Here is a 56,554-nt window from a genome sequence, read left to right on the forward strand (position 1 = left end):
GCAAACAGGCGCGACCGGGGGCGTGTTGGGATCAGACAGGAGCGAAGCGACCGAAACGGGCCCTCGAAGGCTGTCACCCGCCCCATCTGCCACAAAAGGCATCTACGCCTCAGCCGACCCGAAGCGGCCTGCCGCCTGAACTACAACGAAACACTCCTGCCAGGACAAAACGCTCTTTCAGGCCGTGTTTTGGAAGTCGGCTCTGCACCTCGCCTCGCATCGTGATGATCGCGGTGTGGGACGAGGGGATCTTTCTGACAGGCAGTGGGCGGTGCTGGAGCCGCTGTTGCCGGTCGCGGTACTGGGGCGGCCGTCGTTGGGCACGGCGGAAGCTGATCGACGGGATCCGGTGGCGGGTGCGAACCGGTGCTCCGTGGCGGGATCTGCCATTGGAGTACGGGCCGTGGCAGACGGTCTACGGGCTCTTCCGCCGCTGGCAACGCGACGGCACCTGGCCCGAACTGCTGACCCAGCTGCAGGTCCGGGCCGACGCGGCAGGGCTGATTACGTGGGAGGTCAACATCGACTCCACGACCTGCCGGGGCCATCAGCACGCCGCAGGCGCCCGCCGTGACGGCCAGTCCCAGAAGGAACCGCTAGGTGGAACCCGCACGGAGCCAGAGGATCATGGCTTGGGCCGGTCCCGGGGAGGCTTCACCACCAAGATTCATCTGGCCTGTGAGCAAGGCCAACGGCCAGTCTCTGCTGGTCACCGCCGGTCAACGCGGTGACAGTCCTCAGTTCGCCGCTGTCCTGGAAGGCATCCGGGTGCCCCGCACCGGACCGGGTCGTCCCCGTGTTCGGCCGCTACGGGTACGGGGCGACAAGGCATATTCGTCCCGCGCCAACCGGGCCTACCTGCGACAGCGGGGCATCCGCTGCGCGATCCCAGAGCCTGCCAACCAGGTCGCCAATCGCAAGAGGCGAGGGAAGGTCGGCGGTCGGCCTCCCGCGTTCGACCGCAAGGACTACAAGGCCCGGCACGCGGTCGAGTGCGGGACCAACCGGCTCAAGCGCAACCGGGCAGTGGCCACCGGTTCGACATGCTCGCCGTCCGCTTCGAGGCCACTGTCCTGGTCGCCGCGATTGGCGAATGGATATGACGGACCTGAGCGGTCGGTCACTGGATGAGAACGATGCAGCCTGCGTCACTGCGGGCTGGGACGGGGCACTGCTGCCCTCACGGTCGCGCAGTGGCTTCCCAGGCTGCGGTGACACACCCTTCTTCCCAGTGCCACCACTCCTTCGTCTCGCCGTGCTCCAACAGCTCGCGGATTCTCAGCAGGTCTGCCTGCGGCGGGACCTTCAAGGCCACCATCCCGAACCGCTCGATGCCTTCGCCCGTCGTGCCGAGGCGGTGGAAGGTGTCCAGCACGCTCTGCCGGGCGACGGCTGAGCCGGAGTCCTTCAGCACGATGAGCCGGATAGTGCAATTCTGCGAGGGCTCCACCGTCTCTCCGGCCCAGAGGAGACCGTCCTCATCCGGTTGAACCCTGATGACGTCACCACTGGCGACTCCGCGGACGAACCAGGGAGTGTTGTCCAGCCGAACCGTGCCGTCACCCAGGTCGACAGCCCACAGGCTCTCGACACTCGCCGGCGGCCATCCGTCCTCGTCTATCTCCATGCGGCAATGGACCTTAACGTGGTCGTCACTGATGTTCGTCACCGAACCATCATCCACTTCGCGTCCAACCGACCGGACTGCGGAGCACGCAGGTGCGTGCTCCGGGTCCGGTTGGAGGCTCGCGGAGATCGCCGACCGTCGCCAGATGATCGGCTTCCAAAACACGGCCCACGGAATCCTCCCGGCCGGCGACTCCTGGCGCTGGGTCATCGGCTCCTCCCGACGACTGGGACCGCCCGCACGCACAGGCTTCGCGTGGACATCGGAGGGCACTTCTACGAGACGGGCGTCGGCTCCGGCGATCTGGAAGGCACGCTCCGAGGCTCGAGCCCGGGCTGTTTCGTCCGCACGGTGACGGACACGCTGGAGACGGGCCTCCCCTTCGAGCAGCTCAGCCGGCCGGCCACCTTGGAGCACTCCGTCGGCAGCACCGCGTTCCGGGGCCCGCCTGTCGGTGTCGGCCTGCGGGCCCGGCCCGTTGCGCCGGACGAGCATCTTCGCGCCGGAGAGCGGTGCGCCCGGCGACTGCCTCGCTGTCAGCCGAGCCAGTGGCCCTCGCGCATGAGGTCGCGCCCCTGCAACTCGTCGGCCTCGCGCCAGGCCTGGACGCGCTGCGGCCTGATCAGGAAGTACTGGTAGGGCTCGTCGAGCTCCCGCGGATCGAATCCGGTCCTGGCGGCGAACGCGTCGGCCGTACCGGGCACGAGATCATCGAGGGCCACGGGTTCGGCAACGCCGTCGACGACGACGTCACGCGTGGGCCCGAAGCCGAGACGCACCCGGCCGTCCTCGGCCAGGTTGCGGCCGGTGACGGAAGCGCGTGGTGTCGAGACGAGGAACGTCGTCCCGTCCCACAGGTACGAGAGCGGAACGAGGTGTACGCCGGGAGAGCCCGAGGTGGCCACCCACAGATCGACGGCGCTCTCCAGCTTCGCGCGGGTGTCCCGCACCCTCTCGTCGAGCCCTCGCGGTGGTGCACCGGTCATTTTTCCTCCTGCTCGCGGGGACCGCCTTCGCCTCGCGAAGGCGGTTAGGCGTTCTCGGTATGCCAGGGCCGCTCCGTCACGACGACGGCAGCGTCGCCGCCGCCTCCCTCGTGCGGCGCAGGTACTCACCGGGCGGTACACCGGTGACCTCGCCGAAACGGGTGCTGAACACGGTCTGCGACGAGCAGCCGACGGCGGACCAGACCTCGTCGACGCCCAGCTCGCCATGGCGCAGCAGCACGATCGCGTACTCGATGCGGCGCGCCGTCAGATAGGCGTACGGCGACCGGCCGTACGCGAGCCGGAAGAGCCGGCTGAGATGACCTGCCGGTATGTTCGCGCCGCGGGCCAGCGCTTCGACGTCCAGAGGCCGCGCGTACTCCCGGTCGATCCGGTCGCGCACGCGGCGCAGTCGCGCGAAGTCCTCCAGCCGTTGTGCGGCTATGAGAGCGTGCCTCCACCCTGGATGACACATATGAGGGTCTCCTTACCACCGGGGGAGCGAGGACAGTGTGCGGGACGGTGCTCCGGGCGGGCCCGCACCCCGGCCGCTCGCCCAAGTCCGTTCGCGTAGAGAGGCGGTCGTGTGCCGCGAGCGGTTCATGCCCGTGACGTTAGCCAGGGCCCCGCCGTCCGTGCTTCTCGATTCCTGACCTGTCAGTCACGCGCCGTACGGCCGCGTGACGGCCCTTCCCTCGCTCGTGAGAGATCCGTCACACCTGGGCCCGGACGCGGCACAACCATCGGCCCCCGTCGAGGGTCACATCAAGTAGGAGCAAAGCGCTCTCAGGGACACAAGGGGGATATATGAGAAACACCCGTTCCATCGCAACCGCCGGGGCTCTGGCCGCGCTGGCGCTGGGGGCCACGACCGCGTTCGCCACGACCGCGTCCGCCGCACCCAACGTCACTCCCCAGGGCGTGTGCGGCAGTGCCTACAAGACCGTGAACTCGGTGCCGGTCGGCTCCCTGGGCACCGTCTACCTGACGTACAACTCCTCGAACGGCAGGAACTGCGTCGCGACCATCCGCACCAACCCGGGCACGGCCAAGTCCATGTCCACGTACATCTACGTTCCCGCGACCGACGAGTGGGCCGACGACTCGGGGAACTACACGTCCTACGCCGGGCCGGCCTACGTCTACGGCAAGGGCTACTGCGTGAGCTGGGGCGGAAGCATCTCGAACATCTACGTGTCGGTGGAGAACTCCAATTGCGCCGCACTGAAGGAGGTCCGCCGCACCACCGTCCGCTGATCCGGCGGCACCGGTCCGGGGTTCCCGCACCGCCTGTCGCAGCCCGTCCCCGCGGCCCACGCCGCCGGCGGTCACCGCGAGGGGGCGCACGAGCGGCAGGCGGCGCGGGAACGTAGGGTGGACCGGCCCGCCACGGCCGTACGGTTCAGAGTCCGGTGACCTTGGCGCTCGCCGAGAGTTCGTAGACCAGGGTGACCGAACGGTGGCCTGCGGGCGGCAGCGTCACGTCCCAGCGGGCAATGCCCTCGGCGTCCACGCTCGCGGGCGGTGGGGAGCAGCGCTCCTTCCGGAGACGGATCTCCACCGCCGAGACCTCGGAGACAGGAAGCCGTTCCCGCAGGGCGACCACCTGGTCGCCCTGCTCCCCGGGTGCGGAGAACCGGGACAGGCTCAGCCGGACCGTGCGGGTGATGACGGTGCGCTGGCTGATGCCGGTGGTCTCCCGGGCCTCCTCGGCGTGGCGGACCACCCGGTGGTCGTCGCTGCTGCCGAAGGCGAGTTCGACGGGCGCGCCGGGAGCGGTGAAGTCCATCGTGCCGCGTCCGCAGAAGCCGCTGCCGAGGACCAGGTCCACCGGGCCGGCGAGCAGCGCGTGTCCGGCCGCGTTGTCGAACCGCACGATCCGGTTCACCAGGGGGGAGAGTTCCGGCGAGCAGGTGTACGCACTGTGCGCGGGCGTGGTGAAGGCGGACAACGGCACCCGGTGCGCACGGCCGTCGCCGGGCACCGAGACCGGTGAGGGGGCCCGCAGCACCCGGGTCTCACCGCCGTCGTCCACCCCTGGCAGGCCGAGCGCGGGAGCCGGCCCCAGGGTGCCGAGCTCCTCCTCGCGCAGCTCCACGTCGACGGTGCGGCGCTCCGCGGCGGAGCGGTCCGTGAGGGCGAGCCGGTCCTCGTCCAGCTGCGGAGGATCCGTGGCCAGTGCCGAGCGGGCGGTCGAGAGGGTCAGCCGTACGTCCTGCCAGTCCTCGCCGGTGCGTTGCCACACCATCGCGTCTGTCTCCAGGTGCAGGGAATCCCCGTCCAGCACGGCCCGGTAGGCGGGCCGCCACAGCGCGCACGGGGTCAGGTGGCTCACGAGCAGCCTCGCGGGGCCGGCCGTCGAGGACTCCACGGTCATCTCGACATGGGCGACGAGTTCCGCCGGCTCCTGCTCGGAGAGGAGGACGGCCTCCTCGGCCTGCGCGCGCTCCTCCTCGAGTACCGCCAGCCGTCCCCTCACGGCGCGCAGTTCCTCACCGCACGTGGCCCGTTCGTCGTCGACCCGGTCCAGTTCCCTGGTCCAGCGCGGCCTGTCGGTCTCGCCCGAGCCCGCACCCTCGCCGATGTCCCGCAGCAGATCGGCCGCCAGACGGCCGAGCAACTCCTGCCGGACCTCCAGCCGTTCGCGCCGCTGCACCAGGGTGAGGAGCTCGTCTTCGACGGCGTGTATCCGTCGGCGCAGTGCGGAGTCGTCAGGGTGTGGCCGCGGCCCGCGTGGTGACCAGCTGCGGGTGATGCGCACATCGAGCACGGCCGCGCGGTGACCGGCGGTCAGCTCGGCGTGCAGGGTCCGGTCCACCGCAAGCGCGCTGACCGGGCCGAGGCGCAGGCGCTGGACCCCCGCCTGGAGGTCGAGTACGACGGCGCGTTCGACGTGCGCGCGGTCCTCGAGACAGGTCACGGCGGTGACGGGCAGAGGGATCGGTTCGGGGGCTGTGGTCATGGCGTGTGTCAGCTCCTGCGGTTGCCGCCGACGAGGGCCTTGCCGGCCGGGATGCGGATCTCGTAGCCGCCGTCGAGCACGGCGGTGCCCCCGGCCGGAAGGTCCACCCGCCAGACCCGTGTCCCCGGCGCGAGGCGACCGGGCCCGGAGGCGTCCTCCCGCAGTGACGCCCAGTCCGCCCGTTCCTCGATCCGGACGTCGGGCTCCGAGGTGACGGGCACGCGCTCACGCACCTCGAGAGTGACGGGGACGGCGAGACGGTTGGCCAGCTCCACGTGCACACGGTGGTCGAGCACGGTGGTGTTGCCGCGCAGTCCCGAGGTGGACTCGTTCACCTGCGTACGACGGGTGACCTGGACGCCCTCGGCCGGGCCGAGCCCCACGCGACGGACCCCGCCCGGGGCGAGCGTGGGCAGCGCGGCGGTCAGCAGGAAGTCGTCGTCGACGATGACCTCCACCGGGCCGGCCAGCAGGGACTGGTCGGTCGCGTTGGAAAGGACCAGTGTGGCGTACACGGTCTGTTCCACGGCGGGTACGCAGAGATGCTCGGTGTGCGTGCCGACAGGTATCTCGCCCACCGTGACGGTGTGCCAGGTGCCGTCCGACGGCACGTCCACGCGGGCAGCGGTGTCGAAGCGGTGGTCGAAGGAACCGGCCGACACCCGGGGGCGCACGGCGTGAGCGGGCAACGGCAGCGCGGCCACCGCCTCCGCGCGGCGGCGGTGCTCGGCCGCCACCGGATCGAAGGACGAGCCGGGGAACAGCAGGCCGCGGCGGCCCGCCCGCTCGTCGGGGCCGGCGAGGACGAGGGCGGCGTAGTCGAGCTCGCCCCCGCTCGGTCGCGGAGGTCCGGCTTCCGGAGCCACGGGCGGCGGCACGGGCGGCGCGGCGGCACCGGGAGCCATGGGCGCTGCCGGCGCGGGGGCCGGGCCACCCCGGGGGGTCCCGCCGCCCGTCCGGGCCCGTGTCGGCCGGGCGGCGGGGGCGGGCCCGCCTGCGAAGGCCTGCGGTGCGGGGCCACCCGGCGCCGGAGGTGCGGAGGCTCCCTCGCCGTACGCCGGGGGAGCGGGCGGAGGTGGTGGCAGGGCCGCGGCGCCCACGGCCACGGCACGGGGGACGGGGCGGGGCCCGGCCGTGTCGTATCCGGTGAACAGGTCGGCGAGACCCCTGGGGGCCTCCCGCCAGCCGGTGGGCACGGGAGCGGCCTGGCGGCGTCCGATCCTGATCGAGCGGAGACTCGGCAGATCCGTATCGCGCCGCAGGTCGGCCGTCGCGAGGGCGAGGGACACGCCGGTCCAGTCCTCGCCTGTGCGCTGGGCGACGGAGGCACGCAGCAGGAGGCGGCCGCTGTCCTCGTCCTGGCGGTAGGTCAGCCGGTACGCCGGCACCCAGACGGCTCCGGGCACCCCGTATTCCAGTTCGAGTTCCACCTCCGCGGTCGCGTCACCCATGGCGGACGTGTCCAGGGTCAGAAGCGCCGAGACCGTGGTGTCCACGGGGGCTGAGGGGACGGCGGAGGACGCACGGGCGAGCCTGTCGGTGGCGACGTCGAGCTCGTGCGTCAGCCGGGTCACCGCCTGCTCCACCTCGGCGAGCGAGGCATGCAGTCCGGCGAGCCGCCCGTCGACGAAGTCCGCGAACTCCAGCCACGCGCCGACCGGGGCGACACGATGCGGATCGTCGCGCTTGCGGGACGGCGGGGTGGGACGCAAGGAGGAGATCTCCTTGATCCGGTCCCGCACATGGTCCTGACGCGCCCGAGCCTGTGCGTGCTCCTCCCGCAGCCGTTCGACCTCGCGCCGCAACGCGTCGGGCGCGGACTCGCCGAGCGGCTCGGCCTCCGCCTCCAGCCGGGCCTCGCTGACACGGGCCCCTGAGGTACCCAGGACGCGGGCCCGCAGCGAACCCGGGTCCAGCGAACGGGGCAGCCCGGTCACCCGCACGCGGCCGTCGGGCGGGACATTTCCCCGCGTCAGACGGCGGCAGAGCGCGCCCTGCTCGTACACCACCACGGAATCGAGCGTCGTGCCCCACCGCTGTGCCGTTTCGGCCGTCATGCTCCGCCCCCTGTCCACGCCGAGCGAAGCCTACGCCAGGGCCTCCGCGTGGGGTCACGACCGGTGGCGACCGGGTACGCGGGGCCGATGGCGGCTCCCAAGCCCCGGGCGCCCCGGAGAGTTGTGGCGTCCGGCCCGCCGTGCCGCTACTGCACGGCGGTGTACCAGCGCCGGTGCACCGCCGGCCCGACACAGAGCACGGCGACGCCCGCGACCACGCCTACCAGCAGGGAGTCGGGGCCGCCGCCGTTGAGGACCGCGCCGGCGCAGGCCGCGGCCACGGCGAGTGGCCGCAACAGGGTCAGGGGGCCGAGGCCGATCACCATGGCGAGAGTGCCGGCGCGGAAGGGGAGCACGAAGTAGGCGGCGAGCGAGAGCAGTACGGCGAGGGCGTAGCCGCCGAGCGGGAGCAGGTAGCCGACGGCTCCGGCGGTGAGCCCGGCGTAGGTCCTGGCCGGGTCGGGCGCCGTCAGGAGGAGGCACGAGGCGGTCAGTACGGGGACGAGGAGCAGTACGGCCCCCACGGCCAGCCCACGCAGGGCGGCGCGGACGGTGGCCCGCCGTTTCCGTATGCGGGCGTCGCGGCCCGCGTACGCGCGGAAGCCGCTGAACGCGGCGTCGACCAGTCCAAGGAGCGCGAGCAGCGCGGCGGGCGTCATCGGGCGCCCACCGCGAAGTGTTCCGGACCGACCAGGCGGCGTGCGCCCCGCCCGAGGGACCGGCGCAGGGGCTCCTCCAGGTCCGGGCGTACTCCGATGACAGGACGCAAGGTGGTGCAGAAGGGGTTCGACATACCACGGGGTTCGTACACCAGGGCGCGGATGCCGGGCACCGAAGCCGCACGCAGCAGCGTTTCGTCGTCGTGCGCCCGCAGGGCGGAGACCACACCGTCGTGGCGGCCGAGCGGATGGCGCATCCGGGCGCGGTGGAAGATCCAGGCGCCGATGGGGGCGAGTCGGTTGGCGGCGATGTCGAAGTGGCAGAAGGCGAGCGCCGTAGAGGCTGCCTGGGCCTGGAAGAACGCCTCCAGAGCCGGCCCGCGGAAGTGGTGCAGCACCCCGGTCGAGACGTAGACGGTCGCGGCTTCCGGCAGGTCGAAGGCGTTCCCGTGCACGAAACGGCAGTCCAGTCCGTCCGCCAGGGCAAGCCGTTCCGCCTCACCGACCAGCGTGCCGTCGAGGTCGACCCCGACCAGCTCGACGTCCTCTCCGAGGGCTCCGGTGGCCGCCAGCCGGCGGACCAGATAACCCAGGCCGCAGCCGACGTCGACGAGCCGGAACGGCCCGGACCGCCCGGTGGTGGCCCGGATCGCGGCGAGAAGAGGCCCGAGCACGTGAACCAGGCGTTCGTCGATCCGCAGTTCCTCGCTCAGGCGCTGGAGTTCGGTGTGGACGAGGACGACCAGACGGTCCACGGCATACGGGTCGAGAACACCGTCCTCGTCCGTGGGCATCCGGGCCACGATCCGGGCCGCACGCTCGTCGTCCGCCTCACGCAGCTGCCGCATCACCTCGGAGCGCTGGACAGGGAGGCGGCGGCCGGTGTGGGGGTCCACCGCCGTGATGAGGTCGGATATCTCGAGCTGACGCACGGCCGAGACCCTACGGGCACCCCACCCGCGTCGTGACGACCGGCTCGGGTCCGACGGACGCGGGGAGCCCGCGGTACCGGACCTCCTCGGTCCGCGCGGGGCGTCCGTCGCTCCGTCGGCGGGCAGGAGGACGGTCGTCGCTCGCGCGCTCGGCGCACCACCTCCGCAGATCGCCCGTACGACCGCCGCCACGGACACGGTGCCGGCACGTCCCGGAGGATCTGGCCGGGGACGCGAGGCTTCGAAGTCAGCAGGCGGGACGCGGGCGCGCCGATCACCTGATGGCTTCCTGGCGGTCAACTCCTCCGCTGAGTACGCGAACTCATGTACGGGGCGGCGCCGGATGGCAGACTCCGCGCCATGACGAGTGGCGGAGGGGCCCGGACAGCCCTGCATCTCTTTCTCGTGTGGGCGACGATGTCCGTCGCCGTACCCGTGCTCGGCCTGGGACTGCTGGCGGCCGGCTGGGGCGGTGGGGCCGGCAGGGCCGCGGCGCTGTTCCTGCTGGGCGTACCCCTGACGGTGGCCCTGCTGGCCACGACGGGCGTACCGGTACGCACCCTCGTGCCGCTGTGCGCCTCCGCGCGCCGGCGGTTCGGCTGGGCGGTCCTGGTCTTCGTCCTCGGGACGGCCGGGGTCCTGTCGGGCGTGGCCGCCTACGGCGAGGACGTGGACCTGGGCAGCGCCGGCGCGCGGCTCGCGTTGACGGGGGTGCCGTACGCGGTGGCCGCCGCCTTCTTCGTCCCGGGACGGTGGGTACGGCTCGGGGCGGTCGGCGCGCTGGCCGCAGGAGTGGCCTACGGGGGATTCATCGGCCCGGCGCAGTCGCGTCACCGTCAGCAGGAGGCGGAGATCGCGCGGTACCGCGAACATGCGGAACTGCTCTACATGGGCGCTGCGCCCTCCGGCATGCGGGTCACCCGAGTCCTGGCCGAGCCGGCGTCCTTCAGCGTCGAATACCGCTCGGTGCGGGAGGACGATGTCGCGCTCGTGGGCCTCACGGTGCGCTCGCTGCTCACACCCCCCGCCCGGTGTTCCGACCTCGTGCAGCAGGGTGTCACCTGCAGGGTGGACGCGCACGGAGAGCGACGCACGGTCCGCGACCTTCCCGACGGGGGCCACGAGGTCACCCTCACCCGCCGGGAACGGAGCGCGGAGTTCGAGGTCAGCAGCCAGACCCTCGACGAGACCGGGCTGCGCCGTCTCCTGGACACCGTGCATCCGCTGTCGGACGCCGAGTTGGAGACACTGATGCGGGAAGAGAAGATCGACCGCAACCTTTGAGCCGGCAGGTCGCTCCGGCGCGGTGCACGGGGCCGGGGCGTACGGACCAGGAACGCCGCCTCGACTCCGGTCGGCCCTGTGCGTGGCGCCGGCGCGAGCCCGGTGACGAGGTACGTCAGTAGGGCAGGCCCTCCGAGGCCGCGCGGAGCGCGGCCAGCAGGCACGTGGTGATCTCGTTGCCCGCTGCCTCGGGGGCGTCCGCGTACCGGCGGGCAAATTCCTCCGCTGCCGCCCGCAGCGCGCCGTTGATGGTGGCCGCGTGCACCTTGATCCGCAGCTCGTCCGCGCTGCCGCCGGATCGCCGGGCGAGGAGTTCCGCGAGGACGGGCAGGGCGTCGTCGTGTGCCTGGAGCCAGACGGCGCGCAGCGCCGGGTCGGTGGAGGTCATCCGGATCAGATCGAGGATGGCGGGGGCCGCGGCGGGCAGTTGACCGTCCCGGCAGGATTCCGTGACGAATTCCAGCAGGCCTGTTTCCGCCGGCCAGTGGCCCAGCTGTTCGACGGCGAACTCGAGCCCTGCCGCGAGCAACGGCAGTACGCAGCTCTCCTTGGAAGGGAAGTGGCGCCAGAGGGTGCGGGCCGAGATGCCCACGGCCTGGGCGATCTGGTCGCCCGTCGTGCGGGTGACGCCCTGGGCGGCGAACAGCCGGACAGCCTCGCCGGCGATCTCCAGGCGCAGCGCCGCCTTGCGCCGCTGGGCGAGCGACGGCTTGGTTCCGGGGGCCGCCGTCTGCCCGTGTTCCGCGGCTAGCGCCTCGCCCACCTTCGCCCCGCTCTCTTTCCCTCTGTCACCGCAGCATAGCGAGCCCTTCGGAAATGACGCATGCAGACAGCTTGTCACTGACTGACATGCGGACCTACGCTGCCGTAAGTGACCAGCGAGTAACACGGCTGTTTCGCACGGCACTTGGCGTGCCACGGCCCGACGGACCCGTCCGGAGGCCATCGACCGCAGAGGAACGGATCCGCCTGGGCCCCGACGGCCCCACGACCGGACGGCACCCCCACCCCTACCGAGGAGCCGCTCATGCCCACTCCCAGCAGGCGCACCCTGCGGCTCCGGCCCGCGTCGAGCCGGCCCGTGAGGAGTACCGCGTCCTTGCTGAGGCTTCGGCGGCGGCCGACTCGGGCTATGTGCGGGAACGGAAGGAGTTCTCGACCCGCGTCCTGGTCATGGCGGCCGGGAGCGTCGACACCAGCAAGCTCCTCGTCCGGGCCGGAGCCACCGGCCGTCCCCGACCTGCCCGACGGGCTCAGCAAAGGGTGGGGGGAGGGGGAACGGCGAACGCGTCTGCGCGTGGACGAACCCGCCGGCGGACTTCCGCGCGGAACAAGGCGACCCGTCGTCCACGGCAGCACGGCACGGGACGACCCGGGCACCGCGCACACGGTCATCCAGGCGTCGCTCCCACCGCCGGGCCTCGACACACGGACGAGCATGCTCGCCGGATCCGGTGTGAGCGCCGACCGCGGCCGTTTTCCGCCCTCGCGCCGCCACCGACCCCGTCCCGCTGCACCGGCCGCTCCGATCCCCGGCACGACCGGTGCCCGTACTCCTCGATGACCATCGCCGCCATCGCCGAGCAGGCGATGGACGCGATCACCGCCCACGCCATCGACACGATCATCTGACGACGAACAAGGAGCACCTGATGAGCCGCAAGAGAACCATCTCCCGTCACTCTCTTCACGCCGCCGCGGACCGGAGCACGACACGTCCGGGCGAGGCGGCCTCCGGCCGCGAAGCCCGTCTGCCCATGCGGGTGCTCGCCGGTGTCGTCGTCGCCGGCACCGTCTGCGCCGGCCTGTCGGCCGTACCGGCGTCGGCGGCCACGACGGAGCCCGTCGTCTCCCGTGGGGTCACCATCCCCGCGTTCTACACCCCGCCGACCGAACTGCCCGACACCAACGGTGCGTTGATCCGCACCGAGGCGCTGCCGCTCGGGCTGAGCATCCCCGGGCTCGACGGCCGCCCGATGCCGGGCACCGCGACCCGCCTGATGTACAGGTCCACCGACTCGGCGGGACAGCCGGTGGCCGTGACCGGCGCCTACATCGAACCGTCGGCCGCCTGGAAGGGAACCGGACCGCGCCCGTTGGTCGCGCTGGCCTCGGGCACCATGGGCCAGGGCGACCAGTGCGCCCCTTCCTTCGCCCTGCAGAATCCGCTGACGCTCAACGGCGACACGGTCTCCGTCGGCTACGAAGCCCTGGCGATCTACCGGCTCCTGGCCACCGGAGCGGCGGTCGTCGTCACCGACTACGTCGGCCTCGGGGCCACCGACCGGCTGCACACCTACGTCAACCGCGTCGACGAGGCACACGCCCTCCTGGACGCGGCCCGGGCCGCCCGCTCCGTCCCCGGAGCCTCGGTCACCGCGGCGTCCAGGACCGGCCTGTACGGCTACAGCCAGGGGGGCGGAGCCAGCGCGGCGGCGGCCGAACTCCAGCGCTCGTACGCCCCTGACGTCCCGCTCTCGGGAACCTACGCGGGCGCGCCCCCGGCGGATCTCACCTCGGTCATGAAGGGCATCGACGGCAGCGCCCTCGCCGGCGCCCTGGCCTGGTCCATCAACGGGTTCGCCCAGGCGGACCCCGACCTCCGCGCGGTCGTCGACGCGAACATCAGCCCCACCGGCAAGGCCGCTCTGGCGGACGCGTCGACGATGTGCGTCGGGGACGCGCTCTTCGGCTACGGATTCACCAAGAGCAGCAAGTGGACCACCAGCGGCAAGTCGATCGCAGAGATCATCGCGGCCGATCCCCGAGCCAAGGCGGCCCTGGACAAGCAGCGCATCGGCACCCTCGCGCCCTCCGGTCCGGTGCGCCTGGCCACCGGCGTCCAGGACGACATCGTCCCCCACGCGCAGGCGCGGCAGCTGGCTGTCGACTGGTGCCGTAAGGGAGGCGACGTCACCTACGACGCCATCAACCTGCCGAACCTCGGGGACAAGATCCTCACCAACCACCTCGTGCCCCTCATCACCGACCAGGGGGACGCCGTCTCCTGGCTCGCCGACCGCCTCTCGGGCAAGCCCACCAGCTCCAACTGCTGGTCGATGCCCATCCAGCCCTGACCCCGGCACTGTCGCGAGCGGCCTCGCCCACCGGAACCACGTTCCGGTGGGCGAGGCCCGGTGCGGTGCGGGCGAGGGCGCACACCGTTCTCCCCCGGGGACCGGTGCGCTCCCGCGCTCACGCCGTGGGCCGCGACGGAGCCATGGCCCAGCGGATGGCGGCGGTCAGGGCGCGCCCGGTCGGCGTCACGCAGGACTCCGCGAAGCCGGGCAGAGCGGGAAGATCCAGTGCCGTACGCGCCCACCGGGGGAGAGCGGCGACAGCGTTCGCGGCGAGCAGCGCATAGGGCGGGCGGGCGGCCCAGGGCAGAGGAGGGTGCAGCAGGATGAATCGCGACGCCTCCCGCGCCTCCGGCGTCGGGCGCAGTTCACCGCGATAGGCCCTGAGGCGTGCGTCGAGTTCCCCGCGGTCGTGCGGAGGGTCGACGACACCGAGGGCCTCCGCCACGCGTGCCGCGTCGGCGACGTACCCGTCGTACCCAGCGGCGTCGAGCGGCTGTGCACCGTAACGTCTGTGGGCGAGCAGGAAACTCTCGACCTCGGCCACGTGCACCCAGCCGAGGAGGTGCGGGTCCGCGGCGTGGTAGACCTCGCCCGAGGGGGTCGTACCGCGCACCGTGCTGTGTACGGCCCGCACCCGGTCGACCGCCTGCTGTGCGTCGTCCGCCGTTCCGTACGTGGTCACGGCGAGGAAGGTGCTGGTGCGCTGGAGCCGCCCCCAGGGATCACCGCGATAACCGGAATGGGCCTCGACCGCAGCCATGGCCAGGGGGTGGAGTGACTGCAGCAGGAGCGCCCGGAGACCACCGATGAACATGGACGCGTCGCCGTGGACGGCACGGATGGGCCGGTCCGGGCCGAACCAGCGCGGGCCGGGCGTTCCGTGGATACGGGCACGGTTCTCCGGTCCCGCGGGACCCGCGACCCGGGAGAACACCGCGCTGCCGAGCCGCTCCCGCAGACCGGGCAGGGCATGCGTGGACGAGGCCATGAGCCCAGTATGCGCCCAGGCCACAGAGGGTGGGGCCGTTTCCCGGCCGCGCCCTGCTCTCCGGGCCGCCACGCGTCCGCCTCCGCCGGCGCCCCCTCGTCGGGGTACCGGCGGAGGCGGCCCCGCGTCACCCTGTGGACTCGTCCGGGGTGGGGTGCTCCGGGTGGACACCGGCGTTGCGGGCGGCGTCGCGGCCCGAACCGGCCTCGTCGGGGTCCGGTTCACCGGTCTCGGAGACCCGCCGGGCCTCCGGCCGTTCGGTGCCCGGCGGGAGTACGACGTCGAGGGCGTCCTCGCCCTCCTGGGCCTGCTGATCGGGCATGTCGGCGGGTATCGGCGGCGGGCTGGCGGTCGCCCCGGTGTAAGCGGTCCCCTGGGGCCTGCGGTCGGTCATCTCGTTGCTCCCGTCTGTGAGCGCCTCACTGTGGGCGAACCGTTGTCGCACGTCACGTACCCGATGCGGCCGGGACGACGCATGGCCGGCACTCCCTTTCCCCGTCCCGGCCCCCCGCACCGCCGGATGCCGCCGGGTCCACGGCGGGACGCGGCCGGGTGGTGGAGACCTCCCGGCGGAGGGCCCGACCGGGCGCCGGAACGCGCGGCGCTGACCGTGAAGCACCCGTGAACACCCTGTGGACGCGATGTCGGTGGGGCCGCTTATGCTGCACCGGATGATCACGCAGGTCCAGGGGAGGGCGCGGCATGTTCGGCAAGCTGTTCGACAGGGGCGGGGAGAGACCGGCGGCTGATCCGCACGCCCTTCCGGTTCCGCGCCGGCAGAAGAACGGGATGTACCGCCTGCGTGCGCTCGGGGACACGCGGGTGCTCGCGGTGGTCGAGGCGGCGCAGGCCGGTGACTGGGAAGGCGTCAAGCGCGCACTGCACCCCTTCGACCTCGGCCGTGATCACGACGTCCTCGGTGAGCTCGCCGACTGCGACGGCCTGCAGGACTGGATCGGCCGTGCCGTCGAGGACGACAAGGAACACCGGGCGACCGCCCTGCTGATATCCGGGGCGCGCCACGTCATCTGGGGCTGGGAGGCCCGGAGCGCGGCACGCGCCGTCCATGTGACCCAGGAGCAGTGGAAGGTCTTCCACGAGCGGCTCCACACCGCCGAGGAGCAGCTTCTCCAGGCCGCCGAGCTGCGGCCGGAATGGGTCACGCCGTGGTGCCGTCTCCTCACGTCCGGCCGTGGCATGTCCCTGGGTCCGGCGATCAACGAGACCCGGCTCGACGCCGCGCTGCGTCGCGACCCGCTGGACCTGGAGACACACGTCGAGTGGGTGTCGCAGTTGCAGCCCCGCTGGGGCGGTGAGGAGGGTCAGGCCCTGACCTTCGCCCGTGACGCGCTCGCCCGCACCCCGCAGGGGCACCGGCTCGGCTGTGTCATCGCCATGGCGTACATCGAGGAGTGGGTCGAGTCGGAGGGCGAGGGCTGCCTCGACACCCCCGAGATCCGGGCCGAGCTGCGTGACGCGGCCGACCACAGCATCCTCCACCCCGATCACGTGCGGCGTCCGGGCTGGCAGAACGACTTCAACATGTTCGCCATGGCCCTGTCGCTGGCCGGCGAACGACACACGGTCCGCCGCGTCTTCAAGATGCTCGACGGTGCCTACACCACCTGGCCCTGGACGTACTTCGCTGATCCCGAGGAACAGTTCGCCCGCCGCCACCGCCGCGCCTGAGCACCCGCAGCCCTCTCCCACCCCGGAATGCCCGATGACTCTGCCTGACACCGCATCGCACCCCGCCGGCGCCGACCACACCTTCCAGGTGGACCTGCGCGGCCTCGTCGACCTCCTCTCCCACCACCTCTACTCCAGCCCTCGTGTCTACCTGCGCGAACTGATGCAGAACGCCGTGGACGCCCTCACCGCACGGCACGCACTCGAACCCGCGGCTCCCTCCGACGCCTTCGGGATCCGCCTCTACGCGGACGGTTCGCTGGTGCGCGTCGAGGACGACGGCGTGGGCCTCACCGAAGCCGACGTACACACCTTCCTCGCCACGATCGGCCGCAGCAGCAAACGCGCCGAGCGGATAGCGGAGCAACGGGCCGACTTCATCGGGCAGTTCGGAATCGGCCTGCTGTCCTGCTTCCTGGTCGCGGACGAGATCCACGTCGTGAGCCGCTCCGCCCACGGCCCCGACGCGGGCGCGGTCGAGTGGCGCGGACGCGGCGACGGCAGCTACACCATCCGTACCCTCCCGGCCTCCGCCCGCCCCCGGCCCGGCACCACCGTCACCCTGACACCGCGCGCCGACGCGGGGGAGTGGACCCGGCCCGAGCGGGTCCACGCGCTGGCCCGGCACTTCGGCTCCCTGCTGCGCCACCCGGTCACCTTCGACGACGGCACCGGCGCGGGCGTATCGATCAATCCTGAACCCGCGCCCTGGGCGCGTACCTACCCCACCCCCGGATCGCGTGCGCGCGCCTTGGCGGCGTACGGCGAAGACGTCTTCGGGTTCACCCCGCTGGACACCATCGATCTCGATCTGCCCGCCGTGGGCCTGAAGGGCATCGCGTGCGTGCTGCCCGAGGCCGTGCCGGCCGGGCGCCGTCACGGCCATCGCGTGCACGTCAAGGGCATGCTGCTGTCCGAACAGGCCGAGGAGATCCTGCCCGAGTGGGCGTTCTTCGTCCGTTGCGTCGTGGACGCCGAGAGCCTCCGCCCCACGGCGTCGCGCGAGTCCCTGTACGAGGACGACACACTCGCCGCGGTCCGGGACGCACTCGCCGACCGGCTCCGTGCCTGGATCGCCCGGGCCGCGGCCAGCGACCCCGACCTGCTCGCCCGCTTCCTGCAGGTCCACCACCTCGCGGTGAAGTCGCTGGCCGTGCACGACGACGAGATCCTGCGGATGCTGCTGCCGTGGCTCCCCTTCGAGACCACCGACGGGCACAGCACCCTCGACCAGTTCGCGCGTGCCCGTCGCACCGTGCTGGTGACCTCCAGCGTCGAGGAGTTCCGGCAGGTCGCGGCGATCGCCTCGGCCGCGGGGCTCGGTGTCGTCAACGGGGGCTACACCTACGACCGTGAACTGGTCCACCGGCTCCCGGAGATCAAGCCCGAGGTCACCGTCGCCGACCTGGACCCGGCGACCCTCACCGCCCACCTCGACCCGGTCGACCGCGAGACGGAACTGGCCGCGGCACCGTACCTCGCGCTCGCCCGCGACGCCCTCGCCGTCTTCGACTGCGACGTCGCGCTGCGTACCTTCCAGCCCGCATCCGCCCCCGCCCTCCTCATCGACAGCCGGGAGGCCAGGCACGAGCGCACACGCTCCCAGCTGGCCCGTGAGCAGGAGGGCGGCCTGTGGGGCGACATCCTGGGCGCCCTGCGCCAGGAAGCCCCCCGTGCGCAGCTCATCCTCAACCAGCTCAACCCGCTGGTCCGCACCGCCGTTGCCATCGACGAGCCGGAGCTGGCACGCACCAGCGCGGAAGCTCTCTACGGACAGGCCGCGCTGCTGTCCCGGCGTCCGCTCAGGCCGTCCGAGTCGAGCCTGATCAACCGCTCCTTCCTCGACCTTCTCGCCCACGCTCTGCGCAAGGACAGCTGACGATGCCGACCGCACCCCAGACCACCGACGAGCTGTACCGAGCCCTCAAGGACAACGACCGGCTCCCGTACGGCCGCGTCCGCACCGTCACCGCCGAGGAGCTCGTGGACGCCGCGGAGCGGTTCGCGGAGCCCGTGCCGCTCGTCCACGCGCTCCTCGAACTCCAGGAGGCGTACACCTACGGCTCCGAACCCCGGAAGTCTCCCGTCGTCTTCGCCCGGCTGCTCACCCTCTTCGACGAGCAGCCCGAGATCTTCGACGCACGCCTGCGCCACACCCTGTTCTGGCGGTTCAAGTGGGTGGCCAACGCCCTGCGCCAGCTGCCCGAGATGCCACTGGCCAGCCTGCGCCAGTGGCTCACGGAGATGGGCGAGCGGTACGAGAAGGAGGGCTTCGGCCTCCAGCCCTACTACGGGCAGGCCTACCAGCTCGCCGCCCACACGGGGAAGGACACCACCCCGGCCTACGAACTGTGGGCCGCCCGCACCCGCACCCCGCTCAGCGACTGCGAGGCCTGCGAGATCTGCGAGCGCGCCCTGTACCACCTGGTGACGGGCGACGACGAGCGGGCGCTGCGGGCCTGGGAGCCCGTACTCGAGGGAACCGAATCCTGCCAGGAGGAGCCCGCCCGCTCCATCTCCCACGCACTGCTTCCCCTGCTGCGCACCGGCCGGACCGACGAGGCGCGCCACCTGCACCTGGCCGGCTACCGCAGTTGCCGCCGCAACACCTCGATGTCCGCGGAGGTCGGCCGTCACCTGGAGTTCTGCGCGCTCACCGGCAACGAGGCGCGGGGCCTGGAGCTGCTCGCGGAGAACCGGAGCCTGCTGGACGAGGTGGACTCGCCGCTCGCGCTGTTCGACTTCCTGACCGGGGTGGAGGTCCTCCTCCAGCGCGTCGACATCCTCGGCCACGGCGACCTGCCCGCCGCCGGATTCGCGGGCCGCGCCTGGACGGTGTCCGGCCTCCGCGCCGAGGTGCGGGACCGTGCCGACCGCCTCGCCGCCCGCTTCGACGCGCGCAACGAGACCACCGCCCACACCGACCGGCGCAGGGCGCGCCTGGACCGTGCCCCCCTCCTGGACGCGCTGGAACTCACCCTGCGCCCCCGCACCCTCGACGACCGGGCTCCGGCCGCGCCGATGGCCGCGGCCACCCGTACGGCTGCCGAGCCCGCCACGTCACTGCCCGAACTCGTCATGCAGGCACGGGCGCTGGACGAGGAAGGGCACCCGGACGCCCAGGCCTGCTGGGCGGAGCTGCGCACGCGTGTGGCCGCCCGCGACTACACCCACCCCGAGGATCCCGCCGTGGGTCCCCTGGTGCGGCTCCGGGCGGACCTGCTGGACGAGGAGGCGAGCCGGGCCGGCGAGCGGGACGAGTACGAGGACTGCGCCGCCCTCCACGAGGAGGCCGCCGGCCTGTACGAAGACGCCGGACAGCCCGGTCAGGCAGCCGTCGCCCGCGCCTGTGCCGTGCTCGCGGCGGCCGAAGTGCCCGGGGAGGGTGCCGAGGAGACGGAGAGGCGGGTCGCGGCGCTGACCGCCGCCCACGCCTCCGTCGTCGGCCTGCACGAGGGCGCGACAGCACTCGCCCCGTACCAGGAGGCCCGCCTGCTGCGGCTGCGGGCGACGGCGCTCGGTCTGCGGCTGCAGGCCTCTGGGAACCAGGAGCACGCCGCCCCCGTCTTCGCCGAGCTGGACCTGCTGCACACGTTCGCCTCCCGGCACGGGATACGTGGCCAGATCTCCGGTGCCCGGATGCTGCGGGCCACGACGCATGCCATGTCCGGCGACCTGCCCGCCGCGATCACCGAGATCGACGCCCACCTCCACGACCTGCGCGAGCACGGCCCTGCCTGGCACCTGCCCCGTGTGCTCGGACTGCGTGGCCGGTTGCAGCTCGGTACGCAGGACGCGGAGGCAGCGCACGCCAGCCTGTCGGAGGGGCTGCGGCTGGCCGCCGACTGGCCGGCCGGAACCGGCGATCCCACCCGCCTCCACAGCGATCTGGCCGAGGCCTGCATGCACGTGGGCCGCCCCGAGGACGCGTTGCGGCATCTGACGCGCTCGGCGGAACTCGACCTCCGCCACGGCAACCGGACCGACGCGTTCTGCGCCTACAGCAACGCGGCCCAGCTCAGCCTTGACCTGGGTCGCGTCGAGGACTGCATCGCGCTGCTCGACTCGCTCCTCGGCGAACCGGACGTGGTCGCCGGGGAAGTCGACGACCGTCTCGTGGCCCAGCTGCGGCTGACGCGCGCCCGCGCCCTGCGCGCGGGGGAGGACGTGAAGGCGGCCACGGTGGAACTGGTCGAGCTCGCGGCCCTGTCGGCGAGCTGGGACGACGACCCGGGCAGCCACGCCATGATCGCCGCGGAGGCGGCCGTGCTGCTCGGTGAATCGGGTGAGTTCGACCGGGCCCGCGAAGCCGCTGACCAGGCCGTCGCGGCCCATGCCCGGGCCCCTCGCTACGAGCAGCTCAGTAACTGCCTGCGCGAACTCGCCCGCCTCCAGGCACAACAGCAGGGCCCCGACGGCCTGGCCGACGCGCTCGACCGCCTAGCCGCCGCAGACCGGATCGCCGAGGAGGCCCGGACGGCCGGCTACGAGGCGCACGGACGCAGCCTGGAGACCGCGTTGGCCTACGAGCACGGGCGGGTCCACGCGTACGCGGGCGCCTACGAGGACGCCCTGATCGCTCTGGACAAGGCCCTCGCCCTGCTCGGCGAGCCGGGAGCGGAGGAGGACCACGCGGCCGAGTGGGCCGAGTGCGTCCGGCTCGCGAGCGCCGTGGAGGGCATCTACCTGGAGCGTCCTGCCCCGGCGCTGAGCCGCCTGGACGCGGCGGTCTCGCGGCTCTCCGCGCTCGGTCACACGGAGGAGACAGCGCCGCTGACGTCGCTGGCCGCCCGGCTGCGCGACGAGGAGTAGAGGGACGGGATCCGGCGGAGGACCGGGTCCCCCACCTTCGAGCGGGGCTGTCCGCCGTCCCTGCCCGCACCGCTCGACAGCACACCCGTAACCGCCCCCGACCCGCACGTTCGTCGCTGGGTCGCGGCGGCGGACTGAGCTCCACCGCCTCCCGGGCCGCGGCGTCGAGGCTGCCTGGATCAGACGCAGTTGCCCGATCTCAGTGACGTTCTTCATCAGCTCGGCCTTCACCCAGGCGGCCATCTGCCGAGGGGGTTGTCCGGCGGGGTCTGCCACGGCAGGGTGGAGGCGGTGGCCAGATGGGCGCCGGGGAGTTCGTCGAGGACCGCCAGGTGCGTCAAGGGGGCACGGTGCGGCGAGCAGCAGGCCCCAGCGGAAATGAGCCGACCCCTGTGCGTACCGAGAGGGCACGCCGAAGCCGCCTCCGGCCACCTGGGGCCGGCCGAGGTGCGCCCGTCCCGGGCCGGCTCCCCGCCGGCGAGTTCGGGTCGCGGCCTGCCGCATTCCCAGCGGTCAGCGCTCCGCCGTACATGGCGTGAGGAATTCTCCGGCTTCCCTCCCGGGCAGGGCGTCCGCGCGCCGGCGAGCCCGCCCCCGCGGTCAGAGGGCGGACCGCTGGTCGTTGCTGTCCTGGCGTAGACGGTCGGTGTGGCGGCTGATGGAGTCGACCCGCGCCGCCAGGTCGGGGTGATCGTCCGCCAGGTGGCTGCGGGCGTCGGTCAGCGGGGCGATGAGATTGGCCGCGTCGTTGTCGGCGAGAGCGGCGGAGATCCGGGCGATCTGTGCACCCGGCATGTCCGCCAGGGCGGCGATCTCGCCGGCGATCTGCCGCAGGTCCGCCGAGTTGTCCCGCGCCCAGGTGGTGACGGTGCGATCGGCGGCGCGGCCACTGCGGGTGGCCTGCACGCGCTGCTCGCCGGTGCTCCCGGGCGCCCCGGGGCGTACGCGCAGATAGCGGCGCTCGGCGGCCTGCCGGCTGGTGACGCCCAGGGGGCGTGCGAGGTCCGCCCAGCTGGTGCCTGCCGCGCGTGCCGCTTCGATCAGTCCCGGCTCCCACCCGGCCAGCCTGTCGCGCAGCTCCCGCAGCAGTAGCAGAGCGGCCAGTGCCTGCTCGGAGCTCGCCTGTTCTCCCTCGGTCCCTCCCTCGCCGGTCTGGGCGATGCGAACGGCCTCGTCGATGGCGCTCAGCGCTGTCGCGGCAGCGGCGAACGACACCGGCTCGCCTGGTCGAGATGTCTTCATGGGGCCCCTTCCCGGACGTCACCCTTCGGACGACATTCAATATGTCGTCGACTGGATGACATCCAAGTTGTCATCGTTTGGATGACATGCTACAACGGTGTCAGACGAAGCGCATTGGCAGTTTCTGCCAGACCGATGGAGGTGTATTCGCGATGTTGATGCGCACCGACCCGTTCCGCGAACTCGACCGGCTCGCCCAGCAGCTGACGGGAGTCTCCGGCACCTGGTCCAAGCCCTCGGCGATGCCGATGGACGCCTATCGCGAGGGTGAGGAGTACGTGATCGCCCTCGATCTCCCCGGTGTCGCGAAGGACGCGATCGAGATCGACGTCGAACGGAACATGCTCACCGTCAAGGCGGAGCGGCGGCCCGTCACCGTCGGCGACGACGTGCAGGTGGAACTCTCCGAACGGCCGCTCGGTGTCTTCTCCCGCCAGCTGGTCCTGGCCGACACCCTGGACACGGAGCGCATCAGGGCCGACTACGACGCAGGGGTGCTGACCCTGCGCATCCCGATCGCCGAGCGGGCCAAGCCGCGCAAGATCGCCATCGGCGACGCCGCGGGCCACAAGCAGATCGGCACCTGAACCGGGCATGTCCACACGTGGGACGGCCGTTCACGCCGAACGGCTCGTCCCACGCTGGCACACCGGACCGGTGTGAGAGGACTCCGCCCAGGGCGGCGGACCCCCCGTCGCTCCGGCAAGCCCTCCGCACAGCTTTCCCGAGAACCAGTAGCGCGGCTGTCGGTTCACACCCCTCCCCGCGGCAGCCGCACCCGCCGAGAAAGGGCACTCCACTCATGCGCTCCCCGCGTGAAGCGGCCTTCGTCACCCCGAGCGTGACGTTCGACCAGATGCTGGAGAAGATCAGGTACGAGGGCGCGTACCCCACGCGCGAGAGGGCCGAGACCGTCACGCACGCCGTGCTGGCCGCCCTCGGGCGTCAGCTCACGGGCGACGAACGCGTCAGCCTCGCGGCCTGCCTCCCCACGGAAGCAGCCCGCACCTTCACGGCAGAGATCCCCGACCCCGGCCACCTCACGGGCTGGGGCTTCGTCAAGGACCTCGCTGCCCGCACCGGGGGCACCGCCGCCACCGTGCGGTGGGACACCGGAGCCGTGCTCGCCACCGTGGGCGACCTCGCCGGCCCCGAGCTCCTCGACCGCATCCTCGCCCAGCTCCCCTCCGGCTACGCCCTGCTGTTCGGCCGCGCCGAACTCATCCAGGCCGCGTAGAACCCGGCGGCCACGGCAACGGGCGGCGGACCCGGCTCGCGGAGCTGTCCGGCGGCGGGCCGGGCCGCCCCTTCCCGGCCGACGTTGACATCGGGGAGGGCCGGGGGCCGCCAGGTCGTCGCCCGCGGCCCCCGCTGCCGTGGTCCGGTCCTCCGTCGCTTCCATCCGGTCGGTACCGCCGTCGGCGCGCGGACCGTCCCCCGCCCCCTGTCACCGCCAGGCGCTCACGCGGCGAGCGCCGCGCCCTCGCCGAGGTGGGCCGCCGCCGTACGCCACGCGGTCGTCACCGCCTCCCGGGCCCGCCTCGTCCGCAGGGCGTGGTCGCCGGTCAGCGCCACCGGTGCCCCCACGTGCACATGGAGGGCCGGCCGGCGTACGGGCGCCGTCGCGAGCCCCGCGAGCTGCTTCACCGCCCCGCCCGAAGTGACCCGGCGGGCGCCGGCCTGGCCCACGGGCACCACCGGAGCCCCGGTGCGCTCCGCCAGCCGGGCCAGACCGGTGCGGAAAGCCTCCGGTGCCGCCTCCGCGGAGTCCCTGCGACGCGGCAGCCCTCCCTCGGCATAGATGAGGAGCAGACGGCCCTGCTCCAGCGCACCGGCCGCCGCGTCCAGTGCTGCTGCGGCACGTCGGTCGCCGCGGAAGACGGGAATGTGCCCCTCGCGCGCGAGCGCACGGCCCAGCAGCGGGATGCGCCACAGTCCCGCAGCCGCCATGATGACCGGCTCCGCGGCGCCGAGGCGGCGCAGCGCGGCGATCACGATGGCCGGGTCCGCCAGTGACGTGTGGTTGGCGGCGAGGATGCTGCCCGGCGCGAGGGCGGAATCCGGGTCGGCGGTCACGGACAGACGGCCGACGGCGGGTACGAGCACGTCGGCGATACGGCTGAGCATGGACGGTCTCCCGGTCTCGACGAAGCTGCTCCTCATCGTCGGCGCCGGGCCCGGCCGGGGCCTGAGCCGTCGTACTCACTTCGTCACCCCGCTCTACTCAGGCGCCACCGCGCGACCTCCCCGCACGTCAGCCGTTCTGCATAGTCAAGGATGCGACTATTCATCTTCATGACTATGCTGCTGAAGGAAAGCTGACGTGTCGAGGGAAGAGGAGGGTGCGTCGATGGCCTTGCGGCACGCCGTGCTGGCGGCGCTCCTGGACGGTGAGTACAGCGGTTACCAGCTCGCGAAGGCGTTCGACGTCGGCGTGGCGAACTTCTGGCACGCCCTGCCCCAGCAGTTGTACGCCGAGCTGACCAAGCTCGAGAAGGAAGGGCTGGTCGAGGGCCGGCAGGTGGTTCAGGAGACCCGGCCCAACAAGCGCATGTTCCGGGTCACCGACGCCGGCCGCACCGAGCTGGAGGAGTTCGCCGCGGCCGTGTCCAAGCCCTCGTTCATCCGCGACGACCTGCTCGTCAAGGTCCAGGTCGCCGACCGCATCGGCACGGCGGCCGTGATCGAACAGCTTCGGGAGCGAGCATCCGCCGCCAAGGCCAAGATCGAGCTCCTCGGCTCGCTGTTGCACCAACTGCGCGGTGACACCGACGAGGACGATTTCCTGCTCCGGGGAGAGCGGATCGGGCCCTACCTGACCTGCCTGCGCGGCCTGGCGTTCGAACAGGAACACCGGGACTGGTGTCTGCGGATCGCCACGGTCCTGGAGGAGAGGCAGTCGGCTCGTGCCGAACGGTGAGTACGTACGCTACGTCGCCCTGGGCGACAGCCAGACCGAGGGGCTGGGCGACGGGGACGACGTCGTCGGCCTGCGTGGTTTCGCGGACCGGCTCGCCGAGCATCTCACGGCCGTCAATCCCGGACTCCACTACGCCAATCTCGCGGTGAGAGGCCGGGTCGCCGGGCAGGTGCGCGCCGAACAGCTGGCACCGGCGCTGGCCCTGCGGCCCGACCTCGCCACCGTCGTCGCAGGGGTCAACGACCTGCTCCGGCCACGGTTCGACGCCGCGGAGGTGGCCGGTCACCTGGAGGAGATGTTCGCCGCCCTCACGGCCGCAGGGACCCATGTGGTCACGCTGACCTTCCCCGACATGGGGAAGATCGCGCCCCTCGCCCGGCCCCTCGCACCCCGTGTGCTCGACCTCAACGCCCGCATCCGCGACGCGGCAGCCCGCCATGGGGTGACGGTCGCCGAGACCGCCCAGCAGGCCGTCTGCACCGACCCGCGGCTGTGGACCGCGGACCGGCTCCACGCCGGCCCTCTCGGCCACGAGCGCATCGCGGCAGCCCTGGCCCAGGCCCTTCGCCTTCCCGACTTCGACGACGCCTGGACGCACCCTCTGCCACCGCAGGCGGTCCCGGGCCGTCTGCGGGCGGCAGGCCACGAGGTGCGCTGGGTGGTCTCGTTCCTCGGCCCCTGGCTCGGACGTCGGCTGCGCGGCCGGTCCTCCGGCGACGGCCGCACCGCGAAACGCCCCCACCTCCTGCCGCTGGGCGACCCGCCCGGCTTCCCCGAAGGCGACCGGACGGTGCCAGACACGGCATAGAGCTCTGTGCGGACCGCTCACTCCGCCTGCGGCGAGCGTACGGCGAGCTCTGCCAGCCGCTCGCGGCACCTGGCCGCCGTGGTCTCCGCGCCGAGTTCGCCGTAGATGGCGAGTGCCTCCGTGTAGGCGGCCCGCGCCTCGGCGGTGGACGGCAAGACGCCTGCCAGGGAACACAGGGCGTCGGCGCGGCCACGGCGGGAACCGACCCGGTCGAAGGCCGCCAGGGCCTCGTCGTACGCGGCGCGCGCCCGGTCAGGCCGCCCCGCGGCGTGCTCGGTGTCGCCCAGCGCGCGCAGCGTGAAGCCCAGGCCACCCGCGTTGCCCAGATCGCGGTGGATCCCGGCGGACCGCGTGAGTGTCTCGCGGGCTTCCGCGTAGTCGCCGCGCAGACGCTGCACATCGCCGAGGCCACGCAGCATGTCGGCCTCCCCGCGCCGGTCGCCGATGCGGCGGGACAGGTCGCAGGCCCGCGCGAAAAGGGCGGCGGCCTCCTCGTGACGGCCGCCCACCCGGGCCACGTGACCGAGACCGCGCAGCGACTGAGCCTGACCGCGCACGTCACCGATCTCCTCGTACGTGGCGAGGGCGGTGCTGTAGCCCTCGTGCGCCTCGTCCCCCCTGCCGCGGTTGCGCGCGATGTCCGCCAGGCCCCGGGCCGCCTGCGCCTGCCCCCGGCGGTCGCCCAGTGCGGCGTACAGCTCACGCGCCTGCCGGAACATCTCGGTGCCCTGCTCGTAACGGCCCAGCGAGACGCTGACGTTGGCCAGTCCCCAGAAGGAGTCGGCGAGGCCCGCCCGGTCGTCGAGCTCCTCGTAGACGCGCCGCGCCCCGGTGAAGTGCTCGTGCGCCTCCTCGTAACGACTGCGGGCGCGCTCCGTCTCGGCGAGGCCCCACAGGGCGTCCGCCTGACCACGCAGGTCGCCCATCGCCTCGTACAGGTCACAGGCAGTCCGGTAGTTGTCCCGGGCAGCGTTCAGGTCGCCCCTCGTGCGCTCGGTGTCGGCCAGGCCACGCAGAGCGTCGGCGCGGCTGGGGCGGTCGTGGTCGGTCTCGGCGGCGTCCCTCATGGTGCTCCAGATCCTCGCGAGTTCGGTGGTACCACCGAGCCTGCCCAGGACGGCGTGCGCCAGCGCCGCGAGACGCCTGGCGTGCGGGGAGCGGCGTTCGACGGCGGCCACGGTCACGGCGATCAGGTTGGTGCGCTCCTGCTCCAGCCAGGCCCGAGCGGCGCCCGGCTCGCCCGTACCGGTGTTCAGCGCGTCCCGTGCCGCTTCGCCCCGGGCCAGCAGATGGGCGAAGAGCCGGTCGAGTACCTCGTCCCAGCGTTCCTGCGGCTCCTGCTCCGCCGCCAGGCCGCGAGCGTAGGCGAGGAACAGGTCATGGAATCCGAAACGTCCCCGGCCGTGGTGTTGCAGCAGGTGCCTCGTGGCGAGGTCGGCCATCCGGCGGCGGCACTCGCGCGCCGTCGTACCGGTCATCGCCGCGCACGCCTCGGCATCCAGTTCGGACCCCGGGTGCATCGCGAGGGTGCGCAACAGGCGGGCCTGCACCGGGTCGGCCGCCTCCAGCGCCTGCCAGGACACCTCGAAGGCCGCACCGACCCGCCGGTCGGCGTCGGGTATCTCGAGCAGGGGGGAATCCGCCTCCCGCATGGCCAGCAACAGGTCCGCCGGCTCCTCGAAGCGCAGCCGGGCGGCGACCGCCTGCACGGCCAGTGGGAGGAACCCGCAGGCCCTGCAGATTTCCTCGAGCGAGGGATCCGTCGCCTCCTCCGCGGGCAGTCCGGCGCTCGACACCAGGAGCCTCACCGCCTCGCCCGCGGGCAGGATGTCGAGCTCGGTGAGCGAGATGCGGTCGGGATCGTGCAGCGCGACCCGGCTGGTGATCAGGACGAGGTTGCTGTCGTCACCGGGGAGCAGGTGCGCCACCTGCTCCAGCGACGCCGCGTTGTCCAGCAACAGCAGGCCGCGTCTGCCGTGCAGCCAGTTGCGCCACAACGCGGCCTTCGCCTCCAGGGTCGGGGCGTCGTCACCGCGGATGCCCGCCCAGGCGAGCAGGGCCTCCATCGCGGCCTGCGCGTCCAGCGGTGCCCGGTCGGGGGTGTGCCCGTAGAGGTCGAGTTCGAACTGCGCGTCGGGGAAGTCGGCGGTGAGCTGGTGGGCGAGGTACCGGGCCAGGGCGGACTTGCCGATCCCAGGCATCCCGACGATGGCGTGCACCAGCTCGGGGCGGCCCGTGAGGTTCCCCGCCACCATCTCCGGCAGCCGGCGGCGCTCGGTCTCCCGGTCGACGATCCTGCGCGGCGGGGCCTTCAGCGTGGTGCGTACGCCGGGCGCGGGCACCAGCCCGGCGGGCAACCGGGAAGAGTCCAGGGGCCGTTCGGGTTCGAGTGCGCGTAACGACGGTTCGCGGCCGGTCGACTCCCGCAGCACGGCCCGGAAACCCGGGTCGCCGAGCAGGGCCCGCACGGGGACGGCCGTCAACCGCCGCCCCTCGTACGGCCGGTCACTCCAGGCGACCACGCCGAGCAGGGCGCCGCTCTTGTGGGCCACCGCGCTGCCCGACATGCCCGACCACTGATCCCAGCCGGCGGGCCACGCCGTGGACACGTCGACGGCGTAACGGTCGCTGCGGGTGTACGTCAGCGGGTCGAGGACGCCGCGAACCGTCTCGGTCTCCGTCCCGTCGCCCGTGCTGCGGGCGGCCGCCGCCGACATGCCGGTGACGGCGACGGCGACCGGTTCGGTGCCCGTCACCTCGGCCCAGCGCGGCTCGGGGACGTCCGGCACGCCGGACGTGTCCAGCGCTTCGGCGGCCAGGCACAGCAGCGCGGCATCGAGTCCGGCGTCTCCCTGCCAGGCCACCGTGCAGGACACCGGATCGGTGAGGCGGACGGCTCCACGACCGCCGATGACGAACCTGACGGTGATGTCCGGCCGGGGACGGCCGTCGGCGAAGGTCACGCCGTGCCGGGAGGTGAGCACCAGCCGGGGAGCGAGCAACCGCCCGGACGAGAACTCCTTGCGCCCCTCGGCATCCTCCGGACCCGCCGTGACGGCCACGAGCCCCGGGTGGAGCGGTGCCGTCCCCGCATGAGCGCCCTCGGCCCGGGGTGTGGTCACCGCCGGCCGGAGACGGTGGCCGACTCCCCGGTCAGGGTGTCGCGCACGTCGAGCTTGAGGCGGAGCCGATGAGTCGTGCCCTGCGAGACCTTCGCGTCGGCGCCGAGTTTCACCACGCCGAGACGGACGCCGCCCGACCCGCCGGCGTCCTTGCGTACCTCGACCAGGAACTCCATCTCCACCTCGGCGATGTGGAACTGGAGCCGGGCGTCCTTGCCGTACTCCTGGGCCTCGGCCAGTTGGGTGCGCAACTGCTCGATCGCCTCGGTGATCTCATTGTTGTCCGTCGTCATCCCGGGCCCCCCGTTGTTACCGATCACTGCCGTCGCATCCTGCCGCATCGACCGGTACGCCCGCCACCCGTGCCGGGTATCGGCCACAGGCCGACCAGCGCTCCCCGCAAAGGGGTTGAGGGGCGATGGGCCGCAGCTTCGGGCGGCGACCCTGTGGTGATCCGCGCCCCCTCTTCACGGCACTCACCGAGGAGCAATTCCCCCACCCGCAGACAGGGAAATCCGCGCGACCGAACCGGGAAAAGTCGCCCGGCACGTCAGGGTGACGAGGTGCGGAACTGGACCGAAGAGGAAATCACGCTGCCGATGGCGCCCGGTCGAGGAACACCCAGATTTCTGCTCGGGGAGGGCAGGTCCCGGTGGGCGCGGAGTCCTGTCGATCCTCAGCGGTAGGCCGGGTTTCCTCGAATCGCATGGGGGTACGAGCCGGATGAACGTGATCTCGGCACCGCAGAGAGGCCGGGACGCCGAAAAGGAGGATTCCCGTGTTCAAGGCAATCGCAGACGTCCTTCGCTCCATCGGCGGAGCCATCGCAACCGTCGTGACCCTGCCCTTCCGTGCCGTCGCGCGGCTCTTCAGCGGAGCGTCCAGCACTGCGCACGGCCACCGCTGACACTCCGGGTGGAGGTCTGCAGCCGGATTCCGGAATACTTCGACGTGCGCACCCCAGCGCTACGCGACCAGCCAAAGCGACACGCTGCTGGTTCGCGTAGCGCTGCACGCCGGAACAGGGCGTGAGAGGAGTTCCAAGGGTGCACACGGCGAAAGTCCGAGTCCTCGAGTCGGGCACATAGGCGGGGATCGAGTGGTGCGGCTACGCTGCGCGACGGCGATTCGCTCGAATGAAGCATGGAATTCGATTCCCTTGTCGCCCGCTGCCGCAGGAATTCCGGTACATGGGGTGGTCCTTCTGAGCTGTACAGAGCGGGAAGCGAACCACCACAGCGTCGTACCCGGTGCCGGTATGTATCGGCGCGTTCCCCTCGAGCCAGAGCCGGACCGGATTCGGCGCCGCTGAGCGAACCGAAAGAGTTTGCCGCTTCCCGCCGCGCGACCGCCCGGACCGGCACCAGGTCAGGAGGGTCCGTCGTCCGTCGGCCGTTGGCGCCACGCAGAGGTGATCGTGTCCGCCCCGGTGATGGGGGGCATGCCCATGAGTGCCTGCAACTGGGTGGGTTGGTAGGGGGTCGGGCCGTGCCACTCCACGAGCAGCACAGTGGCGTCGTCCGCGAGGTGGCCGTGGTGGTAGGCCACGTGGTGGCTGATCAACCGTCGAAGGGTCTCCGGGACGGGCAGGCCGTCGGCGTGGTGGCGGATGAGGAAGTCCGTCAGACCGGTGAGACCGAATTCCTGCCCGTCATCGTCGCGCGCCTCGGTGATGCCATCGGTGTAGAGCAGCAGGCGGTCACCCGGTTCGAGCTGGTCGCGGGCCAGGGTGCCCGGCACGTCCAGCCCGGAGCCCAGGGGAGGAGCGGGCGGACAGGACAGGTGCACGACCGTGCGGTTGCCCCGGATCACCACCGGGGGGTGATGGCCGTAGTTCGTCCAGGTCAGCAGGCCGGTGGCCAGGTGAAGGCCGGCGAGCATGCCCGTGGCGTACCGGGCGCCCGCGAACTGCTCGTTCAACGTCTCGGAGATGCCCTCGGCCGTCTGCGCAAGGTCTGCGCCCTGACGGCGGTGCTTGCGGGCTGCGGCCAGCGCCAGATTCGCGGTCAGTCCGGCGGCGGTGTCATGTCCCATGGCATCGAAGACGGAGAGATGCATGACTTCCCCGCTGAGGGCGTAGTCGAAGGCGTCACCACTGACCTGGTAGGCCGGTTCCATGACGGCGCTGATCAGGACGCGGTCCGTGGCGAAGGTGCGAGGAGGCATCAAATGCCATTCCATCTCCGCAGCCACATTCATCGTCCGGCGCCGGACCAGCCGTGCATACGAATCGCTTGTTCCGCGCTTGCTCTCCAGGAGAAGAGCGACAAGGCCGGCGAGCCTGTTCAGGTCCTCGTCCGCCTCCACCTGGGAACCCGGCACTCCGACGCGTAGGACACCGAGGCGCTCGGCGCCGTCCAGCAGTGGGACCCACCACTGTCCTTTCGTCGCGGCGGAGGCGGGAGAGATCAGTCCCAATTGGAAGGCCCGCCCCGGCACAGTTCCCTCGATGGCCAACTCGGCGGGCGCGTCGGCGCCCGGCTGATCGGCGTCGACATTTCCGGCAAGCAGGCAAAGCCGTTCCTGCTGGAGATCGGCCAGATAAATGAGGACCTGCGGCCAGCCCGCCCGAGCAGCGTGTGATGCCACGGTGCCGGGCAACTGCTCCAGAGTCATCAGGTGACTGGCAGCGATCAGGTCTCCCAGCACGCGGTTCCGCGCAGCTTCCGCGCCGTTCACCGGCGACACCTTCCCTGAGGCTGAGAGAAATGCGCTACGGCTCCACACTAACCGGGGTCCGGAGCGTGGCTGAAAAGGAAACGCTGATCCGTTCCCGTAGCCTCCCTCATGCCCCGGCGGCTCCCGCGCACCGCGAAAACCCGGAAATTCCGGACGACGGTAATGCCCGAGCTCGGAATTCGGAAGGCCGCTGAGCGGTACAGGAGCGCACGAAGCGGGAGAGACCTACGGGAAGTGGCCCTCATCGCGCCGGGCGGAAGCACCACCTGCGCATGAGCGCATCGGAGGTCCGCCGCCCGAGGGGCCGTCCCCGAGCGGGACGACCGATATCGGGGTTACGCCGTGCACCGGGGTCCGCCCCGCTCTGTCAGCGGGAGTCCTCCGGGCCCGGGCCAGGTCGAAAAGCACTCACGCGGTCCAGCAGTAGACGCCGTGCCCCTGGCGTCGGGCGCTGCTGACGAGAGCAGCCAGGTCACCCAGGATCACGGAGGCGATCTCCCTTTCGATGACGTCGCCCTCCTTCGCGCGCCGCGAGGACCACCCGGCCGCGGCAGCCCGCAGATCCGACTGCTCAGCCCTGGCGAATGCCGCGGACAGGCGGTTCGAGAGTGCGAAGACGAGGCAGCCGTCCTCCTCCTGACCGGCGACGAGCCGAGGCTCACCGGCCTCGGCCAGTTCGTCGAAGTCGCCGCCGGCGAGAAGACATTCCCACTCGATCACGGCTTCCTCGGGGTCGAAGTTGCCGAAGGAGAGCGACTCGCACGCGCGTCGGGGCCCGGTCCGAAGAAGCCGAGCCGCTGCAGCGTCATCCGGAGCCGCGAAGAACTCGACGATGATGCTCATCGGTGCATCATGCCGGACCGCTGCGCCTTCGGCATCGTCCGGCTGCCGTCGGCCCATGAGGCGGGTGGCGCCGCTCGGCACGTTTGACCTTCGAGTTGGTCGAAGCCCGATGATGGCGGGGTGCCGAAACCTGAGCTGATGCCGATCGGGGTCTTTGCCCGGCGCAGCGGTCTGACGTCCAGCGCGCTGCGGTTCTACGCCGACTCCGGACTGCTGCCCCCTGCCGAGGTCGACCCGGTCACGGGCTACCGCTACTACAGCGCCGAGCAGGTCACACATGCGACCGTCCTGCGTCGGCTCCGGGAGATGGCCATGCCCCTCGCCGGTGTGGAAGCGGTACTCGGATCCACGCCCGACGAGGCGTTTCGGCTGATCGACGAGCATGTGTCGAAGGTGGTCGAGGATGCGGCGGCGGCGCAGCGCATGGCCGATGTGATCAGGTCCGCCCTCGGCGACGCGTCAGGTCCTTCGATCGTGGTGCTGAAGGGCCCGGTGCTGGCGGACGCGGTGGAGCAGATCCTGACCGCCACCGCGTCCGAGTCCGGGACGCCGGTGCTCGGCGGCCTGCGCATCGAGACGTGTCACGAGGCGGTCGTCCTGACCGCGACCGACCGATACCGTCTCTCCACCCGAACCGTGGTCCCCGTCGAACCACCGCGTCAGAGGTGGGCCGGCACGGTGGCGGGTGACGAACTGCGGTTCGCCGCACCGGAGATCCGCCGCAGCAGCCGGGTACGCATCGAGGCGGCGCCCCGCGGGATCTGGCTCCGCATGGAGGATCGGGAGGACCGCTACTGCCGGTTGCTGCCCGAGGAGTTCCCCGACTACCGGCTGATGCTCGCGTCACTGGGGGAGGTGACCACCCGCGTTACGGTTCCGAAAGAGGCACTCCTGCGAACCGTGGAGGAGCACCCGGGCCGGCGCATGGCACTGGATGTCGGCGACCAGTCCGTGAGCGTCGTGGCAGAAGAGGACGACCACCCCGGCACTCCTCTTCCGGCCACGGTGGTGGGGCCTGCCCTCCGGATCTGGTTCGAGCTGACCACCTTTCATCCGGCCGTGAGCACCGCGATCGGCCCCGAGGTGATGCTGGACCTGAGGGGACACGATCAGCCCGTGACGATCCGCTCCGCCGACCGAGGCGACCTCACCACCCTGGCCATGCCCGTGAAGCCCGGCCACTTCGCCTGAAGACACGAGAGGAACACCATGACCCCTGCACCCACCGGCACCGACCCCACCATGGAAGCCATCGGCCGGGCCGTCGTCGAAGGCCGAGGCGGTGACGGTGCGTCCGCCCGCCGTAAACTCCTGGACCTCTGGTCCTCGATCGGGGTCACCGGCGACCCACTGCACCGCTGCTCCCTCGCCCACTACCTCGCAGACCTCCAGGACGACCCCGCCCAGGCCCTCGCCTGGGACGTACGGGCTCTGGACGCCGCCGACGCCGTGACGGAGCAGCGCGTCCAGGAACACCACGCCGACCTGCACATCGCGGGCTTCTACCCCTCTCTGCACCTCAACCTCGCGGACAACTACCGTCGGCTCGGCTCCTTCGAGGCCGCGGCCGAGCACATCGACGCAGCCCGAGCCGCGATCGGCAGCCTCCCGCAGGACGCCTACGGTGACCTTCTCCGCGGCGCGGTCGAGGAAGTGGCCGACGCCATCGCCGGCCGTGACCGCACCCGGCGGACCTCGGCACCCGGTCCGTCCACATGAGGCAGGACGGCGCCGGCGCAGCGCGGTGACGGCGGCTCCGGCACGAGGCCGGGTCGCAGGAACGGGATCGTCGGGCCGGCCGCCGCCCGCGTGACGGGAGCGCCCGTCACGCGGTGGGGGAGTGTGGCATGCAGGGTCGTGGATGTTCGCCGCTGTGGTTCACAGGACGCCGCGCGTTGCCGGGAGTGCGCGAAGGACGGGAATTCGAGCGCCAAGGCGTCGAACGGGCCGGGCGGCCACCGTGTACGAGGCGCCGCGTGCAGCACATGGGAGGGAGCAGGCCTCATCGCCGGGCCTGCCGCGTCCTCGCCTGCTGACCGCTGAAGAAGGGCAGTGGGATCAGCCCTCGACGAGTCGCGGGCGCACGCGGCACACCGTTCGACACGGCGCCGGCTTCAGGGCCGGCGGTGCCCGTGCGCACGGGCTCAGGAGGTGCCCGCGCGCACGGCGGTCGTGGCCAGGGTGGTGTATCCCATCGTGAAGCGTCCCCCGAGGGCGTCGATGGCAGTCCCGACCGCGTCCAGTACGTCTGCCAGTTGATCCGGACGGAGTCGCGTGAGGCCCCCGGTGGTGGGGAGCAGGTCCAGCCACCGGTCGCGGGTGTAGGACTGTTCCCAGTCGAATCGCCACTGCTCGGGGTCGTCGAACCGCCCGGTCTCACGGATGTTCTCGGCGAACCTCGCGTAGCCCGCCTCGTAGAGGCTGATGGGACGTCGGGCCGGCCCACCGCTGAGCGGTGAGTCCGGTGCCACGCGCCGGTAGGCGGCGGCGAACGGTTCGGCCACCTCGGCAGGAGGCTCGTACACGTGCCCGAAGATGGCGAGTCGGCCTCCTGGGCGCAGCACATGCGCGGCCTTCAGGGTGCCGGTCACCGGATCCACCCAGTGCCACGACTGCGCGGCGACCACCGTGTCGAACGTCCGGCCCTCCGGCTGCCACGCTTCGAACCCCGCCACCTCGACCGCCAGGCCCCGGGCGCGCGCGAAGTCGGCCATGCGCGGATCGGGTTCGACGCCGAGCACGGTGCAGCCGGCTGCCTGGAACTGCCGGCCCGCGATACCGGTGCCACAGCCGACGTCCAGGACGTCAGGCCCCGGGCTGCCGGCGACGACCCGGGTCACCAGCGCAGGGGGGTAACCAGGACGGGCCTGGTCGTAACGTGGCGCGTCCACGCCGAACGATTCGGCCATGCGCCGTACTTCGTACGGCTCCGGTTGGCTTCGCGGTAAAGTGGGCATGCGCCCACTTTAATGGGCGCATGCCCACTGGGCAACGGATGCCCATGCTGCCGCACGAGAGGAGCCGGAAGTGCCGACAGGGGTGCATCTTCGCGACGCGCGGCAGCAACTGTTCGACGCTGCCGAACGCGTACTCCTGCGGGACGGGCCGAACGGGCTGACCAGCCGTGCCGTCACCGACGAGGCGGGCTGCGCCAAAGGCGTTCTGCACCGGCACTTCAGTGACTTCGACGGCTTCCTCGCCGAGCTCGTGCTCGACCGGGCCGCGCAGCTGGAGGCGCAGGCGAGTGTGCTCAGCGAGGCCGTCGGCACGGGCATGGTGGCCGACAACCTCACCGATGCTCTGACCAACCTGTTCGGACCGGTTCCGGTGGCGATCATCCCGCTCATCACCTTTCGCGACGAGCTACGCGCGCGGCTGCGCGAGGCGAGGCCGGGAGGCGGCATCGCGATCCTGGCTCAGGCAGCGACCGCCGTCTCCGCCTATCTGGCCGCCGAACGAGAAATCGGGCGCATCGCGGCCGGGGCCGACATCGACTCGCTCACCCTCTCCCTGGTCGGCGGCGGCCACCTGCTGTACGCAGACCGCGACCCCGGACCGCCGGCCACGGCGGTGGTCCGCACGTTCGTGACAGCGGTCGTCGCCGACGCCGTCCGCCGGCGACCGGGCTGAGGACCTGGACCCCGCGGACTCCCGTCGCTGTGCCCGGGGCCCGTCAGCGCCTGGAGGCGAGCGGCTTTTGGCGCCGCGTCAGGGGGCGGCCGACGGACGCGACCGCTCAGGCACCCCGAAGTGTCCCGCACCTCGCGACATCGCCCATGCTCTCGACCGGCTCCGGGTGCGCTCCGGTCCGAGGGACGTCCGCACGCGGAGCCCGGGCAGGAAATCGCTTTGCCGGCTGGGCCGACCGCTGCTACGTTTCCCCGGGCCGTGCAAGGAATGAGGAGGTGGTACCCGTGAACGCAGTTTCGACGTGGGTGCTCCCCTCCGGGGTCATGGTCGGGCGATAGGTCGTCCGGGAGCGCCGTTCCCCAGTGCTCCCGAAAGGCACGACCATGCATGTCTCATCCGAACGACGCCTCGACGGCGACCTCCTCGAACGCGAATTCACCATCGGTGACATCCCGGGAACTCTGTGGACGCCAGGGTCCGCGCCGGCGCCGCTCATCCTGATGGCCCACAACAACGGACTGCCCAAGGGCGCGTCCCGGCTGGTCGCCAGGGCCCGACGCACCGCGGCGTACGGATACGCGGTGGCCACCATCGACGCCCGCGGGTGCGGCGACCGGCCGCGTTCAGAGGCCGACGAGCAGGCCCGCGCCGAACTGCGCCGGGCGATGCAGGCCGGCAAGCCGGTCGACGACCTCTTCGAATCCTTCGTCGGGCCCCTGGTGGAAGAGGCGGTCCCGGACTGGCTGACCACCCTCGACACACTTCTCTCCCTGCCCGAGATCGGCGGTCCGGTCGGGTACTCCGGGTGGACCGCCCTCGGTATCCGTCTTGCGGTCGTCGAGCCGCGCATCGCGGCCGTGGGCTTCTTCGCCGGGGGGTACGTGCCTCGCGCGCAGCGCGAGGAGGCGCGGCGGATCACCCTGCCGCTGCTGTTCCTGCTGCAGTGGGACGACGAAGGAAATCCCCGGCAGCGAGCGCTGGACCTGTTCGACGCCTTCGGCAGCAAGGAGAAGACGCTGCACGCCAACACCGGCGGGCACGTCGGCACGCCGTGGTTCGAGGTGGAGGACGGTGGCCGGTTCTTCGACCGGCATCTGAAGTGAGGACCGGCGTTCAGGCCGACGGCGGACTGTGAACGGTGGCGACCGGGACGCTGCTCGTCGGGAGGCGTCCCGGTCGCCACGATCGCGACCCGCGTCGTGGCGCGTCGCGCCGCCGCCCTCACGTCGCCCGCGCGTTCAGCCGTGTGCGTCACTCCGGGCGGTGTCCGAGCTCGCTCCGGGGCCGGCTGGTCCGCACCCGGCGCCGGCGGATCCCTACCCCGGCCCACGGCCGGTCGATGCCTCCACGGGGCCGGTGCCGAGGCGCGTGCGTACCGGACGGCTGCGGCCCTCGGCAGTCGCTTCTGGCACATCGACAAGGCCGTACAGATGTATACGTAACGTACGAAACGGGAGATAGCGTCTACTCTGCGATGGGGGCGGCGTCGCCGGTTCGGCTCGCTTCCTGGTGCGGTTCCAGGGCCTGTGGCGGGGCTGCTCCCGTCACCGGCGAGGCGAGGCGCCCCTTGAGGTGGCCGCGGTCAACGCACTCACGCCGTGTCGATCTATGTGCGAGGAGACATCGTGCAGCAACCCGTCATCGTCGGAATCGACGGCACGTCCGACAGCCTGCTCGCGGCCGGCTGGGCAGCCGGCGAGGCTCGGCTGCGGGGGGCCCCGCTCCAGCTGCTGCACGGCCACGAACCGTTCCTCCTGCATGAGATGGACCGAGAGCAGCAGGCGGCCGAGCAAGTGCTCGACGGTGGGCTGGCGTGGGTGCGCGATCACTACGACGACGTCGAGGTGAGTGGCGAGCTGGTGGCCCAGCCCGAGGCGGACCTGCTCACCGAGCGTGGCCGCGAGGCGCAGATGATCGTGCTCGGGTCCCGCAGGCCCGGACCGGTGACCGGCTTTCTCCTCCGGTCGGTCGGTCTTCGCGTACTGAGCCGGGCCGTCTGCCCTGTGGTGATGATCCGGGGCGGCGACGTCAGCCGGCGCCCGCCGAAGGGCGAGATCGTGGCGGGCGTCCCCCAGGAGGAGGACGAGGCGGAGGTGGTCCTGGATTTCGCCTTCCGGGCCGCCGACGCGCATGGCGTACCCCTGCGGGCCGCGCGAGCGTGGGACCTGCCTGCCATGTTCACGAACCAGTCCGGGGTGATGGGCCTCTCGGACAGGCCGGCTGAACTGGAGGCGGAACACCGCCGGGAACTGGCCGTCCTGCTGAAGCCGTGGCGCCGGCGCCATCCCGACGTCGCGGTGACCGAACACATCGAACTGGGATTCGCCGCGGAGATGCTGGTGACGCTCGCCGCTTCTGCCCAGCTCCTGGTGGTCGGGCGCAGCAGCAAGGTCGGCAGCCGCTATGTGGGCCACATCGCCCATTCGACACTGCATTTCGCCAACGCCCCCATCGCTCTCGTCCCCACGAAGCAGTCGGGGCCGGCCGAGGGATGAACCCGGACTCGTTCCCTCATTCAGGCCGGGACGGACGGGATGCGCGTCGGACCCGGCGACACCGATGCGTGTACTACGGGCAAAACGCCACAAAGCGCCTACGGTGCTGTTCCAGCGCACGTCGTGGAAGGCGGTAGGGCTGGTCGGCCCGGACATCATGGATCTTGCTCATCTGCAGCCCTTGTACGAGACCGACGGCCCTGTCGTGTCCGTGTACCTGGACACGACGCGTGCGGCGCACGACGCCGAGAAGCAGATCGAACTGCGATGGAGAGCGGCGCGCCGGTCACTGGCCGAGCAGGGCGCCGAGGAGGAGACCCTGCGCCTGCTGGACGGCGTGGTCGGCGGAGTCGCCGAGCTGCCGGGGCCCCAGGGGGAGGCGTTGTTCGCGTCCGGGGGAAATCTCCTCGGCGCCTTCACCCTGGCGGAGCCTCCGGCTGCCGACAGCGCCCAGGTGCTGCCCGTTCCCGATCCACTGGCTCTTGCCGTCGACCGCGACCACCAGCTTCCGCACGTCGTCGTGGCGGTGGACCGGGAGGGAGCGGATGTCGAGGCGTACGAGGCCGCCGGTCACGCGCCCTCCCTCCGGCGCTCCTTCCACGGCAGCACACTCCACATCAGCCGGGTGAAGGCCGGGGCGGAGGCGCAGGCATCCTTCCATCGCCGTTCGGTCAACCAGGGGACGGAGAACACCGGACAGGCAGCCGAGGACGTGCGGAGCGCGGCTGCACAGGTGGACGCCGAGGTGCTCCTGGTGGCGGGTGACCCCAAGGCCGTAGGGCTGCTGCGTGAGCACTTCGCGGCCGACCCCCCGCTCGGCAAGCTGGTCTACGTCGGAGGTGGACGCACCGACGCCTCGGCGCGGGAGGGCCTGCGGGCTGCTGTAGACACCGCGATCCGCGAGGAGATGGCCGCCTGCCACCGCGGAGTGCTGGACACACTGGAGGGGGAGCTGGCCGGCGGACGCGCCCTTCAGGGCATTCCGTCGGTGAAGGAAGCGCTGTCCCAGGGCCGCGTGGACACGCTTCTGCTCACCGCCGACCGCTCCGGCGACCCCGTCCTCCACGCCTCCCGCCGCGATCCGCGCGCGCTCGGCACCGACCCGGCGGCGCTCGGGGGCGACTCCAGCGTCTTCAGCGCTCCCGCAGCACCCCTGCTCCTGCGCTCGGCCGTCCTCAGCGGTGCCGACTTCACCGAGATCCTGCCACCCACACGCGCCACGGACGGCGTCGCCGCCCTGCTGCGCTACTGAACACCGAGGGAGTGAGATGCAACCGCCGAAGGTCTTCCACTGGATCATCACGCTGCAAGGGGGCTCCGCCGGCCCACGTACCTTCGAGGGGACCGTCCTCGTCGAATCCGACGAGACGCGGCAGGAGATCTACCGCCGTGTGGTGGCTTCGACGAGCGAGGAGAGCGGCATCGACGAGCCTGTGGTGACCTTCTTCCTCCTGGAGTCCAACCAGCTCTGATCCCTACGCGCCGGTACCGCGCCCGTCGCGGTCGGCTCCGGCCGGCCGGCCCGGCTGCGCGTACGGGGCGGAGGCGAGATCCTGAGCGTGAGCCCGGGGAGGCGGATCCGCCGCTCCTCGGGGTTTCCGGCACCGTCGAGTCGAGGAGGATCCGTGGCCGACCAGCACGAGGATTCGGACCGCATCGTGGTGGGGGTGGACGGTTCGGACTCCTCGAAGGACGCCCTGCGCTGGGCCGTGCGGTACGCGGAGGCCACGGGCGGTGTGGTGCAGGCACTGACCGCGTGGGACTTTCCCCAGTTCCACGGCGCTCTCACCTGGCTCCCCCCGGCGACCGGCGACCGGCGAGCGAGAAGCCCTGGAGGCGGGCGCGGGCCGGGAACTCACGACGGCCGTGGACGACGTCCTGGGAGCGCAGCCTCCGGTGGAGGTCCGCACCGAAGCGCAGCACGGCACCCCGGCGGGCGTGTTGCTGGCCGCCGCCCGCGGTGCCTCCCTGCTCGTGGTCGGCAGCCGTGGGCGCGGGGGCTTCGCGGGGCTGCTCCTGGGATCGGTGGCCCAGCACTGCGCGTAGCACGCGCCGTGCCCGGTCGTCGTGGTCCGCGGTGACAACCGGTGAACGTGCCGGCCGATGGCCGCCGCCACGACCGCCCTACGGGCCGCCCGGGAGGCCGAGTCCTGGCGGGGCCGTGCCGCACGAACGGCTGAGGGAGAGGAGAGTCACCGGTCACGGCAGAAAGCCCGGCACCGGGCAGAACGGCGCAGGCCGCCGGCCCGGGGACAGGCGCCGACCGTGCCCGGCCCGCGCGGACCGGCGCGACGGAAGGAAGCGAGCCTCTGATGGCCGAGGATCCGCAGGACACGTCGAAGGACGGTGCGGCCGAGGTTCCTTACATGTCACTGCTCAACCTGCCGCTGAGTTCGGACCTGGACCGGATCGGTGAGCAGGTGCACGCCCTTGCCCGGGCGCAGCGAGACCTCCAAGGACTGCTCGAGGCGGTACTCGGCATCGGCAGCGAGCTGGAGCTGCCGACGGTCCTGCGCAGGATCGTGCGCACGGCGATGGACCTCGTCGGTGCCCGCTACGGTGCCCTGGGCGTCCTGGACGACCGGGGCGAACAGCTCGCGGACTTCATCCCGCTCGGCCTCAGCGACGAGGAGCTGGAGCATCTCGTCGGCGTGGAACTACCCCGGGGACGCGGCCTGCTGGGGCACCTGATCCGCCATCCAGCACCCCTGCGCGTCGCTGACATCGCGGCCCACGAGGATTCGGCGGGCTTCCCGCCCGGCCACCCACCGATGCGGTCGCTGCTGGGGGTCGCCGTCTCCGTGCGGGGGCGTATCTACGGCAACCTGTACCTGTCCGACAGGAGCGACGGAGAGCCCTTCGACGAACACGACGAAGGAGTCATCCTCGCCCTCGCGGGCACCGCCGGAGTCGCGATCGAGAACGCACGCCTGTACCACCAGATCCGCAACAACGCGGAGCAGTTCCAGCGGCTGCTGCTGCCCCAGCTGCTGGATCTCCGGCCCTTCGAGGCGTGCACGTTCTACCGGCCGGCCTCCGCCCCCGGGCACCTGGGCGGCGACTGGTACGACGCGGTGAAACTGCCCGACGGCTCCTGCGTCGCCATCATCGGCGACGTGGTGGGTCACGACATGCAGGCGGCAGCCGCCATGTCGCAGACCCGCAGCATGCTGAGGGCACTCTCCTTCGACGAGAGCAACCCGCCCAGCGTCGCGCTGAAGCAGCTGGACCGGATCATGGACGTCACCGGCGACTACCTCATCACCACGGCGTGTGTGGTGCGGCTCCATCCCGCCGGCGAGAACTGGGCCCTGCGCTGGTCCAGCGCCGGACACCCCCCGCCCCTCGTCCTGCTGCCCGACGGCACCGCGCGCTACCTCGACGCGGAACCGGGGCTGCCCCTCGGGGTGGACCCGACGGTGCCACGGCCCGACCATTCCTTCGCGCTGCCGGCGAACAGCACCGTCGTCCTCTACACGGACGGAGTCGTCGAACGGTACGACGAGCCACTGGACCGCGGCCTGGAGTCACTCGCCGCGACGGCCAACCGCCACGCCCGGGAAACCGTCCACGACCTCTGTGCCGCACTGGCCGACCACCACCCGAGCGACAGCCATGACGACATGGCCGTGCTCGTTCTGCGTACGCCGCCGGCCCCGAGTGACGTACGTGCGGAGGACCGAGAGGTCGCCGACCCGAACCCGCAGGCGCCGGGATACGGAGGACGGCCGGAGGGGGGACATCGGGCCCGGTTCCCGCACTGGCTGCCCTGAACCGTCCCCTCTGCCGCCCTCGTCTTCGACGGGGGGTGCGGGTAGCGGTCAGTCCTGGACGAGGCAGAACGGATGTCCCGCAGGGTCGGCGAAGACACGCCAACTCCGTTTGCCGGCACCTTTGTCCAGCAGCGTGGCGCCTCGGCCGAGAACCTCCCGCTGTGCTCGTTCCAGGTCCTCCACCCCCAGGTCCAGGTGGAACTGCTGAGGCCGGGCGGGGTCCGGCCAGGCGGGTGGCTGGTGGTCGTCCACCCGTTGGAAGGCAAGGACGAGTCCGTCGGTGTGGAGCGTTGCCCAGCGGTCGTCGCACGACCACCGCGGATCCGGCTGGTTCACCACGCCGCCCAGAAGCGACCGGTAGAAGCGGGACAGCTCGACGGTATCGGCGCAGTCGAGCACGACGCACTGCAGTTTGGCGATCACGTGGGCAGGGTCTCACGAGGCTCGGTCGCGCTCTACGAGTCGCAGGGCACCTGACGCGGCTCGGCGACCTCCAGGACTCCCCGGCGGGGCCTCGCGCTTGAGGCAGCCGCGCTCCGGGGCCTCCCCGTGGAGGACGCCTGCCAGGAACTCTCCGCCCGATCGGGACCAGGCGACGCGGGCTGCCGTCGCGGAGGTGTGCGGTGGGTTCCGGGTTCGACGCTGCGCTCGGCGCCGACGACGCGACCCGCGGCCGTGGAGGGGCCCGGCTACCGGCCTGAACGTGAGTGGACCGGACGGAAGGAAGGTGCCTGGGCCATTTCCCGGGCGGTGAGACCGAGGGACCACATCACGGGCTCTCGGGCTCAGAGCACGCCCACCAGCACGATGACCAGGGCGGGCAGCGCGATGAAGACGGTGCCGAGGTAGACGGCGAGGACCCACCGGCGCTCAGAGGCGATCCGGGCGAGGTTCTCGGCACAGAACAGGGGCACGGGGCGCAGAAGCGGCACCACGTAGATCACGATGATCGCGAAGAGGTTGTAGATCAGATGCACGAAGGCGGCCTGCAGGCCGATCTTCGCGTCGTCCCCGACGCCTGCGAATGCCGCGAAGACCACCGTGAACGTGGTTCCGAGATTGGAGCCGACGACGACGGGATACACCTGTGCCGGGGTCAGGATGCCTGTCCCTGCGAAGGGGACCAGCACGGACGTGGTGATGGTCGAGGACTGGGGGACGACGGTCACCCCCATGCCCGACGCCATGGCGAGGTAGGCGTTACGGCCGACCGCCTTGATCAGGATGTCACGGGCCCTGCCGACCATGAGCAGTTTGAGCAGCTTCCCGAGATAGTGGACGGCGATCAGGATCAGCCCGGCGCCGATCACGATGGTGAACAGCGGACCGAGAGTGCTGCTGACGTGCGAGGAGGCCTGGATCACGCCGTTCTCCACCGGTCCGGTGGCTGCCCGGACGAAGTTGAAGTGCGCCGGGTTCGGCAGCCAGTCCGTGCCGTACAGCGCGTCGGTCAGCGTCCCGCTGATGTGTTCCAGCGGATGCCAGATCAGCTCGACCGGGAAGAAGATCAGCAGCGCGAGCCAGTTGTAGAAGTCATGGACGGTCGAGGCGCCCAATGCCCTGCGGAACTTGGTGCGGTCGCCGATGAAGGTCAGCGCGATCAGGCTCGTCGTCACGGTGGTGCCGACGTTCGCGCCCAGAATGACGGGGATCGCGCCTTGGATGGGCAACGCACCCGACCCCACGGCGGTGACGGCGATCGCCGTGGTCGTGGTCGACGACTGGATCAGGACCGTGCCGAGAACACCGACACTCAGCCCGACGAACGGGTGCGCGGCGAAGGCGAACATGGTGTGCGCCGCGTCGCTCCCGAGCCCTGCGAAGCCATGGCTGATGATGCTCACGGCACAGATCAGCAGGTAGATCAGTCCGGCGACTCCGCACCAGCCGCACCCCACACGAGTGGTGAGGCCACGAAGCCTGCCGCCATCGGGCAACCGCGAGCGGGCGTGCCCGGTCGGGCCTGCTTCAGCAGTCGAACACCGACCAGCAGATGTCGTTGCGCAGCCGCTGGTCGTCCAGCACGAGTTCGCGGATGGCCTCCGGAAGCTGATCCCGCTGCCACCGGCACTCGAGGCGTCCCGCCGTCTCGCTCCGGCCCTCCGGCGCCGCCGCACGTGCGGCCTTGATCGCGTAGGCGGCCGCGCCGAGTTCGTGAGCGGCGACATGGGCGACGACACCGGCCTGGCCGGCTGCGTACGCCGCATGGCGTGCCGCCCCGCGCAGGTCTCTGGCCGCACCCATCGCGTGGCCGCCCGCCGCCCGCGTCTCCATCATTCTGACCTCGCCGCGCACCCATGCCCGGGCGTGTTCGATCGCCTGGCTTGGCCGCTGGTCCTCGGGCCGGGCGGCTTCGAAGAGGTGCAGGACGTGTTCCGCACACGAGGCGGCCCACAGGGCGAGGAGGTGGTGATCCGCGTCGGTGAGCGTCCCACCCCGGCGGATCGTCACGAAGCGGGGGTCCCGGACCTTGGGGAGGATCATGACCTGCGGTACCTCCTGCGCGCATGGGTGCCACTCGCCGCGACGGCACGGCGAGCGGACTCATCGTAGGGGTGGGGAAGCGAGCTCCGAGTGGGCCCGCAGGCCACGGACCTCCTCGTAGCGCACGTAGCCGAAGAAGTATCGCGCCCGAGGCTGTCACGGCTCCCACCGCGTAGAGCGGACGGGGCGGACGGGCGGCGCCGGTGGGGGCATCTCCGGTGCCGCCGTGACACTTCAGGCGTCTCCCATGACCAGACCCTCGATGGTGTGCTTCTGCGTCATGGGCGTCAGTTCGTCCACGACGGGGCAGTCGAGGTGCCGGCGTACCCGCGCGGGCAGTCCCTCCCAGAAGGCGCGGGTCACAGCGGTGTCGTGGCGGTCGCCGTTGTTCGCCTCAGGCCCGTCCACCCCCAGGACCAGGACGGGGCGGGGTGCGGGGGAGTGGTTGGTCGTCCCGCGATGGATCGTCAAGGCGGTCCGGGCCGAGATGTCGCCGCGCCGGGGATACTTGCGGACCGCTCGCTCCTGGTAGCGGGCGTAGTGCGACCTGGGGGGAAACATGCCGTGCTCGAACTCCGGGCCGTCGTCCCACTGAGTGCCCAGCGCGATCTCGAACGGTCCCATGTCCTCGGCCGTGTCGACGGTGGTCACGTTGAAGGCGAGCGAGGTGAGGCGCCGTTCGCGACGGGTCTCGTCCGGGACGGGGAAGTCGCGGTGCCACGGCTGATTGACGGCGCCCTCCAGCGGGACGTCGAATCCGAGCTCGACGATGCGGTAGTCCGGCCCCAGTGTCGCGGTACACAGGGAGCGCACCCAGGGGTGCTCCACCAGCTCCGTGAACCCCCTGATCTGCTCGGGGTGGATCTCGACGTAGAACCGGTTGGGGCCACGTCCGACAGCGCCGCCGGGGCGACCCATGGCTTCCTGGAACGCCGTGTTCACGTCCTCGCCCAGCCGGTCCGCCCATGCCTTGCTGAAGGCACCCTTGCGTGCCGTGATGCCGTCCCTGTACAGGGCCTCCACGTCCGGGGACACGTCGACGTCCAGTTCGCTCACGTCGATGCCCGGGAAAGTCTGCACGCTCATGTCGTGTCTCCTCGCTCTGTGATGGCTGCGCCTATGCTGCAACGTAGAATGCGACGTTGCAATAGCCTCTCTCGAGATTCTGGTGCCGGTGATCGTCGCGTGGGAGGATGGGGCCCGTGAGTAGCCGTCTGAAGGACGTCGCCGCCCTCGCCGGGGTGTCGACACGCACTGTTTCCAACGTCGTCAGTGGCACGGGGGCCGTGGCCGAGGAGACACGTGCGCGAGTCCAGTCCGCCCTGGACGAGCTGGGATACCGGCCGAACGTCGCGGCCCGGAACCTGCGCGCCGGGCGTACCGGACTGATCGGACTGGCCATTCCCGAACTCCACTCGCCCTACTTCGGCGAGCTCGCCGGAATGATCGTCGAAGCCGCCCAGCAGCGCTCGTGGACCGTAGTCATCGATCAGACATTCGGGGACCGGGAGGCGGAGCGGAGGCTGCTGGAGGGAACCGGCGGTCGTCTGGTCGACGGCCTCATCATCAGCCCGTGGGCCCTCGGCCCGGAGGAACTGACGGGCCGTTCCCGGGACGTCCCGGTCGTGTTGCTCGGTGAGCAACAGGCCCACGGGGTCGCAGACCGCGTCGCCGTCGACAACGTCCTCGCCGCCGATGAAGCCACGACGCACCTGCTGTCGACCGGACGCCGGCGCATCGCCGCGATCGGCGTGCAGCCCCACCTGCGCAACGGGACCGCGCGGCAACGGCTGTCCGGCTACCGGCAGGCATTGCGGCGCGCGGGGCTGCGGCCCGAGCCCGCTCTGGAACGGGCCGTGACGACCCTGCACCGCAAGCACGGAGCGGAGGCGATGTCCGCGCTCCTGGAGGGTGACGAACGGCCCGACGCCGTCTTCGCGTTCAGCGACGAACTCGCCCTGGGCGCGCTCCATGTCGCCGTCGAGCGAGGTGTGCGGGTCCCGGAGGACCTCGCCGTGGTCGGGTTCGACGGGATCGAGGACGGGCGGTACGCCAATCCGGCTCTGAGCACCGTGGTCCCGGACAAGCGGCAGATCGCCGAGCGTGCTCTGCAATGCCTCGCGGACCGCATCTACAGCCCCGCCTCCACGGTGCCGCCCCTCGACATCGTCATTCCCCACCGCCTCGACATCCGCGCCAGCAGCGGTCGGACGGGCTGAAGGAGAGCGTGGGCCGGGCGCCTCCCGTCCGCGTCAGGCCGGATGCCGGGGCGGGCGGCCCGACCGCCGTACGGTGGTCAAGCAGGCGGCTGCGCCCGGCGGTCAGCGACCCCGGCCCGTGCGATCCGGGCCGCCACCACGGAAAGAGGCACGGCGGCGGCCCAGCTGTACATCGCACCGACGGGGGAGACGCGCGCGATCCCCACGGAGAGCAGGAACACGACGGCCTGCGCCGGCAACGGCACGCGGCGCCAGGACGTGCCGAGCACGCGGCTGGTGCGCAGCTCCATCCCGTACAGCACGAGCGCGGTCGTGCCGATGACCGCCCCGTACAGGCCCGGGCCGAGGAATCGGTCGCCGTAGTCCACGAGCACCTTGGTGGGAAAGGGAATCGACGACAGGAGCAGCAGGAACGTGACGTTGAGCCAGAAGACGTACGCGTCGATCGGCCCGACGACCCGCAGCGCCGCGTGGTGGGCCCGCCAGAACAGCGCGATCACCACCGCACTGAGCGCGAAGGCGCCCACCTGGGACTGCACGTCGTCCAGGGCCTGATGCAGTTGCGCCCCGTCGAGCCCTTCGGGCAGCTTGATGTCCAGTACGAGCAACGTCATGGCGATGGCCACCACTCCGTCGGTCAGAGCGAGCACCCTGTCCTTCGAAACGAGCTCCGCCTCGGGTGGGACGATCTGCTGCCCCGCACTCTCCTTCATGGGAACCCTTCGTAGCACCCGCCCTCCACCGGCGGAGCCGACCAGGCACGTGTCGTCCCCCAGTCGCCCGCCGGCCCTCCGCCCGGCGTACGCGGCAGGCGAGCTGCCGGCCACACCCACGTGCAAGGCGTTCGCGGTCCGGGACCGACATGCGCGGCCCCGCGCCGGGGTCCGGAGGCGCCGCTTCACAGAGCGCGGCGAGGGCGAGCGCCGAGGACGAAGAAGCGTGGTGCCGGTCCACGCAGGCCGGCCCGGACGGGCCTGGGTGGACCGGCACCACGCTGAGGTGGCGATGACGCTGACGTGCGGGTGAGCCTGCCGGACCGTGACCGTACTGTCCGGTGCAGCGGCGTGGCGGCCGGAGAACGGCCGAGGTCAGGCGGCGAGTGCCTCCTCGGCCGCGACGGGCCGGGACTCGGGGTCGTGCCGACGCAGGGCCACCAGGACGAGTGCGCAGAGGGCGACGACCACGGCCGCGCCGATGTAGAGCTGGGTCGCCGAGGCGCCGGCGTCCTTGAGCATGCCCGCGACGGTCGGGGACAGGATGGCGCCGATGCGGCCCATCCCGAGAGCCCAGCCCATGCCGACGCTGCGCACGTTGGCCGGGTAGAGCGGCGGACCGACGGTGTAGGCGCCGGCGATGCAGCCGTTGATCGGCGCGCCGACGACGACGCCGACGGCGAACCCGAGCCACAGGGTCGAGGTGCTCACGATGAAGACGATCATCATCGCGGCCGAGAGCAGGGAGAACCCGATCAGCACCACGCGCGGCGTGCGTACCCGTGCGACGACGCCGTAGAGCACGGAGCCGACCGTACCGCCGATCGAGATCGCCATTCCGGCGGTCACCGCCGCGCTCTCGGACAGGCCCTCCTCGACCAGCAGGGTCGGTGTCCAGCTGTTGACGAAGTAGAAGCCGAACATGATCGTGATGAAGGTGAGCCAGAGCAGGATCGTCGGGGTCAGCAGCTGCTTGAGCCAGCCTGAGCCGGCCCGCTCGGCGGCGGAGCCGGAGCCGGAGCCGGTGTCGGTGGCCCGGTCGAGGTCGGCGCCGGTGACGGGTTCCATGCGCATGCGGGCCAGCGTCCGGTTGATCCGCTCCAGTGCGTCGCCGGGACGCCGCTGCTCCAGGAACGCGACCGACTCGGGCAGGACGGCGGCGATCACGATCAGGGCGAGCAGCGTCCCGATGCCACCGGCGTAGAAGACGATCCGCCAGTCGCCACCCACCACGGTCTTCGCGACCAGGCTCGCCGCAGTGGCGCCGATCCCGTAGCCCGCCGTGTAGATGCCGATGGCGAGACCGCGGTTCCTGGCGTTAGAGAACTCGCTGGCTATCACGTTGGTGCTGGCCAGGATGCCGCCCACACCGATGCCGGTGACGAGGCGGAAGAGGCTCATCACCGTCACCGACGGGGCCATCGCCGCGCCGAACATGCCGATCGTGCCGAGGACGAGGCTGACCAGGATCAGCGGGCGCCGGCCGATGAGGTCGGCGAAGGGCGCCAGCAGCATCGAGCCGATCGCCATTCCGATCAGGCCGACGGAGACCAGCAGCCCGAACTCCGATCCGCTGAGGCCGAACTCCTCGGTGACCGACGGCCCGGTGAAGGCGACCGCCATGACGTCGAAGCCGTCGAGGCAGTTCATGAAGGTGCAGAGCGCGACAATCAGCCATTGGTAGCCGCTCATCGGTGCCTGCGAGACGCGTGCGGTGATGTTCATGGGTGTCCAGGTGGTGAGAGGTCCGGGCGTTCGCGGGTGCCCGCCGGGTCAGGTCAGGCGGAGGGAGAGGACAGCGGGGGCGTCCGAGCCGCTGTCGGCTGCGGTCGCCCGGGAGACGCAGAGGCACAGCTTGTCCGAGCGTTCCTTCTGGGCCTCGCTCAGGAAGACATCGCGGTGGTCGACGGTGCCGGTGGAGCTCAGCACCTTCGCCAGGCACAGCCCGCACTCGCCTTTGCGGCAGTCCGACAGGGTCTCGACGCCTGCCGCGTCGAGGGCGTCGAGGATCGAGGTGCCGGGGGCGACGGTGACCTCGCGGCCGAGTTCGGGCAGCCGGACCAGGAACTCCTCCGGCTCGTGTGTGCCGCTGGACCCGAAGGTCTCGAAGCGGAGGTTGGTCGTGGGCAGGGCGTGCTCGGCCCAGCTCCGGGAGACGGCGTTCATGAGCCTGATCGGGCCGCACATGTAGAGCTCGGTTCCGGCGGCGGAGGGGGTCCGGGCTATCCCGGCGACCAGGTCGTCGACCGACAGCGGGGTGCCCTCGTCGTCGACGTGGAGGCGGACCCGGTCGCCGTGTTCACCGACGAGCTCGTCGACGTACGCCATCACGGCGCGGCTGCGCCCGACGAGCCGCAGCTCGTAATCGGCTCCGCGCCGACGGAGCGCGGAGGCCATCGCGACCAGGGCGGTGACACCGATGCCGCCGGCGAGGAGCACGTAGCGGGAGGCGCCGACCGCGAGCGGGAAGTTCTGCAGCGGTCCCGTGACGGTGAGTTCGTCCCCGGCCCGCAGCCGGTGCATGGTCGCCGAACCCCCGGACGAGGTGGGGGAGAGCCGCACGCTGAGCGTCAGACGGCGACCGCCGTCCTCGGAGCGGACCACCGAGTACGACCGCACGCGGCTCACTCCGTCACCGGCGCCGTCCCCGGAACCGATCCGGACGTCGACGTGCGTGCCGGGCGCGGCGTGTTCGGGGTGTTCCGGCGCCAGGACGATGCGGCGTACGCCCTCGGCGACGTCGGAGACCTCGACGACCCGGGCCCGCTGCCAGCGGGTCTGTGTCTGCACCGCCATGTCAGGCCACCTGACCGGCGGCCGGCGCGGAGGAACTCCGTCCCTCGGCCGCCAGCATGCGGTCCAGGATCTGGCGCACCCACATACCGCCGGCGTCGATGTTGAGGCTGTAGAACTCGTGCTCGGGATTGGCGTCGATGGCGCGCTGCTGGGCGCGCAGCATCTCCTCGTCCTCGCCGAAGACGCCGTGCACGGCCCGGCGGAGCTCGGTGGTGATCGTCTGGCTGTCCAGGCGGTAGTTGCGCATGAACGCCCAGAAGTAGTGGGCGGTGCGGTCGGTCTCGGGGGTGATCGTGTTCATCACGTAGCCGTTCACCCCCTGGCTGCGGTCGCCCTCGGGTGCCCCGGTGCCCGCCTTCGCGACGCCGACGTCGATGCGGATGGTGCCGGGTGCCTCGAACGTGATGATCTGCCAGCGGTCGACCTTGCCGGAGAAGCCGGGGAATTTGTCCCGCATGTTCTTCAGCCAGAACGGTGGGGCGTCGATGTCGCGCATCCACCGGGCCACGGTGACCGTGTCGCCCTTGTGGGTCACGTCGAACTCGGCCTCGGACAGTTCCTCCTGGCCGATGCTCGAGGAGTGGACGAACTCCTCATGGGTGAGGTCCATGAGGTTGTCGAGGATGAGCTGGTAGTTGCAGTCGGCGTGGATCGTCTCTCCGTCGCCGGCCCAGTCCGGGTGGTCCATCTGGTGCATGTCGGGCACCGAGGCCGGGTCGGCGAGGTCGGGATCGCCGACCCAGACCCAGACGTACCGGTACCGCTCGACGACGGGGAACGACGGGACCGCCGCGCTGGGGTTGATGGTCTCCTGCGCGGGCATCCCGGTGCAGCGGCCGGCCGCGTTGTAGCGCAGGCCGTGGTACGGGCACTGCAGCTCGTCGCCCAGGATCCTGCCCATCGACAGGGGCGCCAGCCGGTGCCAGCAGGCATCGGCGAGGGCGACCGGGCGGCCCTCGGCGGTGCGCCACAGCGCCAGCGGGACGCCGGCGATCGTACGGGCCAGCGGCTGCTTGCCGGTGACCTCGTGATCCCAGGCAGCCACGTACCAGGCGTTGCGGGGGTAGTTGAAGATCTTCGCCGCCGCGGTGGAGGGCGGAGTGGTGACAGGCATGAAAACTCCCTATGAAGAGAGGTATGTGTTGCGCGGGCCACAAACTAACTATCGATATAGTGAGATGGCAAGGGTGTGTAGCTTGGCAATTTCGGAGGGGGAGGTGCCTTGTCGCTGCGTTACGCGCTCATCGCGCTGCTCACCGGTCGCCCCATGACCGGGTACGACATCTCGAAGAGCTTCAGCCGCTCGGTGGCCCACGTCTGGCACGCCCCGGACTCGCAGATCTATCCCGAGCTCAACCGGCTGGAGCGCGACGGGCTTCTCAAATCGGTCGAGGTGCGGTGGGGGCAGAAGGGGACGAAGAAGGAGTACCACGTCACCGACGCTGGGCTCGCCGACTTCCGGGCCTGGATGGAGTCCCCGCTGACGCCGCAGCGGCAGCGGGATCCCGCGTACCTCAAAGCGGCCTACTTCGACTTCGCCGACCGCGCGTCGGTGCGTGAGCAGCTTCGCCAGCAAGAGGCGTACTGGCAGGAGCAGTTGAGCATGCTCGAAGGCACCCGGGCCGCGCTCGTCGAGCGTACCCACCCGACCCTGGCGGCCCGCCTGTCCAAGCTGACCGAGCGGGAGGCCGAGCTCGCGGTGCGGTACAAGGTGTACGCCTACGACGGACTCATCGCCCGGGCCCGCACCGAGCTGGCGTGGATCGCGGACGGCTTCGCACTCGCCGACGAACTGCACGGCCCCTGACCCCCTGCCCCGGTGCCGCCGGGAATCGGCAGACGAGGGGCAGGGGAGCGTGGGGGCGGTCGATGCCGCGCTCCGGGCGCCGTCGTGGACGAGGTCCCGCGGACGGCGGTAGCGGTGCCCGGGCCGTTCGGGATCACGGCGTGTTCAGGTCCATCCCTTATCGTCGGCGCGGACCGCAGATCACCTGCTTGCGGTACGGCCGTCGAGGAGTGACGAACTTGAGCAGCACGCCCATGCCCACGCCCGGAATGCCGGACGAACTGAAGCGGCGGCTCGGAGTGCCCGACGCGGTACTGATCGGCCTCGGGTCGATGATCGGCGCCGGGATCTTCGCCGCCCTCGCCCCGGCTGCCCGCGCCGCCGGATCCGGCCTGCTCGTCGCTCTCGCGCTGGCCGCCGTCGTCGCCTACTGCAACGCCACCTCCTCCGCCCGGCTCGCCGCCCTCTACCCGGCCTCCGGCGGCACCTACGTCTACGGCCGTGAGCGGCTCGGAGCGTTCTGGGGCTATGTGGCCGGCTGGGCCTTCCTCGTCGGCAAGACCGCATCCTGCGCGGCCATGGCCCTGACCGTCGGTACCTACGTCTGGCCCGGGCAGGCCCATGCGGTCGCCGTCGCCGCCGTGGTCGCACTGACCGCCGTCAACTACACCGGCGTGCAGAAGTCCGCCCTGCTGACCCGTGTCATCGTGTCCGTCGTCCTGGCTGTCCTCGCCGCCCTCGTGGTCGTGTCCCTCGCCTCGGCCACCGGGGACACGAGCCGCCTGAGTGCGGGATCCGACCTCACCTTCGGCGGTGTCCTGCAGGCGGCGGCGCTCCTGTTCTTCGCGTTCGCCGGCTACGCCCGCATCGCCACCCTCGGCGAGGAGGTCCGCGACCCGGCCCGCACGATCCCCCGCGCCATCCCGATCGCCCTCGGCATCACCCTCGCCGTCTATGCCGCCGTCTCGGTCTCCGTCCTGCTGGTGCTCGGTCCCGACGGCCTCGCGGAGGCGGGTGCGCCGCTGACGGAGGCCGCCCGGGCGGCGGGCGCCGACCGGCTCGTCCCCCTCGTGCGCGTGGGTGCGGCCCTCGCCGCTCTCGGCTCGCTCCTCGCCCTGATCCTCGGTGTCTCCCGGACCGCCCTGGCCATGGCGCGCGACGGCCATCTGCCCCGGGCACTGGCCGCCGTGCACCCGAAGTTCAAGGTCCCCCACCGGGCCGAGCTCCTCGTCGGCGCCGTTGTCGCCACCGTGGCCGCGACCGCTGATCTGCGCGCGGCGATCGGCGTCTCCTCCTTCGGCGTCCTCGCCTACTACGCCGTCGCCAACGCCTCCGCGTGGACCCTCACCCCCGCCGAGGGCCGCCCGGCCCGGATCATCCCCGTCATCGGCCTGGCCGGCTGCCTCGCCCTGGCCTTCGCCCTTCCCGCCGCCGCGGTCCTCACCGGCGCAGCTGTACTCCTGGCAGGCGCCGCCCTCTACGGGCTGCGCCGGCGCCCCACGGCGTGACCGGTGTGGACCTGCCGAGTGCCGTTCCGTTTCCCTGAGTCGCCGAGTCGCCGAGCTGCCGAGGGGGCCGGGGCGAGGGCGTGTCCGGTCCCGGGGCCGGAACGCGTCCCCTACGGCACCGGCTTTCGGCGAGGGCCGTCGGGAGCAGCCCTCTCCACCGACGCGGGGGTGGCCCGTCCGTCCGGGGCGCTGCCGGGAGAGCCGAAGCGTGCCAGGTAGTGCCACACCTTCTTGACCGCCTGGGGGTCATGGACTCCGGCACGTGCCGCGTCGCCGACGATCCGAGGATCGAGCATGCCGCCGACAGCGATCCGCATACCGCAGTCGACGTATTCCTGTCCGCGGTAGTCGGGGTGCAGGCGGAGTTCCTCCACCCCGAGGCGGAAACCGGAGTGCCACTCCACCGGGCAGCCGAGGCTCATGGCCGCGCGCTCGACCGTCGTGCCCCGGTAGCAGGGGTCCAGCACCAGCGCCTCCACATCGCGTGGCAGCTCGACAGGCCCGTGCACCTGTGCCTCGACGTAGTCGTCCAGCTCGTCCTGACGATCGGCCAGGGCACGCTCGATCAGCCCCATCCGGGCGACGACACCGAAATCCCTCGGTTCGAGAAAACTGTCCGGGTAACAGAACGTGCTGCGCGTCGACGTCAGAGCCGTCAGCCGGAAGTGGGCCGAACCGAAGCGTGGCGCCCCGCCCACCGGCTTGCGGCGGAAGTTCAACGCTCCGTAGACGGGACGCTGATGAGCCGCCGCCTCATCATAGGCTCCGCCGAAGATCCGGCTCTCCCAACGCCACCGGTCACCGCCGGGACGTGCGGTCAGGCCGCCGTTGCTGGTCCCGGTGACGAACTGCGAGCGGTAGACGCCGTCCCCGGCCATGGCGTCCAGGATGAGCCTGCCGTGCAGCAGACGGTCCGGGTGGAAGTTGAGGGTCACCCGCAGTGCCGGGTCCATGGCGGGCCCTGACGCCAGTTCCGCGACATGCCGAAGGGCCCGTTCCTGCGCTGTCCGGGAGGCCGCCGAGCTCATCAGGCCAGTGTTCCCCCTGCGATCAGCCCGTGCAATCGGATAGGCCGGCGACTGCCCACCACCCCACCGTTCGGAGTGCCGACGGGTCACCCCCCGTCACATGCTCAGCGCCATCTGATCGGTGTTCAGGAACCCACCCGAAGCGCGCTTCCGTCCGGACTGCCGGTCATCCGGCACGGCGGAAGCGGCGGAGAGCCAGCCTGCCGAGGCCCGTGCCGACCAGCCCCACGACCATGGCCACGTAGGCCCCGCCGAGTCCGTTCCCGGTGCCGGGACCACCGTCGGCGGTGGCCGCGACCAGCGCACCGAGGGCCGTACTGATCAGCCCCGCCACCATGGCCACCGTCGCTCTCGTCGCCGCGGTGGCAGAGCCGCGAAGGTCGGCGGGGCGGACCAGCGCCAGTACGGCGACGACCACCCCGGCCAGCCCCACCAGGGCGCCCGTGGCGGCCCCGACCCGCCCGAGGGTGATGTCGTAGACACCGGCGGCGACCGGCCGGACCGAGGCGTGTGCGGCGGCCGGTGCGGCCAGTGCGACGGCTCCGAGCAGGGTTGCGGCGGTGACGGCGAGCAGGCGTCGAACAGACATCATGAGGCTCCTTCTTCGCGGGGATGTCGTCCGAGCATGGCCGCCGGACCCGCCTCAGGTCGTCCTGCGGGCGCGGACACTTCGCACTGACGCCGGCGCCGCATCAGAACGGCGCGAGGCGCCGCAGAACGCGCGGAAGTACCGCGTGTGCGGTAGCCGGCCGCTCGTCCCCGAGGGGGACTCCGACCGCGGCGGCGCCCCGCTAGGGTGCGCGCATGAGTGCAGGTCGGTCCGGTGTCCGGGCACAGGTCGGGGACGTGGTCATCGCTGTCGGCGTGGCCACGGCGCTGCTGGCCACCGGGCTCTCCGGGGAGCGTGCGGCCACGGGCCCCGACGTGCTCACTCATGTGCTGCTGACAGCCGGCGGACTGGCCCTGGCCGTGCGCCGCCACGCTCCGGTCACCGTCCTGGCCGTCACCGGACTGTGCGCGGTGGGCTACCAGGCGCTCGGCTTCGACGTTCCCGCCGTCGCGTACCTGTTCGCGGTCTACGCAGCCGTACGGGCGGGACATCGCACGGTCACGGTGGTGGTCAGCGTGGCCACGCTGGCTGTGCTCCCGCTCGCCGCACTGGCATCGGGCCTGCACGACACGAGCGAGGCGTTCGCGCAGGCGCGAGGCGCCCTGGAGCTGGCCTGGCTGATCGCGGCCGGCGCCGCAGGCGAGGCGCTGCGGCAGGCGGAGCGGCGGGCCGACGAGGCCGAGCGCACCCGGGAGGAGACCGCGCTGCGCCGAGCCGACGAGGAACGGCTGCGCATCGCCCGGGAGTTGCACGACTCACTCACACACCAGATCTCGGTCATCAAGGTGCAGGCCGACGTCGCCGTGCACGTGGCTCGCAGAC

50 protein-coding genes and 2 pseudogenes (1 of these 52 cut by a window edge) are annotated in these 56,554 nt (G+C 71.7%); 25 read left to right on the plus strand and 27 right to left on the minus strand.

What is annotated here, in order from left to right:
- Positions 1-235 precede the first annotated feature (235 nt).
- Positions 236-1,103: pseudogene (locus ACFY8O_RS32395) on the plus strand (IS5 family transposase).
- A 77-nt stretch (positions 1,104-1,180) separates the two neighbouring features.
- On the opposite strand, the gene ACFY8O_RS32400 reads toward ACFY8O_RS32395, so the two are convergent.
- From ACFY8O_RS32400 to ACFY8O_RS32410, 3 genes are all read right to left on the minus strand, one after another.
- The gene (locus ACFY8O_RS32400) at positions 1,181-1,669 is read right to left on the minus strand and encodes a DUF4265 domain-containing protein (protein WP_387908713.1); all 489 of its coding nucleotides are present in this window, start codon (positions 1,667-1,669) and stop codon (positions 1,181-1,183) included.
- A gap of 494 nt (positions 1,670-2,163) precedes the next feature.
- Positions 2,164-2,613, minus strand: coding sequence for a pyridoxamine 5'-phosphate oxidase family protein (locus ACFY8O_RS32405; protein WP_387908715.1), 450 nt, complete (start codon positions 2,611-2,613; stop codon positions 2,164-2,166).
- A 76-nt stretch (positions 2,614-2,689) separates the two neighbouring features.
- A complete protein-coding gene (locus ACFY8O_RS32410) occupies positions 2,690-3,088 on the minus strand; it encodes a helix-turn-helix transcriptional regulator (protein WP_387908717.1) in 399 nt (132 codons plus the stop codon).
- Positions 3,089-3,420: 332 nt separating this feature from the next.
- On the opposite strand from ACFY8O_RS32410, the gene ACFY8O_RS32415 reads away from it, so the two are divergent.
- Positions 3,421-3,870 carry a spore-associated protein gene (locus tag ACFY8O_RS32415; RefSeq protein WP_145812143.1) on the plus strand — a complete coding sequence of 150 codons (450 nt, stop codon included), beginning with the start codon at positions 3,421-3,423 and terminating at the stop codon, positions 3,868-3,870.
- Positions 3,871-4,015: 145 nt separating this feature from the next.
- Here ACFY8O_RS32415 and ACFY8O_RS32420 read toward each other — a convergent pair whose 3' ends face one another.
- From ACFY8O_RS32420 to ACFY8O_RS32435, 4 genes are all read right to left on the minus strand, one after another.
- Entirely contained in the window at positions 4,016-5,575 is a 1,560-nt protein-coding gene (locus ACFY8O_RS32420; protein WP_387908719.1) for a mucoidy inhibitor MuiA family protein, read from the minus strand.
- An 8-nt stretch (positions 5,576-5,583) separates the two neighbouring features.
- Positions 5,584-7,632 (minus strand): DUF4139 domain-containing protein, encoded by a 2,049-nt coding sequence (locus ACFY8O_RS32425; RefSeq protein ID WP_387908721.1) that lies wholly within the window; start codon positions 7,630-7,632, stop codon positions 5,584-5,586.
- Between the two features lie 146 nt (positions 7,633-7,778).
- The gene (locus ACFY8O_RS32430) at positions 7,779-8,291 is read right to left on the minus strand and encodes a hypothetical protein (RefSeq protein WP_387908722.1); all 513 of its coding nucleotides are present in this window, start codon (positions 8,289-8,291) and stop codon (positions 7,779-7,781) included.
- Positions 8,288-9,223, minus strand: coding sequence for a class I SAM-dependent methyltransferase (locus tag ACFY8O_RS32435; RefSeq protein ID WP_387908724.1), 936 nt, complete (start codon positions 9,221-9,223; stop codon positions 8,288-8,290). Before ACFY8O_RS32435 ends, ACFY8O_RS32430 begins: the two co-directional genes overlap by 4 nt.
- A gap of 360 nt (positions 9,224-9,583) precedes the next feature.
- On the opposite strand from ACFY8O_RS32435, the gene ACFY8O_RS32440 reads away from it, so the two are divergent.
- Positions 9,584-10,507 (plus strand): hypothetical protein, encoded by a 924-nt coding sequence (locus ACFY8O_RS32440; RefSeq protein ID WP_387908725.1) that lies wholly within the window; start codon positions 9,584-9,586, stop codon positions 10,505-10,507.
- A gap of 115 nt (positions 10,508-10,622) precedes the next feature.
- Here ACFY8O_RS32440 and ACFY8O_RS32445 read toward each other — a convergent pair whose 3' ends face one another.
- Positions 10,623-11,270, minus strand: a complete 648-nt coding sequence (locus tag ACFY8O_RS32445) for a TetR/AcrR family transcriptional regulator (RefSeq protein WP_387908727.1) — start codon at positions 11,268-11,270, stop codon at positions 10,623-10,625.
- 889 nt (positions 11,271-12,159) lie between these two features.
- Between ACFY8O_RS32445 and ACFY8O_RS32450 the strand changes: the two genes are divergently transcribed.
- The gene (locus tag ACFY8O_RS32450; RefSeq protein ID WP_387908728.1) at positions 12,160-13,584 is read left to right on the plus strand and encodes a lipase family protein; all 1,425 of its coding nucleotides are present in this window, start codon (positions 12,160-12,162) and stop codon (positions 13,582-13,584) included.
- 118 nt (positions 13,585-13,702) lie between these two features.
- Here the strand turns inward: ACFY8O_RS32450 and ACFY8O_RS32455 are convergent, their stop codons facing one another.
- Both ACFY8O_RS32455 and ACFY8O_RS32460 read right to left on the minus strand, forming a co-directional pair.
- Positions 13,703-14,575 (minus strand): oxygenase MpaB family protein, encoded by an 873-nt coding sequence (locus tag ACFY8O_RS32455; RefSeq protein ID WP_387908730.1) that lies wholly within the window; start codon positions 14,573-14,575, stop codon positions 13,703-13,705.
- A 127-nt stretch (positions 14,576-14,702) separates the two neighbouring features.
- Entirely contained in the window at positions 14,703-14,969 is a 267-nt protein-coding gene (locus tag ACFY8O_RS32460; protein ID WP_145812160.1) for a hypothetical protein, read from the minus strand.
- 308 nt (positions 14,970-15,277) lie between these two features.
- Here ACFY8O_RS32460 and ACFY8O_RS32465 point away from each other — a divergent pair, with 308 nt between their 5' ends.
- The 3 genes from ACFY8O_RS32465 to ACFY8O_RS32475 are packed head-to-tail and all read left to right on the plus strand — an operon-like array spanning position 15,278 to position 21,076.
- Positions 15,278-16,264 carry a hypothetical protein gene (locus ACFY8O_RS32465; protein ID WP_387908732.1) on the plus strand — a complete coding sequence of 329 codons (987 nt, stop codon included), beginning with the start codon at positions 15,278-15,280 and terminating at the stop codon, positions 16,262-16,264.
- A gap of 34 nt (positions 16,265-16,298) precedes the next feature.
- Entirely contained in the window at positions 16,299-18,143 is a 1,845-nt protein-coding gene (locus ACFY8O_RS32470; RefSeq protein ID WP_387908734.1) for an HSP90 family protein, read from the plus strand.
- Between the two features lie 2 nt (positions 18,144-18,145).
- Positions 18,146-21,076, plus strand: coding sequence for a hypothetical protein (locus ACFY8O_RS32475; RefSeq protein WP_387908736.1), 2,931 nt, complete (start codon positions 18,146-18,148; stop codon positions 21,074-21,076).
- Between the two features lie 600 nt (positions 21,077-21,676).
- On the opposite strand, the gene ACFY8O_RS32480 is transcribed toward ACFY8O_RS32475, so the two are convergent.
- On the minus strand, positions 21,677-22,318 hold the full coding sequence (locus tag ACFY8O_RS32480) for a type III effector protein (protein WP_145812168.1): 642 nt from the start codon (positions 22,316-22,318) through the stop codon (positions 21,677-21,679).
- Positions 22,319-22,470: 152 nt separating this feature from the next.
- Here ACFY8O_RS32480 and ACFY8O_RS32485 point away from each other — a divergent pair, with 152 nt between their 5' ends.
- Entirely contained in the window at positions 22,471-22,905 is a 435-nt protein-coding gene (locus ACFY8O_RS32485; RefSeq protein WP_145812170.1) for an Hsp20/alpha crystallin family protein, read from the plus strand.
- A 215-nt stretch (positions 22,906-23,120) separates the two neighbouring features.
- Positions 23,121-23,555: a DUF2267 domain-containing protein gene (locus tag ACFY8O_RS32490; RefSeq protein ID WP_145812172.1), complete on the plus strand. Its 435-nt coding sequence runs from the start codon at positions 23,121-23,123 to the stop codon at positions 23,553-23,555.
- Positions 23,556-23,779: 224 nt separating this feature from the next.
- On the opposite strand, the gene ACFY8O_RS32495 is transcribed toward ACFY8O_RS32490, so the two are convergent.
- A complete protein-coding gene (locus ACFY8O_RS32495; protein WP_387908739.1) occupies positions 23,780-24,445 on the minus strand; it encodes a lysophospholipid acyltransferase family protein in 666 nt (221 codons plus the stop codon).
- A 223-nt stretch (positions 24,446-24,668) separates the two neighbouring features.
- Between ACFY8O_RS32495 and ACFY8O_RS32500 the strand changes: the two genes are divergently transcribed.
- Positions 24,669-25,238, plus strand: a complete 570-nt coding sequence (locus ACFY8O_RS32500; protein ID WP_387908847.1) for a PadR family transcriptional regulator — start codon at positions 24,669-24,671, stop codon at positions 25,236-25,238.
- Positions 25,225-26,046 carry an SGNH/GDSL hydrolase family protein gene (locus ACFY8O_RS32505; protein ID WP_387908741.1) on the plus strand — a complete coding sequence of 274 codons (822 nt, stop codon included), beginning with the start codon at positions 25,225-25,227 and terminating at the stop codon, positions 26,044-26,046. Before ACFY8O_RS32500 ends, ACFY8O_RS32505 begins: the two co-directional genes overlap by 14 nt.
- A gap of 17 nt (positions 26,047-26,063) precedes the next feature.
- Here the strand turns inward: ACFY8O_RS32505 and ACFY8O_RS32510 are convergent, their stop codons facing one another.
- Together ACFY8O_RS32510 and ACFY8O_RS32515 are read right to left on the minus strand one after the other, a co-directional pair.
- Complete coding sequence (locus ACFY8O_RS32510; RefSeq protein ID WP_387908743.1) at positions 26,064-29,168, minus strand: ATP-binding protein; 3,105 nt, start codon at positions 29,166-29,168, stop codon at positions 26,064-26,066.
- Complete coding sequence (locus tag ACFY8O_RS32515; protein WP_387908745.1) at positions 29,165-29,461, minus strand: trypco2 family protein; 297 nt, start codon at positions 29,459-29,461, stop codon at positions 29,165-29,167. Before ACFY8O_RS32515 ends, ACFY8O_RS32510 begins: the two co-directional genes overlap by 4 nt.
- Before the next feature lie 485 nt (positions 29,462-29,946).
- Here ACFY8O_RS32515 and ACFY8O_RS32520 point away from each other — a divergent pair, with 485 nt between their 5' ends.
- A complete protein-coding gene (locus ACFY8O_RS32520; protein WP_387908747.1) occupies positions 29,947-30,075 on the plus strand; it encodes an LPFR motif small protein in 129 nt (42 codons plus the stop codon).
- Between the two features lie 461 nt (positions 30,076-30,536).
- Here the strand turns inward: ACFY8O_RS32520 and ACFY8O_RS32525 are convergent, their stop codons facing one another.
- Both ACFY8O_RS32525 and ACFY8O_RS32530 read right to left on the minus strand, forming a co-directional pair.
- A complete protein-coding gene (locus tag ACFY8O_RS32525; protein WP_387908849.1) occupies positions 30,537-31,784 on the minus strand; it encodes a PP2C family protein-serine/threonine phosphatase in 1,248 nt (415 codons plus the stop codon).
- Positions 31,785-32,255: 471 nt separating this feature from the next.
- Complete coding sequence (locus tag ACFY8O_RS32530; RefSeq protein WP_145812182.1) at positions 32,256-32,690, minus strand: hypothetical protein; 435 nt, start codon at positions 32,688-32,690, stop codon at positions 32,256-32,258.
- Positions 32,691-32,810: 120 nt separating this feature from the next.
- On the opposite strand from ACFY8O_RS32530, the gene ACFY8O_RS32535 reads away from it, so the two are divergent.
- On the plus strand, positions 32,811-33,881 hold the full coding sequence (locus tag ACFY8O_RS32535) for a DNA polymerase III subunit beta family protein (protein WP_387908749.1): 1,071 nt from the start codon (positions 32,811-32,813) through the stop codon (positions 33,879-33,881).
- Positions 33,882-33,899: 18 nt separating this feature from the next.
- Positions 33,900-34,409: a hypothetical protein gene (locus ACFY8O_RS32540; RefSeq protein WP_387908751.1), complete on the plus strand. Its 510-nt coding sequence runs from the start codon at positions 33,900-33,902 to the stop codon at positions 34,407-34,409.
- 425 nt (positions 34,410-34,834) lie between these two features.
- Here ACFY8O_RS32540 and ACFY8O_RS32545 read toward each other — a convergent pair whose 3' ends face one another.
- Positions 34,835-35,647 (minus strand): class I SAM-dependent methyltransferase, encoded by an 813-nt coding sequence (locus ACFY8O_RS32545; RefSeq protein WP_387908753.1) that lies wholly within the window; start codon positions 35,645-35,647, stop codon positions 34,835-34,837.
- Positions 35,648-35,717: 70 nt separating this feature from the next.
- Here ACFY8O_RS32545 and ACFY8O_RS32550 point away from each other — a divergent pair, with 70 nt between their 5' ends.
- The 7 genes and pseudogenes from ACFY8O_RS32550 to ACFY8O_RS32580 all read left to right on the plus strand — a co-directional run bounded on the left by ACFY8O_RS32550 (position 35,718) and on the right by ACFY8O_RS32580 (position 42,588).
- Positions 35,718-36,320, plus strand: a complete 603-nt coding sequence (locus ACFY8O_RS32550; RefSeq protein WP_387908755.1) for a TetR family transcriptional regulator — start codon at positions 35,718-35,720, stop codon at positions 36,318-36,320.
- A 383-nt stretch (positions 36,321-36,703) separates the two neighbouring features.
- Positions 36,704-37,423, plus strand: a complete 720-nt coding sequence (locus ACFY8O_RS32555) for an alpha/beta hydrolase (RefSeq protein WP_387908757.1) — start codon at positions 36,704-36,706, stop codon at positions 37,421-37,423.
- A gap of 522 nt (positions 37,424-37,945) precedes the next feature.
- Positions 37,946-38,815 (plus strand): universal stress protein, encoded by an 870-nt coding sequence (locus tag ACFY8O_RS32560; RefSeq protein WP_387908759.1) that lies wholly within the window; start codon positions 37,946-37,948, stop codon positions 38,813-38,815.
- 103 nt (positions 38,816-38,918) lie between these two features.
- A complete protein-coding gene (locus ACFY8O_RS32565; RefSeq protein WP_387908761.1) occupies positions 38,919-40,067 on the plus strand; it encodes a baeRF2 domain-containing protein in 1,149 nt (382 codons plus the stop codon).
- Positions 40,068-40,083: 16 nt separating this feature from the next.
- On the plus strand, positions 40,084-40,287 hold the full coding sequence (locus tag ACFY8O_RS32570; RefSeq protein WP_145812196.1) for a hypothetical protein: 204 nt from the start codon (positions 40,084-40,086) through the stop codon (positions 40,285-40,287).
- A 153-nt stretch (positions 40,288-40,440) separates the two neighbouring features.
- Positions 40,441-40,861, plus strand: a pseudogene (locus tag ACFY8O_RS32575) (universal stress protein).
- 266 nt (positions 40,862-41,127) lie between these two features.
- On the plus strand, positions 41,128-42,588 hold the full coding sequence (locus ACFY8O_RS32580; RefSeq protein WP_387908764.1) for a PP2C family protein-serine/threonine phosphatase: 1,461 nt from the start codon (positions 41,128-41,130) through the stop codon (positions 42,586-42,588).
- Positions 42,589-42,636: 48 nt separating this feature from the next.
- Here the strand turns inward: ACFY8O_RS32580 and ACFY8O_RS32585 are convergent, their stop codons facing one another.
- From ACFY8O_RS32585 to ACFY8O_RS32600, 4 genes are all read right to left on the minus strand, one after another.
- On the minus strand, positions 42,637-43,011 hold the full coding sequence (locus ACFY8O_RS32585; RefSeq protein ID WP_387908766.1) for a VOC family protein: 375 nt from the start codon (positions 43,009-43,011) through the stop codon (positions 42,637-42,639).
- 362 nt (positions 43,012-43,373) lie between these two features.
- A complete protein-coding gene (locus ACFY8O_RS32590) occupies positions 43,374-44,486 on the minus strand; it encodes a thymidylate synthase (protein ID WP_387908768.1) in 1,113 nt (370 codons plus the stop codon).
- Positions 44,487-44,556: 70 nt separating this feature from the next.
- Positions 44,557-45,072: a putative immunity protein gene (locus ACFY8O_RS32595; RefSeq protein WP_387908770.1), complete on the minus strand. Its 516-nt coding sequence runs from the start codon at positions 45,070-45,072 to the stop codon at positions 44,557-44,559.
- 234 nt (positions 45,073-45,306) lie between these two features.
- A complete protein-coding gene (locus tag ACFY8O_RS32600; RefSeq protein WP_387908772.1) occupies positions 45,307-46,158 on the minus strand; it encodes a phytanoyl-CoA dioxygenase family protein in 852 nt (283 codons plus the stop codon).
- 116 nt (positions 46,159-46,274) lie between these two features.
- Here ACFY8O_RS32600 and ACFY8O_RS32605 point away from each other — a divergent pair, with 116 nt between their 5' ends.
- Positions 46,275-47,291 (plus strand): LacI family DNA-binding transcriptional regulator, encoded by a 1,017-nt coding sequence (locus ACFY8O_RS32605; RefSeq protein WP_387908774.1) that lies wholly within the window; start codon positions 46,275-46,277, stop codon positions 47,289-47,291.
- Between the two features lie 77 nt (positions 47,292-47,368).
- Here ACFY8O_RS32605 and ACFY8O_RS32610 read toward each other — a convergent pair whose 3' ends face one another.
- The 4 genes from ACFY8O_RS32610 to ACFY8O_RS32625 form a co-directional block, all read right to left on the minus strand.
- On the minus strand, positions 47,369-48,004 hold the full coding sequence (locus ACFY8O_RS32610) for a TMEM175 family protein (protein WP_387908776.1): 636 nt from the start codon (positions 48,002-48,004) through the stop codon (positions 47,369-47,371).
- Between the two features lie 375 nt (positions 48,005-48,379).
- The gene (locus tag ACFY8O_RS32615; protein WP_387908778.1) at positions 48,380-49,729 is read right to left on the minus strand and encodes an MFS transporter; all 1,350 of its coding nucleotides are present in this window, start codon (positions 49,727-49,729) and stop codon (positions 48,380-48,382) included.
- 48 nt (positions 49,730-49,777) lie between these two features.
- Positions 49,778-50,800, minus strand: coding sequence for a PDR/VanB family oxidoreductase (locus ACFY8O_RS32620; RefSeq protein WP_387908780.1), 1,023 nt, complete (start codon positions 50,798-50,800; stop codon positions 49,778-49,780).
- Position 50,801: 1 nt separating this feature from the next.
- Entirely contained in the window at positions 50,802-51,914 is a 1,113-nt protein-coding gene (locus ACFY8O_RS32625) for an aromatic ring-hydroxylating dioxygenase subunit alpha (protein ID WP_387908782.1), read from the minus strand.
- 108 nt (positions 51,915-52,022) lie between these two features.
- Between ACFY8O_RS32625 and ACFY8O_RS32630 the strand changes: the two genes are divergently transcribed.
- A complete protein-coding gene (locus ACFY8O_RS32630) occupies positions 52,023-52,607 on the plus strand; it encodes a PadR family transcriptional regulator (RefSeq protein WP_387908784.1) in 585 nt (194 codons plus the stop codon).
- Between the two features lie 233 nt (positions 52,608-52,840).
- A complete protein-coding gene (locus ACFY8O_RS32635; protein ID WP_387908851.1) occupies positions 52,841-54,094 on the plus strand; it encodes an APC family permease in 1,254 nt (417 codons plus the stop codon).
- Between the two features lie 110 nt (positions 54,095-54,204).
- On the opposite strand, the gene ACFY8O_RS32640 is transcribed toward ACFY8O_RS32635, so the two are convergent.
- Positions 54,205-55,122, minus strand: a complete 918-nt coding sequence (locus ACFY8O_RS32640) for a DUF3626 domain-containing protein (protein WP_387908786.1) — start codon at positions 55,120-55,122, stop codon at positions 54,205-54,207.
- A 166-nt stretch (positions 55,123-55,288) separates the two neighbouring features.
- The gene (locus ACFY8O_RS32645) at positions 55,289-55,711 is read right to left on the minus strand and encodes a DUF6223 family protein (protein WP_387908788.1); all 423 of its coding nucleotides are present in this window, start codon (positions 55,709-55,711) and stop codon (positions 55,289-55,291) included.
- A 215-nt stretch (positions 55,712-55,926) separates the two neighbouring features.
- Here ACFY8O_RS32645 and ACFY8O_RS32650 point away from each other — a divergent pair, with 215 nt between their 5' ends.
- Positions 55,927-56,554 carry the 5' portion of a sensor histidine kinase gene (locus tag ACFY8O_RS32650; protein WP_387908790.1) on the plus strand. 500 nt of this gene lie beyond the right edge of the window, so the window shows 628 of its 1,128 coding nt (coding positions 1-628); its start codon is at positions 55,927-55,929; its stop codon lies beyond the right edge, outside the window.

Source organism: Streptomyces argenteolus (assembly GCF_042902585.1).
Taxonomy (GTDB): Bacteria; Actinomycetota; Actinomycetes; order Streptomycetales; family Streptomycetaceae; genus Streptomyces; species Streptomyces argenteolus.

Coding starts and splice junctions, on each gene's coding strand:
- ACFY8O_RS32405 (WP_387908715.1), bottom strand. CDS start 2,613: ATGACCGGTGCACCACCGCGAGGGCTCGACGAGAGGGTGCGGGACACC.
- ACFY8O_RS32410 (WP_387908717.1), bottom strand. CDS start 3,088: ATGTGTCATCCAGGGTGGAGGCACGCTCTCATAGCCGCACAACGGCTG.
- ACFY8O_RS32415 (WP_145812143.1), top strand. CDS start 3,421: ATGAGAAACACCCGTTCCATCGCAACCGCCGGGGCTCTGGCCGCGCTG.
- ACFY8O_RS32420 (WP_387908719.1), bottom strand. CDS start 5,575: ATGACCACAGCCCCCGAACCGATCCCTCTGCCCGTCACCGCCGTGACC.
- ACFY8O_RS32425 (WP_387908721.1), bottom strand. CDS start 7,632: ATGACGGCCGAAACGGCACAGCGGTGGGGCACGACGCTCGATTCCGTG.
- ACFY8O_RS32430 (WP_387908722.1), bottom strand. CDS start 8,291: ATGACGCCCGCCGCGCTGCTCGCGCTCCTTGGACTGGTCGACGCCGCG.
- ACFY8O_RS32440 (WP_387908725.1), top strand. CDS start 9,584: ATGACGAGTGGCGGAGGGGCCCGGACAGCCCTGCATCTCTTTCTCGTG.
- ACFY8O_RS32450 (WP_387908728.1), top strand. CDS start 12,160: ATGAGCCGCAAGAGAACCATCTCCCGTCACTCTCTTCACGCCGCCGCG.
- ACFY8O_RS32455 (WP_387908730.1), bottom strand. CDS start 14,575: ATGGCCTCGTCCACGCATGCCCTGCCCGGTCTGCGGGAGCGGCTCGGC.
- ACFY8O_RS32460 (WP_145812160.1), bottom strand. CDS start 14,969: ATGACCGACCGCAGGCCCCAGGGGACCGCTTACACCGGGGCGACCGCC.
- ACFY8O_RS32465 (WP_387908732.1), top strand. CDS start 15,278: ATGTTCGGCAAGCTGTTCGACAGGGGCGGGGAGAGACCGGCGGCTGAT.
- ACFY8O_RS32470 (WP_387908734.1), top strand. CDS start 16,299: ATGACTCTGCCTGACACCGCATCGCACCCCGCCGGCGCCGACCACACC.
- ACFY8O_RS32475 (WP_387908736.1), top strand. CDS start 18,146: ATGCCGACCGCACCCCAGACCACCGACGAGCTGTACCGAGCCCTCAAG.
- ACFY8O_RS32480 (WP_145812168.1), bottom strand. CDS start 22,318: ATGAAGACATCTCGACCAGGCGAGCCGGTGTCGTTCGCCGCTGCCGCG.
- ACFY8O_RS32485 (WP_145812170.1), top strand. CDS start 22,471: ATGTTGATGCGCACCGACCCGTTCCGCGAACTCGACCGGCTCGCCCAG.
- ACFY8O_RS32490 (WP_145812172.1), top strand. CDS start 23,121: ATGCGCTCCCCGCGTGAAGCGGCCTTCGTCACCCCGAGCGTGACGTTC.
- ACFY8O_RS32495 (WP_387908739.1), bottom strand. CDS start 24,445: ATGCTCAGCCGTATCGCCGACGTGCTCGTACCCGCCGTCGGCCGTCTG.
- ACFY8O_RS32500 (WP_387908847.1), top strand. CDS start 24,669: ATGGCCTTGCGGCACGCCGTGCTGGCGGCGCTCCTGGACGGTGAGTAC.
- ACFY8O_RS32515 (WP_387908745.1), bottom strand. CDS start 29,461: ATGACGACGGACAACAATGAGATCACCGAGGCGATCGAGCAGTTGCGC.
- ACFY8O_RS32525 (WP_387908849.1), bottom strand. CDS start 31,784: ATGACTCTGGAGCAGTTGCCCGGCACCGTGGCATCACACGCTGCTCGG.
- ACFY8O_RS32530 (WP_145812182.1), bottom strand. CDS start 32,690: ATGAGCATCATCGTCGAGTTCTTCGCGGCTCCGGATGACGCTGCAGCG.
- ACFY8O_RS32540 (WP_387908751.1), top strand. CDS start 33,900: ATGACCCCTGCACCCACCGGCACCGACCCCACCATGGAAGCCATCGGC.
- ACFY8O_RS32545 (WP_387908753.1), bottom strand. CDS start 35,647: ATGCCCACTTTACCGCGAAGCCAACCGGAGCCGTACGAAGTACGGCGC.
- ACFY8O_RS32555 (WP_387908757.1), top strand. CDS start 36,704: ATGCATGTCTCATCCGAACGACGCCTCGACGGCGACCTCCTCGAACGC.
- ACFY8O_RS32570 (WP_145812196.1), top strand. CDS start 40,084: ATGCAACCGCCGAAGGTCTTCCACTGGATCATCACGCTGCAAGGGGGC.
- ACFY8O_RS32580 (WP_387908764.1), top strand. CDS start 41,128: ATGGCCGAGGATCCGCAGGACACGTCGAAGGACGGTGCGGCCGAGGTT.
- ACFY8O_RS32595 (WP_387908770.1), bottom strand. CDS start 45,072: ATGATCCTCCCCAAGGTCCGGGACCCCCGCTTCGTGACGATCCGCCGG.
- ACFY8O_RS32600 (WP_387908772.1), bottom strand. CDS start 46,158: ATGAGCGTGCAGACTTTCCCGGGCATCGACGTGAGCGAACTGGACGTC.
- ACFY8O_RS32610 (WP_387908776.1), bottom strand. CDS start 48,004: ATGAAGGAGAGTGCGGGGCAGCAGATCGTCCCACCCGAGGCGGAGCTC.
- ACFY8O_RS32615 (WP_387908778.1), bottom strand. CDS start 49,729: ATGAACATCACCGCACGCGTCTCGCAGGCACCGATGAGCGGCTACCAA.
- ACFY8O_RS32620 (WP_387908780.1), bottom strand. CDS start 50,800: ATGGCGGTGCAGACACAGACCCGCTGGCAGCGGGCCCGGGTCGTCGAG.
- ACFY8O_RS32625 (WP_387908782.1), bottom strand. CDS start 51,914: ATGCCTGTCACCACTCCGCCCTCCACCGCGGCGGCGAAGATCTTCAAC.
- ACFY8O_RS32635 (WP_387908851.1), top strand. CDS start 52,841: ATGCCCACGCCCGGAATGCCGGACGAACTGAAGCGGCGGCTCGGAGTG.
- ACFY8O_RS32640 (WP_387908786.1), bottom strand. CDS start 55,122: ATGAGCTCGGCGGCCTCCCGGACAGCGCAGGAACGGGCCCTTCGGCAT.
- ACFY8O_RS32645 (WP_387908788.1), bottom strand. CDS start 55,711: ATGTCTGTTCGACGCCTGCTCGCCGTCACCGCCGCAACCCTGCTCGGA.